Origin of the sequence: Xanthobacter pollutisoli (genome assembly GCF_040044995.1) — a bacterium.
Classification (GTDB): Bacteria; Pseudomonadota; Alphaproteobacteria; order Rhizobiales; family Xanthobacteraceae; genus Xanthobacter.
Genome location: NZ_JBDZDP010000007.1, coordinates 53267 through 108822, shown reverse-complemented (window position 1 = coordinate 108822; position 55556 = coordinate 53267). Strand labels below are relative to the sequence as shown.

The following is a 55556-nucleotide window of genomic DNA, read 5'->3' as shown; positions in this document are numbered from 1 at the left end:
CGGATCTGACGGCGGAGCTCGCCCCGCGCCTGCCCGAGCTGCGCGGTACGCTGAGCGCCAACGCTCCTCTGGCGGAGCTCACCTGGTTCCGCGTCGGCGGCCCGGCCCAGCTGCTACTGGCGCCCGCCGATGCCGACGACCTCGCTTATGTGCTTGGACGCATCCCGGCCGACCTGCCGGTGACGGTGATCGGCCTCGGCTCCAACCTCATCGTGCGCGACGGCGGGGTGCCCGGCCTCGTCGTGCGCCTCGGCCGCGGCTTCACCGATGTGAGCGTCGAGGGCAGCCGTATTACAGCCGGCGCCGGGGTCCCGGACGTGAAGGTGGCCCGCGCCGCCGCCGATGCCGGGCTTGCCGGCTTCGCCTTCCTGCGCGGCATTCCCGGCGCCGTGGGCGGCGTGCTGCGCATGAACGGCGGTGCCTACGGCGGCGAGACGAAGGACATCCTGGTGGAGGCGGAGGGCGTCACCCGCGCCGGCGCGAAGGTGCGTTACGACAATGCGCAGATGAGCTTCACCTATCGCCATTGCGCCGTGCCCGACGACGTGATCTTCACCCGCGCCACCTTCGAGGGCCGCCCCGGCGATCCGGCCGCCATCGCGGCGGAGATGGCCAAGATCACCGAGAGCCGGGAGGCAACCCAGCCCATCAAGAGCCGCACCGGCGGCTCCACCTTCAAGAACCCGCCCGGCACCAGCGCCTGGAAGCTGGTGGACGCCGCCGGCTGCCGCGGCCTCACCATCGGGCGCGCACAGGTCTCCGAGCTGCACACCAATTTCCTCATCAACCTCGGCGGCGCCACGGCGGCGGAGATCGAGGGTCTGGGCGAGGAGGTGCGCCGCCGCGTCAAGGCGCAGTCCGGCGTGGAGCTGGAGTGGGAGATCAAGCGCATCGGTCTGCCGCTCGCCGCAGGCTGAAGCGTTAGCAAAACGGAAATCGACGCGGCGCCATGGTGCTGGCGCAAAGGTGCTCTCTTGAGCGCTATCGCCGACGCGTGCCGGCGGCGCAACGAACGGGAATGGGCTGATGGCGAAACATGTGGCGGTGCTGATGGGCGGCTGGTCCTCCGAGCGCGAGGTCTCCCTGCGCTCCGGCGCCGCCTGCGCCGCCGCCCTGGAGGGTGCGGGCTATCAGGTGACGCGGGTGGACGTGGCGCGCGACGTCGCCGAGGTGCTGGCGAAGCTCAAGCCTGACGTGGTGTTCAACGTGCTCCACGGCGCCCCGGGGGAGGACGGCACCATCCAGGGCATCCTCGAAATCCTGCGCATCCCCTACAGCCACTCGGGCGTGCTGGCCTCGGCGCTGGCTATGGACAAGGCACAGGCCCGCATCACGCTCGCCGCAGCCGGAGTGCCGGTGGCGGAGGGGCGGCTCGTCGCCCGCGCCGAGGCGGCCCGCACGCACGCCATGGCGCGGCCCTACGTGCTGAAGCCCAACACCGGCGGCTCCAGCGTCGGCGTCTTCATCGTCCGCGAGGACCAGGAGTACCCGCCGCAGGAATTGACCCGCGAGGATTGGACGCTGGGCGAAAATCTTCTTGTGGAAGAATTCATCCCCGGGCTCGAGCTGACCTGCGCCGTGATGGGCGACAAGGTGCTCGATGTCATTGAAATCGAGTCCACGCAGAAGTTTTACGATTACGAAAGCAAGTATGCACCGGGTGGTTCGCGACACATCCTTCCGGCTCGGATTTTACCTGAAATTTACCAACGGGTGCAGATGTTAAGTCTCACGGCACACCGAGCTCTCGGATGCCGGGGGGTGTCGCGAAGCGACTTCCGCTTCGATCCCTCGAAGGGCGATGCCTCGGGCCTCGTCTGCCTCGAGGTCAACACCCAGCCCGGCATGACGGAAACCTCGCTGGTGCCCGAACTGGCCGCCCACGTGGGCATCTCATTCGGCGAGCTTGTGACATGGATGGTGGAGGACGCATCGCTGGAGCGCTGAAGCGCAAGGCGATCCTGTGGAGCCACCGGGTGGACCCGCATGCCCGTTGATACGCCGCCGTTCCTCACCAGCCGGCCGCGCTCCGGCCCGCCGCTGCACCCGCGGCGCCGGCCCCCGGTCAAGGGGGCGGCGCACCCGCCGCCCGGCCGGCACAAGCGCCTTGCCATCGAGCCGCGTCCGGCGAGCCGCCTCGCGCTGCTGTTGCGCCGCCTTTCGGTGCGCATGTCCACGTCCCGCCTCGGCCGGCGCAGCGCCAGCCTCCTCACCGTCGCGGTGATCGGCGGCTTTTCGGCCTATGGCGTCGCGGTGGGCGGCCATGTGGAGGAAGCCAAGGGCATCGTGCTCGATATCGCCGACGCGGCGGGCAACATCGCCGGCTTCAAGGTGAAGGAAGTCAACGTCGCCGGGCACAATCACGTCACGCCCCGCGAGATCCTGGAGACGGCCGGCATCAAGTCGTCCACCTCCATCCTCTTCCTGAACGCCGACGACATGCGCGCACGCCTCGAGGCGCTGCCCTGGATCGCCAGCGCCAGCGTGCGCAAATTCTATCCCGACCGCATCGACATCGCGGTCACCGAGCGCGAGGCCTACGCGCTGTGGCAGGTCAACGGGGAGATCAAGGTCATCGCCCGCGACGGCATCCCCATCGCCCCCTATTCCGACGACCCGCGCTACGTGCAATTGCCTATCGTGGTGGGCGAGGGGGCGCAGAAGCAGGTGGGCGCGGTGGTGGATGCGCTCGCCCGCCTGCCGGCGCTGCGCGACCAGGTGCGCGCCGCCATCCTCGTCGCCGAAAGGCGCTGGACGCTGAAGATGCGCAACGGAATCGACGTGCGCCTGCCCGAGGAGAACATGGAGGAGGCCCTCGTCGCCCTCATGGACCTCGACCGCGAGAAGAAGCTTCTCACCCGCGACATCACCATCATCGACCTGCGCCTGCCCGATCGCGTGGTGGTGCGCCAGTCGGACGCCGCCGCCGCCGCCCGGGCCGAGATGCTCAAGGCGCGCGCCAAGGCCAAGAAAGGAGGACCCGCATGAGGCAGAGGCTCGCCCAGGGGTTCGCGCCGAAGATGCGTCCGCTGCCGCCGAAGAAGAGCGGCATCGTGGGCGTGCTCGATATCGGCACCAGCAAGGTGGTGTGCGCCATCGCTCGCCTCAAGCCGCGCGGCGCGTCCGACGTGCTCACACGGCGCACCCACGCCATCGACGTGCTCGGGATAGGCCACACCCGCGCCCACGGCATCAAGGGCGGCGCGGTGGTGGACATGGCGAAGGCCGAGCTCGCCATCCGCCAGGCGGTGGACATGGCCGAGCGGGCCTCCGGCGTGCAGATCGCCTCGGTGGTGGTGGGCGTCTCCGGCGGGCGGCTCGCCTCGCAGCATTACGAGGCGGCGGTGCGCCTCTCCGCCCCGGCGGTGGAGGAGTTCGACATCCGCCGCGTGCTGGAGGCCGCCTCCACCTATGCGGTCGGCGACGGTCGCGCCGTGATGCACGCGCTGCCCGTGGGCTATTCGCTGGACGGCCGGCGCGGCATCGGCGAGCCGTGCGGCATGCTCGGGCGCGAGCTCGGCGCCGATATGCACGTCATCACCGCAGATCTCACAGCGCTGAAGAATCTCGTGCTCTGCATCGAGCGCTGCCATCTCTCCATCGAGGCCATGGTGGCGGCGCCCTATGCGGCGGCGCTGTCCTCCCTCACCGACGACGAGATGGAGCTCGGCGTCACCCTCATCGACATGGGCGCCGGCACCACCACCTTCTCCATCGTCGCCGGCGGCCACTGCCTCTATGTGGACGGCGTGGCGCTGGGCGGCCAGCACATCACCAACGACGTCGCCCGCGGCCTGCCGGCGCGCCTCTCCGATGCCGAGCGGCTGAAGGCGCTGCATGGCGCCGTGGTGGCGGTCTCCTCGGACGACCACGACATGCTCACCGTGCCGCCCTTGTCAGGTGATTCGCGCGACCAGCCGCACATGGTCCCGAAATCCCGCCTCGTGACCATCGTCCGCCCGCGGGCGGAGGAAATTGTCGAGTTGGTGCGCGACCGCCTCAAGGCCTCCGGCCATGCCGGCGATGCCGGCCGGCGCATCGTGCTCACCGGCGGCGCGGCGCAACTGCAGGGGCTCGCCGATCTCGTGGCGCGGCTCATCGGTCCACAGGTGCGAATCGGCCGGCCGCTCGGTGTCTCGCGCCTGCCGGAGGCGGCGCGCGGCGCCGCGTTCGCGGTGACGGCCGGGCTTCTGGTCTATCCGCAGGTGGCCGGGCTCGAGCATTTCGAGCCGCGCCGGCGGCAGGCAGCCGTGGGTGAGGGACCGGGATATTTCGGTCGCGTCGGCCGCTGGCTGAAGGACAGCTTTTAGACATGGTTAACGATAGCTGTCGTAACAAAGAGGTCATCAAGGATTCGCGAGCGGCGGACAGGGCCAATCGGGACGGAGCAATAGCATGACGATTAACCTTCAGATGCCCGACATTCGTGAGCTTCGTCCCCGGATCACGGTGTTCGGCGTGGGTGGCGCCGGGGGGAATGCGGTGAACAACATGATCACCGCCGGGCTCCACGGGGTGGAGTTCGTGGTGGCCAACACCGATGCCCAGGCCCTGTCGCTGACCAAGGCCGAGCGTGTGGTCCAGATGGGCGTGGCGGTGACCGAGGGCCTCGGTGCCGGCTCCCAGCCCGAGGTTGGCCGCGCCGCCGCCGAGGAAGTCATCGACGAGATCCGCGATCACCTGTCCGGCTCGCACATGGTGTTCATCACCGCCGGCATGGGCGGCGGCACCGGCACGGGCGCCGCTCCCGTGGTGGCACGCGCCGCCCGCGAACTCGGCATCCTCACGGTGGGCGTGGTCACCAAGCCCTTCCACTTCGAGGGCGCCCGGCGCATGCGCGTGGCCGAGCACGGCATCAGCGAGCTGCAGAAGAGCGTCGACACCCTCATCGTCATCCCGAACCAGAACCTGTTCCGGGTGGCCAACGAGAAGACCACCTTCGCCGACGCCTTCGCCATGGCCGACCAGGTGCTCTACTCGGGCGTCGCCTGCATCACCGACCTGATGGTGAAGGAAGGCCTCATCAACCTCGATTTCGCCGACGTGCGCGCCGTGATGCGCGACATGGGCAAGGCGATGATGGGCACGGGCGAGGCCTCCGGCGACAAGCGCGCCATCCAGGCGGCCGAGGCGGCCATCGCCAACCCGCTGCTGGACGAGACCTCCATGCGCGGCGCCGGCGGCCTGCTGATCTCCATCACCGGCGGCAAGGACATGACGCTGTTCGAGGTGGACGAGGCCGCGACCCGCATCCGCGAGGAAGTGGACCCCGACGCCAACATCATCCTCGGCGCCACCTTCGACGAGGTGCTCGACGGCATCATCCGCGTGTCGGTGGTGGCCACCGGCATCGACCCCGCCGTGATCCCCGAGCAGATCCAGCCGGCCACCGACCGCTTCCCCGAGCTCGCCGGCCGCAAGATGTCCAACGCCGGCCGCGTGGCCGTGGAACAGGCCCGCGAGGCCCAGATCCGCAGCGCGGTGGCCTCGATCCAGGCCGAGGACCTCATCGGCATGGAGGACGCCCAGCAGAGCGCCCAGGCCTATGCGCCCCAGAGCTACGCGCCGCAGGCCGCCCAGGCCTACGCCCCGCATCCCGCGCCCCAGCCGACCCCGGCCGAGCGCGCCGTCGCCATCGACGACGTGACCATCCGCTCGGCGCCGCCCAAGCCCACCTATTTCGCCGAGCCGGAGCCCGCTCCTGCCCCCGCGCCCATGGTGGAGGACGAGTTCGCGCCCTACATCCCGCCGGCCGGCCAGCGCCCGCGCTCGCCGCGCATGCCGCGGGTGGACGAACTGCCGCTGCCGGCGCAGAACCAGATCCGCGCCCAGCGCGGCGAGCCGCCGGTGGAGCAGGCCCAGCCCGACAAGAAGCGCATGACCCTGCTCCAGCGCCTCGCCCACGTGGGCCGGCGCGAGGAGCCGGAAGCCGAGCCGGCCCGCCGCGAGCAGCCGAGCATGCGGGCGCCGGAGCGCCGCCCCGCCGAGCCCCGTCCCGAGGGCCGCGGCGATGCGCGCCCGACCCTGCCGGGCCGACCCGGCGAGCCGCCGGTGTCCGAGTTCGCCAAGCGTCCGCCGGCCCGCCCGGCCGCCGAGGTGCCGTCCCGCCCGGGTCCGCACCGCGACGAGGACGACCAGCTGGAGATTCCCGCCTTTCTGCGCCGCCAGGCCAACTGACGGCACGCGCATCACACGGCCGGCGCGGGAGACCCCCCGTGCCGGCCGTTTCTTCTTCCCTCGTTTCGTCGCTTTTTCGCCCGGCCCATTAAGGCGCCGGGCGGAAGGTTCCCGGCCGGTTCGCGATTGGCGGAACCCTGTTGCCGAAACACCACAGCCCGCCCGATTCGTGCTCCGAACCCTCGCGAAAAGGCTGTAACACAGGCCCTTTCGAGCCCCGGAATGTCGGTATCAAGGCATTGATAGTTAATGAGAAATTGCGAGAAAGGGTCAGTAACATCGGGTAAGCAAGCGTGATTTGGCGCACTCCATCCCGACGACTAGGGTGCACCCATCCTGACGGGCCGACTCGCCTCCCGCGTTGACAGTTTCTTCGTACAACCGGGGCGAAAGTTGGCGCTGAAGGTGAAGGTTTGAGGGAAGGAGTGCGGCAGCCTCGGGTCAAAGGCCCGGTTGCCGGAAAGCTTCCCCAACATGGGACGCGCCGACGATGCAGACCACTCTGGCTCGCGAGATTGCACTGAAGGGTGTCGGCGTTCACGCCGGGGTCGAGGCGACCCTCACCCTCAAGCCCGCTTCCGCGAACACCGGCGTCGTCTTCATCCGCTCTTTCGCCGATCAGGCGCCCCGCAAGGCCACCGTCAACCGCCATTCCGTCCAGGCCACCGACCTCGCCACCGTTCTCGGTGACCGCTCCGGCGCGCTCGTCTCCACCGTGGAGCACATTCTCGCGGCCCTGAGCGGCGTCGGCGTGGACAACGCCGTGGTGGAGATCGACGGCCCGGAAGTTCCGATCCTCGACGGCAGCGCCACCGACTTCGTGGCTGCCATCGACGCCGCCGGCATCGCCGAGGTGCGCGGCCGCCGCAAGTATCTCAAGGTCCTGAAGCCGGTTCGTGTCGAGAACGGCGCCTCTTTCGGTGAGCTTCTGCCCTACGAAGCGGGTTTTCGCCTCGAGGTGGAGATCGAGTTCGGCCACGAGGCCATCGGCCGCCAGCGCTTCGCTGCCACCATGTCGCCGGCGGTGTTCCGCCGCGAACTGGCTTCGGCCCGCACCTTTGGCTTCCTCAAGGATGTGGAGCGCCTGCGCTCTGCCGGCTATGCCCGCGGCGCCGCGCTCGAAAACACCGTCTGCCTCGACGACGGCGGCATCCTCAACCCCGAGGGCCTGCGCTTCTCCGACGAGTTCGTGCGGCACAAGGCCCTCGACGCGGTGGGCGACCTCGCCCTTGCCGGCCTGCCGCTGCTGGCCCGCTACCGCTCCTTCCGCGGCGGTCACAAGCTGAATTTCTCGGTGGTGGACGCCCTCCTTGCGGATCGCTCGTCCTACGCCATCGTCGAGGCTCCCGCCCGGCCTGTTCGCGACACGGTCGGCGCCGAGATCGGCGTTTCCAGCCCGGTGCCGGTGTTCGCCCCGGAAATCTGATCGCGCTCTCTTCCGAAGCGGCGGCGCCCCTCGCGGGCGCCGTTGGCGTTTATAAGGCCGCCGTGCATCCCGGCGGTTGCGGTTTGTTAACCGCGCCGACATTTCATGGCCCCCAGCCGGTCCGGCGGCGTGATCGGGCGCGGGCCCTTCAATGGTGAGCCGGCGTTGCGGCGGGGCCACAGCCGTGCGCAAGAGCACGCATCCCGTCCACCGCCGCCACATTGCCGACCGAAAGGCCCGATAGCGCGGACAGTGCAGTTTTCTGGCGCGGGGGCGACCGGGCGGGGCGGCCCCCTCTGACAGCCGGACGGCCTGCTTTCCCACGCGGGGCAGCGGACCGGAGGACGGCTCGGTCGAGCCAATGCCGGCTTGCGAAGAGACGGGCCGACGACGAGCGGGAGGACGATGCGGGGGCGCCCAGGGCGGTTGATCCGGCCGGCGCGGTTTCCCTGCGCCGGATCCTCCATTACAAGCGACGCCTTGAGGCGCGGGACGGAAGCTGAACCGTGATGCGATTCTTGAACGATGTCCTGAAGGTGTCCGCGCTGCGCCGCGGTGGCGCGTTGGCGCTCGCCCTGACCCTGGGCCTCCTGCTGTCCGCCTGCGCCAGCGACAAGGACGACGTGCTGCCGCCTGACGAGCCGGCGGAGAAGATCTATAACGAGGGCCTCACCCTCCTGCGTCGGCAGGAGCCGGAGAAGGCAGCGAAGCGCTTCGAGGACGTGGACCGCACCCACCCCTATTCGGAATGGGCGCGCAAGTCCCTGCTGATGACGACCTATTCCTATTTCGAGGCGGGCAAGTACGACGAGGCCATCGGCTCGGGCCGCCGCTACGTGGCGCTCTACCCCGGATCGGCCGATGCCGCCTACGCGCAGTATCTCGTGGCGTCCGCCCTGTACGAAAACATCCCCGACATCACCCGCGACCAGCGCAAGACCCGTCAGGCCCTCGATGCCCTCGAGGACGTGGTGCGCAAGTATCCCAACACGGAATACGCCGCCACCGCGAAGAAGAAGATCGAGGTGGCCCGCGACCAGCTCGCCGGCAAGGAGATGATGATCGGGCGCTACTATCTGGAGCAGCGCAACTACACCGGCGCCATCAACCGCTTCAAGATCGTGGTGACGCAGTATCAGACCACCCGGCAGGTCGAAGAGGCGCTCTATCGCCTCACCGAGGCCTACATGGCCCTCGGCGTGGTGAGCGAGGCGCAGACCGCCGCGGCCGTGCTTGCCTATAACTTCCCCGACAGCCCGTGGTATAAGGACGCCTACAAGCTGGTTCAGGCGAGTGGCGCCGAACCGCAGGAAAACAAGGCGTCCTGGATCAGCCAGGCGTTCAAGAAGATGGGGCTCGGCTGATCATCCATGCTGGCGGCGCTCTCGATCAGGGACATCGTCCTCATCGAGAAGCTCGATCTCGCTCTCGCTGAAGGCCTCACGGTCCTCACGGGCGAGACGGGTGCTGGCAAGTCGATCCTGCTCGATGCCGTGTCCCTCGCCCTTGGCGGGCGGGGCGACGGCGCCCTGGTCCGCCACGGCCAGACTAAGGGGCAGGTGACGCTCACCTTCGACCTTCCGCTCGATCATCCCGCCCACGCGATGCTCGCCGCCGCCGAGCTGCCGGACGAGGGGCCGCTGGTGATCCGCCGCATCCAGATGGCCGACGGGCGCACCCGCGCCAGCATCAACGAGGAGGCCGTGAGCGTGCAGACGCTCCGCCTCATCGGCGCGAGCCTCGTGGAACTGCATGGCCAGCACGACGACCGCGCCATGGTGGACCCGGCGAGCCACCGCCAGCTCCTGGACGCCTTCGGCGGGCTCGGTGCCGAGGCGATCGCGGTGGGTGACCTCTGGCGGAGGTGGCGCGTGGCGCAGGAGGAGGCGCAGGCCGAGCGCGACCGGCTCGAGGCCGCCGCCCGCGACGCCGACTTCATCCGCCATGCGGTGGAGGAACTGACCGCCCTCGCGCCCGAGCCCGGCGAGGAGGCGTCGCTTTCGGAGCGGCGCACTGCCATGATGCGGTCCGAGAAGATCGCCGCCGACCTCGACGAGGCCCTCGATGCGGTCTCCGGCGGCAGCTCCCCCGTCCCCTCCCTCGCCGCCGCCGTCCGCCGGCTGGAACGCCGCGCCGGCGAGGCGCAGGATCTGGTGCGACCTGCGGTGGAAGCTATCGACCAGGCGCTCGACGCGCTGGAGACGGCGCGCCTCCATCTGGAGGCAGCGCGCGCCGATGCCGATTTCGAGCCGCGCGAGCTGGAGCGCATCGAGGAGCGCCTGTTCGGCCTGCGCGCCGCGGCGCGGAAATATCATGCCAGCGCCGACGACCTTCCCACCGTCGCGGCACGCTATATCGCCGATCTGGAGCGCCTGGATCGCAGCGCCGCCACCCTCGCCCGGCTGGAGGCCGCAGTGGCCGAGGCCGGCGCGGCCTATGGCATGGCGGCGGAGGCGCTGTCGCGCGGGCGCCATGCCGCCGCCGCCGTGCTGGATGCCGCCGTTGGTGCCGAGCTGCCGCCCCTGAAGCTGGAGCGTGCGGCCTTCATCACCCGCGTGACCAGCGATCCCTCGGCGGCCGGGCCGGGCGGGCACGACCAGGTGGAGTTCTGGGTGCGGACCAATCCCGGTACGCGACCTGGCGCCCTGATGAAGGTCGCCTCAGGCGGCGAGCTGGCGCGCTTTCTCCTGGCCCTGAAGGTGGTGCTGGCGGATCGCGGCTCGGCGCCCACTTTGATCTTCGACGAGATCGACACGGGCGTGGGCGGCGCCGTGGCGGATGCCATCGGCCAGCGGCTCGGCCGCCTTGCCGACCGCGTCCAGGTGCTGTGCGTGACCCATGCCCCGCAGGTGGCGGCGCGCGCGCGTAACCATCTTCTCATCGCCAAGGCCAGCCTCGCCGATCCTGCCGAACTCGATGCGCCGGTGACGACCCGGGTCGCCGCCCTCACCGCCGCGACCCGCCGCGAGGAGATCGCCCGCATGCTTGCCGGCGCTACCGTGACCGCCGAGGCCCGCGCCGCCGCCGATCGCCTGCTGAAGGCCGCGCGCTGACGACGGCGAGGTGATTCGGCCCCGGGCGGGATCGCTCACTCGCCCGAGGGCTTGTCCCGCCGCAGGGATTTTACCTGCCCGCGCCGGTCCTTGGCGGCAAGGCGGCGCTCCTTGGAGGCGAGGGTGGGCCGTGTCGGCCGCCGCACCGGCGCGACAATGGTGGCCGAGCGAATCAACTCCACCAGCCGGGCGAGCGCGTCCTCGCGATTGCGCTCCTGGGTGCGGAAGCGCTGGGCCTGGATGATGATGACGCCATCCTGCGTCATGCGCTTGCCGGCAAGGCGCACGAGCCGCGCCTTCACGCCTTCGGGCAGATTGGGCGAGGCAGCCGCATCGAAACGCAGCTGCACCGCGCTCGACACCTTGTTGACGTTCTGCCCGCCGGGACCCGAGGCCCGCACGAAGGCGAGCTCGATCTCGTCTTCGGCGATGGCGATGCGGGCGGTGATCTCGATCATGGCGCACCCTTTCCGGGCGCACCATAAGCGGGGCCCGCGGCGGCGGGCAAATGGCCGGCGCGCGGAGCGGTCAGTTACGGCCGCGTGCGCGCCGCAGGTCAGATCGCGTGGCGATTCGCGGTGGGGCCGAAATGCTCCACGTAGCGCGGGCTGATGACCGACACGGGCAGGATGATGAGCACGTCCGTGGTGCCGAACTGGTGGTCCACCACGGCGCCGTCGCCCACGAAGCCGCCGAGGCGCAGATAGCCCTTGATGAGCGGCGGCAGCGCCTGCAGCGCCGCCTTCGGATTGATCTCTGCCTTCGCCAGCCGGTCCATGGCGACCCGGCGGCCGTCCACCGCGCGGGCGCGCCATTCCTGCGGAGCGAGCGCATTGTGGTGCAGGAAGGACAGGGGCAGGGCGAGCTGGGAGGGATCGGTGCCCTCGAGGCTGGCGCAGCCGAACATCACGTCGATCCGGTTGCGCAGGATGTAGGTCCACACCCCGTGCCAGAGCAGTTCCACCGTCCGCTTGTTGCGATAGGGCTTGAGCACGCAGGAGCGCCCGAGCTCAAGGAATTTGAGATCGCGGTGCGCGTCGATCACGCCGCGCACGTCGAACTCGCCCTGGGTGTAGAAACCGCCGTGGCGCACCGCCACGTCCTGGCGCAGCAGCCGATACGTGCCCACCACCTTGGGCTTGCGGCGGCCGAGCACGATCTTGCCCGCATCATGGTCGAGCACCAGGATGTGCTCGCAGATGGTGTCGAAGCTGTCCATGTCCCGGCGGGCGAGGCGGGTCGTGGCGTCCGGCACCGCAGACATTTCCTCGTAGAACACCTTGTAGCGCAGGCGCTGGGCCCGGCGCACGTCGCGCGCCGTGCGGGCGAGCCGCACCTCCAGCGCGCCGAGGCGGCCAAGCACCACGCTCTCCGGCGCGCTCGGCATGGCGTCGCGGTGGCGCAGCCCGGAATAGGCGCGCAGGTCGGTGACCAGCTTCTGGGGGGCGGGCAGGGCCGCGCGGCCGCCCGGCGTTCCGAACAACGGATGGGCGGCGGGATCGGCCCCGAACAGGAATGGCGCGGCGGGCTTGGGCCGCTCGCCGGCGGCCGCACCGTTCGCGTTGGCAAAATCCTTGGCGAAGTCCTTGGCGAAATCCCGGGCCACGTCGATACCGCGCCCGAACAGCGCGGGCAGGTTGAAGCCGGGGTCCGACTGTCCCATTCGTTTCATGCAACGACCCCCTCCCCGGGCCGCCGCCGTCGGCGGGCGCGCCACCACCCAACGCTCGGCGTCGCATCTCGCCGGCTGCGCGCACCCCCCGACGGCAGGCCGGCGGAACGGAAGCGGCGCCACCCCGGCACGCTGCCGGGGACATCCGGAATGTGAACGTCAGCAACACCATAGTTTTCCAACGCCATTGTGACAATGGCGCCGCACGCTGCTCCGCCACCGGGCTATGCGGCTTGCCGCGGCTTGAGCGCGGTGCTAGCGCCGCAGCGCGGGCCGCTGGGCGCCCGCGATTCGCCGTGGGGGACATGATGATCGCGATTGGCAGGATTGAGCTCGCCGCAGCTGCCTGGATCGGCTTCGCTGCTTTTGCACCGGCGCTCGCTCAGCCGCGCCCGGTGCCGGCCGAGGTGGAGCAGGTGGTGGTGGCCGGCTTTGGCCAGATCACCATCGTCACCTACAAGGCGCAGTTCGTTTCAGCCGATCCCGCCACCCGCCGTGTGGTGCTGGAGGGGCCGCTGGGCCGCCGCTGGGCGGTCATCGCCCCGCCGCTGCTGGGCGACCTCTCCGCCTTCCGCAATGGCGAGACCCTGCTCATCCGCGTGGCGCCGGGCATCGTCACCGCGCTGGGCAAGGCGCATCAGGGCAAGCCGGGGGAGGTGATGTCCGAGGTGGCCGTGAACGACGGTCTGCCGGGCTGGCCGGAGGGCTTCGGCATCCGCGAGGTGACCCTCACCACCATCTTCGTGGGCATCGATCCGGCCGCCGGCACGGTGACCTTCGAGGGCCCGGACGGCAACGTGCGGGTGGTGCGCGCGGCCAATGCCCAGGTTCTCGCGGACCTGCAGAAGGTGAACCCGGGCGACCTCGCCCAGATCACCTATCTCGAAGGCCTCGCCATCAACGCGATCCGCTGAGGCAGGTGGCGCGCCAGGGCACTCACGTCCGGCGCGTCCATGTCCGGTGCCGTTCACGCCGCGGCGCGCGGCCGCTCTGCCGCGGCCCGGTAGGCGAGGGCCTCGGCGAGATGGCGCCGGCCGACCCCGTCGGCGCCATCAAGGTCGGCGAGGGTGCGCGCCACCTTGAGCACGCGGTGATAGCCGCGGGCACTGAGCCGCATGGCGTCGGCGGCGTCCCGCAGCAGCAGAGCGCCGCCGGGGTCCGGCGTTGCCACCGCTTCCAGCAGCGGGCCGAAAGCTTCCGCATTGGTGCGCACGTCCGGCCGGCCCAGCGCGGCATAGCGCTCGATCTGGATCTCGCGCGCCATGGCGACCCGTGCCGCAACCTCCCGCGAGCCTTCCGTCGGCGCCGGCAGGACGAGGTCGGAGGCCGACACCGACGGCACCTCCAGATGCATATCGATGCGGTCGAGGAACGGGCCGGACAGGCGCGCCTGGTACTCGTCGGCGCAGCGCGGGCCGCGCTTGCAGGTGAAGCCCGGCTCGCCGGCCCGGCCGCAGCGGCAGGGGTTCATGGCCGCCACCAGCTGGAAGCGGGCGGGATAGGTGACGCGGTGGTTGGCGCGGGCGATCAGCACCTCCCCCGTCTCCAGCGGCTGGCGCAGGGAATCGAGGACTTGAGGCGAGAATTCCGGCAGTTCGTCCAGGAACAGCACGCCATTATGGGCGAGGGAGACCTCGCCCGGCTTGGCCTTGGCACCGCCGCCCACCATGGCCGCCATGCTGGCGGAATGGTGCGGGGCGCGGAACGGGCGGCGGTCCATGAGGGCGCCGTCCTCGATGGTGCCGGACACCGACGCGATCATGGAGACGTCCAGCATCTCGGCCGGGGACAGGGGCGGCAGGATGGAGGGCAGGCGCTGCGCGAGCATGGACTTGCCGGCGCCGGGCGGGCCGACGAAAAGCAGATTGTGGCCGCCCGCCGCCGCCACCTCGAGCGCCCTCTTGGCGGTCTCCTGGCCCTTCACGTCCCTCAGGTCGAGCATGATGTCTCCGGGCGGCTTCATCCGCGGCTCGGGCCGGCCCATCACCTGGCGTCCGGTCATGTGGTTGGCGAGCTGGATCAGGGATTGCGGCGCGAGGATCTGCATGTCCGGACTGGCCCAGGCCGCCTCGGCGCCGCAGGGTGCGGGGCAGATGAGGCCGTGCCCGCGGGCATTGGCGCCGATGGCGGCGGGTAGCACGCCCGCCACCGCCGCGATGGCGCCGTCGAGCGCCAGCTCGCCGACCACGGTGAAGCTGGCGAGGGCGTCCCCCGGAATGGCGCCGATGGCGGCCATCAGCCCCAGCGCGATGGGCAGGTCGTAATGCGAGCCTTCCTTGGGCAGGTCGGCCGGCGCGAGATTGACGGTGATGCGGCGGGCCGGCAGAGCGAGACCGGAGGCGATGAGCGCTGCCCGCACCCGTTCCTTCGCCTCGGTCACCGCCTTGTCCGGCAGGCCGACGATGGTGAAGGCCGGGAGGCCTGCGGCCACGTGCACCTGCACGTCCACGGGGCGCGCCTCAACCCCTTCGAATGCGACTGTCGCCACCCGCTGGATCACTGCCCGCCCTCGCGCTCGTCTGCCACCTAAGGTAGCGGAGGCGGGCATCTCCGGCAAGAACGAAAGCGGAACAATTGCGCTTGCGGTTGGCCGCGGCCATCCTATGCTGACGCGTCAGCCGGGAGATTTACCGATGAGTGCCGCCATGCCGCGCAGCCACGAGGCGCATGTGGCCGAGATGTTCGGGCCGCAGGCCGCCGCTTATGTGGCGAGCGCCGTCCATGCCCGTGGGGCGGACCTTGAAGCCCTCGGCGCGCTGGCGCAGGAGCTGCGGCCGGCGCGGCTTCTCGATCTCGGCTGCGGCGGCGGTCATGTGAGCTTTACCGCCGCGCCCTTCTGCGGAGCGGTGGTGGCTTATGACCTGTCCCCCGACATGCTGGGTGCCGTGGCCGCCGAGGCGTCCGCCCGGGGCCTCACCAACATTTCCACGCAGGAGGGCGTCGCGGAGCGCCTGCCGTTTGCCGACGCCAGCTTCGACATGGTCGCCTCGCGCTACAGCGCGCACCATTGGCGAGATGTGCCTCGAGGTCTCGCCGAAGCGCGACGGGTTTTGAAGGCGGGCGGGGTCGCCGTGTTCATGGATGTCATCGCGCCCGATTGGCCGGTGGCCGACACCTTCCTCCAGACCGTCGAGCTGCTGCGCGATCCCTCCCACGGGCGGGACTACAGCTCGCAGGAATGGGAGCGCTTCGCCGAGGGGGCGGGATTCCGGGTGATGCGGACGGCGCAGCGCCGCATGCGGCTGGAATTCGCATCGTGGGTGGCGCGCATCCGCACGCCGGAGCTGCACGTCGCCGCGATCCGTTCGCTGTTCGCCGGCGCCAGCGCCGACGTGGCGGCGCATTTCGAGTTCGAGCCCGATGGCTCCTTCACCCTCGATACGCTGACGCTGGAGCTGGAGGCCGCCTGAAGCGGCTATTTCTTCTCCAGCAGAAGCTTGCCCTGCTTCTGAATCAGATCTTTCGCCTTGCGGGCGATGAGGTCCAGCATGAAGGGCAGTTCCACCGAAAGATGCACCGCGTCATCCGCCACCTGCAGCGTGCCCTGGGCGCTCTGGCCGAGGGCGGCGATGCGGAAGTCGAGATGCTCTCCGGTCCACACTTCCTCGGTGATGGAGATGTGGCGCGAGAAGCGCTCGCGCACGGAGGAAAGGCCCGCCTGCAGGCGCCGAGTCGCCTCCGCCTTGCCGAGGCGGTGGGGAATTGAGGCGGTGAATGGCTGTCCCATGATGTGTCCTGCGTCTGTTCGGGCCGGCGATCTCCCGTCGTGCCATAAACGCCGCGGGCGGCCCGCGGGTTCTGGCCCGACGGGCGGAAGCGTTCCGCGCAGCCGGCGCGTCAGCCGGCTCGCTTGGCCTCGATCCGATCCCAGATCTGGGCGGCGATGTCGGGGCCGCCGAGGCGCTTGATGGCGCGCAAGCCGGTGGGCGAGGTGACGTTGATCTCGGTGAGGTTGCCGTCAATCACGTCGATGCCCACGAAGATCAGCCCCATCTCTCTCAGGGATGGACCGATGCGGGCGCAGATTTCCAGCTCCCGGTCAGTGAGGTCGGTGGGCTTTGCCGCGCCGCCGCGCACCATGTTGGAGCGCAGGTCGCCCTCGCTCGGCACCCGGTTCACCGCGCCGGCGGCCTCGCCGTCCACCAGGATGATGCGCTTGTCGCCGTGCTTCACCTCCGGCAGGAAGCGCTGGATCACCCAGGGCTCGCGGAAGGTGACGGAGAACAGGTCGTAGAGCGAGCCGAAGTTGAGGTCGTCGGCGGCGAGGCGGAACACGGCGGCGCCACCGTTGCCGTAGAGCGGCTTCATCACCACGTCGCCGAACTCGGCCCGGAAGGCCTTGATCTCGTCGAGGTCGCGAGAGATCAGCGTGGGCGGCATCAGCTCGGGAAATTCGGTGACAAAGATCTTTTCCGGCGCGTTGCGCACATGGGCTGGGTCGTTCACCACCAGCGTCTTGGGATGGATGCGCTCCAGAAGGTGGGTGGCGGTCACATAGGCCATGTCGAAGGGCGGATCCTGGCGCATCAGCACCACGTCCATCTCGCCCAATGCCACCCGCTGCTTCGCGCCGAGGGCGAAGTGGGCACCGGCCTCGTCCTTCACGCTCAGGGGCTCGACAGTGGCGAAGACCACGCCGTCGCGCATGGCCATGCGGTCGGGCGTGTAGTGGAACAGCGCGTGCCCGCGCGCCTCCGCCTCCAGGAGGAGGGCGAAGGTGGAATCGCCTTGAATGTTGATGTTGGCAATGTGGTCCATCTGGACCGCGACCTTCAGGGCCATGGCAATCTCCCGGTGCCCCGGCGGGGCTTCGGCTTATCTATAGGCGGTTGGGGCGCGCCGCCACCGTGCTTCAGCTCTCGGCCTCGAAGGCGCCGGGCAGGTGCTCGGCCTCCCCGGTGCGGGCGAGCAGCACGGCGTCGAAGCGCATGTTGAGGGCGGCGAGCTCGGGATGATCCATGAGGAAGGCCGCCGCCGCCGCGGCGATCCGTCGGCGCTGGCGCGCCTGGAGCGAGAAGGCGGCGTCCTCCAGGGTGGCGCGCAGCTTCACCTCGCAGAAGACGAGAAGATCGCCCTGGCGGGCGACCAGGTCGATCTCCCCCGCCTTGGTGCGCACGCGCCGCGCGAGGATGTCGAAGCCACGCGCGCCCAGAAGGGTGCCGGCCCGTTCCTCCGCCGCGATACCGCGGGCGTGGGCGGCGCGGCGACGGGCGATGGCGGTCGTCGGCGCGTCAGTCATCGCCGGGCGGGTCGTCCCGGTGGCGCCCTTCGCTCAAGGCCAGCGCCCGGGCATAGACTTCCCTCTTGGGCCGCCCGGTCATGGCGGCGACGGCGGCGACCGCATCTTTCAGAGAGGTGTCCCGCAGCGCGCGGGCGAGGGCCGCGTCCACATCGGCATCGCCCGCGGCCTCCTCCAGCGGCGGTCCGACCACCAGCACGATCTCGCCCTTTGGCGCCTCAAGGCCGGCGTAGTGGGCCGCGAGGGCGGGAAGATCGCCGCGGCGGACCTCTTCGAACGCCTTGGTGAGTTCACGGCACACCGCGGCCTTGCGCGGGCCGAGGGTGGCGGACAAATTGGCGAGGCTCTCGGCGAGGCGCGGCCCGGTTTCGTAGAAGACGAGGGTGGCGGGCACGGTGGCCAAAGCGGCGACGCGGTTCTTCCGCTGGCCGGCCTTGGGCGGCAGGAAGCCGTCGAACAGGAAGCAGTCGGTGGGCAGGCCCGCCGCCATCAGCGCCGCCAGGAGGGCCGAGGCGCCGGGCACCGGGTGCACGGTGAGCCCCGCCTCCGCCGCCTCCACCACCAGCTTGAAGCCGGGATCGGACACCAGCGGCGTGCCGGCGTCGGAGATCAGCGCCACCCGCTCGCCGGCGGCGAGGCGGGCGAGGAGCTTCGGCCGGGCGCTGGCGCCGTTGTGGTCGTGATAGGGCACGAGGGGCGTGGCGATGGCGTAGCGGTCAAGCAGGCGGCGGGAAATGCGGGTGTCCTCGCACGCGATCACGTCGGCGGCGGCCAGGGTCTCCAGGGCGCGCACGGTCACGTCGGCAAGGTTGCCGATGGGTGTCGCCACCACGTGAAGGCCGGGCGCCAGCCGCGGCGCGGGCAAGGTGGTGCCGGCGAGGAGGAAGGTCTTCGCTGCCGAGGGGCCGCCGCGGGGCTCCGCGCGTCCCGCGGCGGGCGGCGATCGGTGGGGGTGGGTCATGGCGCAACCATAGCTCCGCCCGCGCCGGACGGAAACGGCCGCGCGTCAGCCCATGTGGCGGGCGGCGGCAACGACGGCCTGCCCCAAGGCGAGGCCGCCGTCATTGGCCGGTACGTCGGCTGGCACCAGCACGGCGAGACCGCGGTGCGCGAGGGCGGCGACGGTGGCCTCCAGCAGCAGGGCGTTCTGGAACACCCCACCCGATAGCGCGACGGCTGCAATCGCTTCGCGGACGGCGATGCTCGCGGCCGCATCCGCGAACGCCTCGGCAAGTCCGTAATGAAACGCCGCCGCCATGGCCGATAGCGCGCGCCCGGCGGTGAGGTCCGCCACCATGGCTCGCCATGCGGGAGCGGGGTCGATCTCCCAGAGGGCGCCGGATGTCTCCGGCGCGAAAGGATAAGGCGGCGGGGTCCCCTCCGCCGTGGCCTCCAGCGCCATGGCGGCCTCTCCCTCGTGGCTCAGGCGCTCGGGCGCGAGGCCGAGGAGCGCTGCTGCCGCGTCGAACAGGCGCCCGGCTGAGGAGGCGAGCGGGGCGTTGATGCCCTTGTCCATCATCGCCCGCAGCGTCGGCACCGGCCGCCCGGCGAGGCACGCGGCGATATGGGGCGACGCATCCACCGCCGCGCGGCCCAGCGCCCGGTCCAGATGGGCCAGAAGCACCCGCCAGGGCTCGCGGCTCGCCGCATCGCCGCCGGCGAGCGCAATGGGTGAGAGCCGCGCCACCCGCCGGCTGGCGCGGTAGTCGCAGACGAGGATCTCCGCGCCCCACGCGGTGCCGTCATCTCCGAGCCCGAGGCCGTCGAGGGCGATGCCCACCACCCGCCCGTCGTGCCGCCGCCAGCCGTTCTCGGCCATTGCCGCCGCGATATGGGCGTGGTGGTGTTGAACCCCTTCGAGCGGAAGGCCGCCCTGCTCCGCCAGCAGGGCGCCGAGGCGGGTGGCGCGATAGTCCGGGTGGAGGTCCACCGCGACCACGGCCGGGCGGTGGGCGAAGAGGGCGGCGTAATCTGTCAGCGCGGTCTCGAAGGCGTCGCCGGTGGCCGGCTCGTCGAGGTCGCCGAGATGATGGGAGAGCAGCGCCTGCCCGCAGTGGGTGAGGCAGAGCGCGCTCTTGAGCTCGCCCCCCAGAGCGAGCACAGGCGGCGCATCAGCGAAGTCGTCGGGCAGCCTCAGCGGCGGCGGGGCAAGACCCCGGCCGCGGCGCATCACCCGCAGGCGTCCCGCCGCCACGCGGGCGACGCTGTCGTCGAGCCGGCGGGCGATAGGCCGGTCATGCATGAGGAAGCCGTCGACGATGCCGGCGAGGCTTGAGCGGGCTGCGTCGTCTTCGAACACCTGAGGCGCGCTGGATCGGTTGCCCGATGTCATCACCAGAGGCCGGCCGGCTGCGGCGACCAGGAGGTGATGCAGCGGCGTATAGGGCAGCATGATGCCGAGATGGCGCTGGCCGGGCGCGACGCCTGGGGCGAGGCCGGTGTCGGGCTTGAGCGCGAGGAGCACGATGGGGGCGGCGGGGGAGAGGAGGGCTTGCTCCTCCTCCTGCGAGATGGCGCACAGGCGGTGCGCGGTGGCGAGATCGGCCATCACCGCGAGCGGCTTCGTCGGCCTGTGCTTGCGGGCGCGCAGCAGGGCGACGGCCTCGCAATTCGTGGCGTCGCAGGCGATGTGGAAGCCGCCGATGCCCTTCACTGCCAGGATGCGCCCCGCCCCGAGCCAGCGGGCGGCTTCCAGCAGCGGATCGGCGGCAGCGACCACCTCTCCGTTCGCCTCCAGCCACAGGCGCGGCCCGCAGACGGGGCAGGCGATGGGCTGCGCGTGGAAGCGCCGGTCGGAAGGGTCGTCATATTCGCTGCGGCAGGCGGGACACATGGAAAAGCCCGCCATGGTGGTGGCGGACCGGTCGTAGGGCAGGCCGCGGACGATGGAGAAGCGCGGCCCGCAATCCGTGCAATTGGTGAAGGCGTAGCGGTGGCGGCGGGCGCCGGGCGTGGCGATCTCGGTCCGGCAGGCCGGGCAGGTGGCCACGTCCGGCACCACTCCCACGGAGACGGTGCCGGCGCCGCTCTCGATGATGCGGAAGCCCGCCTCCGGCACGGGCGCCGCCCGGCGCTCCACCGCCTCGACCCGCGCGAGCGGCGGCACCTCGGCCCGCAGCGCCTCGGCGAGAGCGTCGAGGGCGACGCGGGGGCCGCCGGCGTGGATCACCACCCGCCCGCCGGCATTGCGCACCGTGCCGTCGAGGCCCAGCCTGAGGGCGAGGCGATAGACGAAGGGGCGAAAGCCCACCCCCTGCACGATGCCGGAGACGGTGATCTCCTCGCCGGTCCGCTCCGCCTCGTCCACCATTGTCGTCAGTGCACCGTGCAGACCATGCAGGGATCGAACGAGCGCACGATGTGCTGCACGCTCACCGGGGTTGTCTCCCCCTGGCGCACCGGCGCCCCGACGAGGGCGGCCTCCAGCGGCCCCGGCTGGCCGGCGGCGTCGCGGGGCGAGAAGTTCCAGGTGGTGGGCGCGATGATCTGGTAGCGGGCGATGCGGCCCTTCTCCACCACCATCCAGTGGCCGAGGGCGCCGCGCGCCGCTTCCGTCAAACCGAAGGCGCGGCCCGCCTGGGGGGCTGTGCCCTGGGCGCACCAGGGGGCGCCCGGCTCCAGTGCCCGCACCCAGCCTTCCATGGTCATCAGGGTGCGCGCCGTCTCTACCAGCCGGCCGATCACGCGCGAGCGCACGTTGGCGCCTTCCCGTGCGGCGAGGTCGCGGGCCAGCGCATGCCCCGCCACCACCTGCCGGGCGAAGGCGCCGGTCTCGAACGGTCGGCCAGCGAGGCGCGGCGCCTTGCACCAGGTGTATCCGGTCTCGTCTGCGGCATCGGGAAAGGTCGAGCCCTCGAAGGGGGCATGGGGCGCATCGCGCCCCTCCATCCGGGCGAAGCTGTGGTCCTCCGCGATGGCGGCGGGATCGAGGCCGCCGGCGCGCCCCGCCGCGAAGGTGCCGCCGACATAGAGCCGCCCCTCTTCCTGCGGGTAGGCGCCGTAGGAGAGGAAGCGGTCGTGGGCGCGCCCCAGGGCCGAAAGATCGAGGTCGGCGGCGATCTCCAGGAACAGGCGGAAGTCGCCGTCCGGCCCCATGCTGCGCCAGCGGTCGAGCTCATCGACGCTGGCGAGCTCCGCCACGCGCTCGAGCGGCGCGCCGTAAAGCCGTCCCTCCAGATCGGCGCGCACCGCCCCGAGGGTGGCGAGAAGGCGCATCTTGTCCCGCGCGTCGGCGCCTTTGGCGACGCCGCCGGGCTGGAGGGCGAGGGTGTGCGGCCAGCGTCCCGCCAGCAGCCCCATGACATGCAGCAGCGTCGCCCGGGTGGCGAGGGCGGCGCGCACGCTCTCTCCGTGCGCCGCCTTGAAGCGCCGGGCAGCGGTGGCGAACCACGGGCGGTCCTCGTAAACCGCGCGGGCGAAGTCGGGCATGAAGAAGACGTGGAAGTGCGTGAGGTGGTCGGCGAGATTCTCGGTGGCGAGGATCAGGTTGGTGGCGGTGCGGCCATTGTCGGTGGGGATGATGCCCTCCAGCCCCGCCAGCGCCAGCGCCGCCGCGTGGGATTGCGACACCGAGCAGATCCCGCAGATGCGCGGCGCGATCACCAGGGCGTCGCGGGGATCGCGTCCTTCCAGGATGCGCTCGAAGCCGCGGAACAAAGGCGAGGAGACGAAGGCCTGCCGCACCGCGCCCTCGGCCACGTCGAGGCGCACCTCCAGATCGCCCTCCACCCGGTTGAAGGGCCCCACGACAAGGCGGGTTTCGCCATCGCTCATCGCTTGCGGATGTCCCGGACGGCAGGGGGCGTCACCACATGGTCGGATACCGCGTTGCGCCGCAGCCGCTCGGGCGTCGCCGCCTTGGCGAGCGACGAGAGGGCGATGAACCAGGCCTTGGGCATGTCGGTGGGCAGGCCCACGGGGATGCCGCCGATCTTGGGCGTTTCGAGGAAGGCGTGGCCCGGCTCCTCGAACTCCGGCGCCGTGCAATTGATGCAGGCATGACCGCCGCGGGTGCAGGAGCCCTCGCCGTTCCATAGGCGGGTGTTGCAGTCCGCATGGGCCTGGGTGCCGAGGCAGCCGAGGTGCTCCATCATGCAGCCGAGGTCGCTCATCTTCTCGGCGCTCGCCTTGTATTCGTAGTATTCGTTGCGCGGGCAGCCATGGTGCACGAGGTGGTCGGCGTAGAAGCGCGGACGGGCGTAGCTGTCGAGGTCGCCGGGACCGATAAGGCCGGCGGCGAGCAGCATCAAGGTCTCGGTGATCCAGTTGGGATGCGTCGGGCAGCCGGCGACGTTCACCACCGGAAGGCCCGAGCGGGAGCGGAAATCCGCACCCAGTGCCCCTCCCAGCCGGCGGCCGTCGAACTGGAGGCCGCAGGCGTCGGTGGGATTGATGCCGGCCGCCGTCACCCCGCCATAGGCGGCGCAGGTGCCCACCGCCACCACATGCTCCGCCACCGCCGCGAGCCGCCGCACCCATTCGACGGTGGGAATGTCGGTGCCGGCCAGGAGATGGAAGCGGCCGGTGCCGTTGGGGCCGCGCAGCAGCGCGCCCTCGATGCACAGGGCATCGAGCCGCACGGTGCCGTCCAGCACCGCCTGGAACAGGTCGAGCGCCTCGGCGCCGGTCTCCTCCGACAGGGTCGGGTGCCACAGGAAGCTGATGCCGGCGCTGGAAAGCGTCGCCGCGAGGTCCGGCGCCTCGGCGCACAGCAGCGACATGGTGCAGCCGCCGCAGCCGCCAGATTGCAGCCAGAGCACGGTGAAGGGGGCCTGTCGCCCGGCGACGGCGGGCGGGCGTGTCGCGACGCTCATGGCACAGCGGCCGGCAGCACGAGGGAGAGGACGGCGCCGCCCTCCGGATGGTTCGTCGCCTCGAGCCGCCCCTCATGCTCCTCGGCGATACGGTAGCAGATGGAGAGGCCGAGGCCGGTCCCCTTGCCCACCGGCTTGGTGGTGAAGAACGGATCGAAGATGCGCCCGAGCAAGTCCTCGGGAATGCCTGGCCCGGTGTCGCGCACCCGCACCGCGACGCGGGGCCCCTCGGGACCTTCGAGCCGGGCGCCGGTGATCTCCAGCCGCCGGTCGGGGCGGCCTTCCAGGGCATCCACCGCGTTCTGCACCAGATTCATCATCACCTGGTGGATGTGGCCGGGATGGCCCACCGCCTCCAGCCCGTCTGGCACCTGCATGGCGATGCCGAGGTCCGGCATCTGTGATTTGGCCACCCAGTCCACCGCCGAACGCACCACGCCGGCAAGATCGAACACCTCGCGTGCCTCGCGCCGGTCGGAGGAGAAGCGGCGCAGGTCGGCGACGATGTCACGGACGCGCTCTGCGCCCTCCAGCATGCCGGAGAGGGTGGCAGGAATGTCGGAGAGCGCCCGGTCGATGCGCATTTCGCCCCGGGCGCGGGCGAGGGCGGTGGCGTCCGCCCCGCCATGGACCTGACCGAGATAGGCGATGAGGCGCTCGGCATAGCGCTTCAGCGCATGGGCATTGCCGTAGACGAAGGAGATGGGATTGTTCAGCTCGTGCGCGACGCCGGCCACGAGGCGGCCGAGCGAGGCCATCTTTTCCGCATGCACCAGCTGCTGCTGGGTGCGCTTGAGATGCTCGTGCGCCTTGGCCAGCTCGTGATAGGCGGCGCGCAGCTCGCCGATGGGCCGCCCCACCAGCACGATTCCGACCGCCCGCCCGCGGGGATCGAAGCGCAGCGCGCCGTTCACCGAGACCGCGAGCGGTCCCTCGGGAGTCGACAGAGCGAATTCGCGATCGGCGATGCGCTGGCGCCGCGCCACGGTAGCGAGCACGTCGGCGGCCGAGGTCTGCGACGAGACATCCAGCAGGGCGCCGAGGGGCCGGCCGACAAGGGCGTCGGCGTGCTGGCCGAAGGCGCGCTCGGCGGCAAGGTTCACCTGCTCGACCCGGCCGGAGAGGTCGCAGGCGACCAGCACGTCGGTCATGGAGCCGAGCAGGCCGGCGATGAAGCCCTGAGCTTCCTCCAGCGCGGCATTCTTCGCCTCCAGCTCCACCTGCTGGCGGACGAGCTCGGCATAGGTCTCGTCCATCTTGCGGATGACGGCGATCCACGCCTCCTCCGCGTCGACGCCGAATTCCGCCCCGGCGCGCGGGAGCGCCAGCGGGCCGCTGGCGAGCGGTCCGTCGGGGAGAAAGTCCTTGCCCTCGTTGAGGGGCATCGGGCGGTCCTGCGCAGCGGTCGGGAGGGTCAGGTTAGTCCCGACCGTCCCTCCGGCGCAACGCCGCGGCGCGGCTCAGCGCGCCTCCAGGCCGTCGCGCAGGGCGCGCAGGCGGTCATAGGTGTCGGGGAAGGCGTCGAGGCGGGTGACGCCCACCATGCGGATGTAGGCGTTGGGGCCGAAGCGCAGCCATTGCACCAGCTTCACCGGCGTGCCGGTCTTCACATCCACGCCGGTGGCCATCACCTCGAAGCCAGCCTGCCCGCCGATGCGCTGGGGCTCGGCGCGCTCCAGCCGCAGGTCCTTGACGCCCGGCACCGAGGCGAGCGCGCGCAGGGCGAACTGCCGGCGCTCATCGTCACGCGGGGCCCCGCCTGCGATGGAAACCACGAATACCGCCTGCTCCGGGCCTTCCACCACGTCCTTGGGGCCGTCGGTGAGCAGCAGCGTGGTTCCCCCGAGCGCCTTGATGGGACGGAAGCCGGCGAGGTTGGTGAGCACGAAGGGCAGTGCCCCCATCTGATCGGCGACGCCGCGGAACGCCACGGTCGAGAAGGCCGCACGCACCGCCGCGTCGGGATAGGCGGAGGCCTCCGCCACCGGCACCTGCAATGTGATGAGGCCGGCGCTGGCATCGTTGCCCACGAGCAGCACCCATTTGCGCACGGTGACCGGTCCGGCGTTCTGGTTGCCGACGAAGAGCATGGCGCGCGCGCCCTTCAGCGGGAAGGACTCGCGCTTTTCGAGGGTAATGCCCTTGGCGCCGAGCGCCGCATCCGAAAAGCCGGCGGCGATCTGGTCGTAGGCCTCGGCGGGCATGTCCACGACGAGGATGGAGGCCTTGTGGGCGGGGTCCTCGAAGCCGGAAAATTGCGTGCTTTCCACCATGCCGGGGGGCGGGACGAGGCCGATGGCGGCGCCGCGCGGGAACTGCACCTCCACGGCATGTGCCGGCGCGAGGGCGGCGCTGCCGATGACGGTGGAGCAAAGCGACAGGGCAAGGAGGATGGCGGCGAAGAATAGGCGCATGGAGGACTCCGGCGGGCTGGCCCGGCGGCGGGGCCTCCGCACCCCGAAGCGGGCCGAACCTTCTGTGTCGGGCGACATTCCGGCTTTTGTGTGGGGCCGGTGGCGAGAGCGTGGCGCGTCAGGCGGTCACGCGCCGCAGGGTGAGATTGAAGCGGCCGCCCTCGGCAAGAAGCGTCGAGGTGCCGGGCAGGATGCGGTCGATGCCATGGAAGGCCAGCCGGCTCTCCCCACCGAGGACGACCACGTCTCCCGAGCCGAGCCGCACCGAGCGCGTCGCGCCCCGCCGGCTGTCGCTGCCGATGCGGAACAGGGCGGTATCCCCCAGCGACACGGAGAGGACCGGAGCGGTGAAATCCGCCTCGTCGCGATCCTGATGCAAGCTCATGCGGGCGTCGGGCGCGTAATAATTGATGAGGCAAGCTTCGGGCGGGGGCGCGCCGGGGGCGAAGCGGGTCCAGAGCGCCTCGAGTGCACGGGGCAGCGGAGGCCAGGGACGGCGAGTTTCGGGGTGGAATGGCTGATAACGGTATCCTGATGCATCAGAGACCCAGCCGAGCGGCCCGCAATTGCTCATGCGTACCGAAAAGGGCTTGGCCGTGCGGGGCATGGTGGGTGTGAAGAGCGGCGCCTCGGCGAGGATGGCGCGGATGTCGGCGACAAGCGCCTCCTGGGCCGCCCGGTCCAGCGCCTCGCGCTGCCACAGGGCGCCGGGGGCGATCTCCAGCGCCGCGGGGCCGGGCCGCGCAGCCCCCATCGCTGGGGTCGGGGGCGTGACGATCGGGGAAGTCCCGGTCACCAGCCGGCCGCCGGGATTTTGGCCTTTTGAAGAAGAGGCTCGATCGGCACGGTGGCTTTCCCTTGTCGCGACATCGGCTTTAATACGATAGTAACTATATATTACAGCACAGGTTTCGGCCACATCGGAACAAATTCGGAAGGAACCATGTCGTCCTGCTGGGGACCGGGGAAGAGGAGTTGCTACCATGCAGGATCGTCTTGGTAAGGATCGTTTCCGCGGGGATCGTCTCTCGTCGCGCATCTCCCGGCCGTCGGGCGGCGACCGGCTCCTTCGGCGGGCGGCGCTGGTACTGGGTGTTCTGGCGGGCGGCGCTTCCGCCGCTGCGGCGCAGACCACAGTGGCGGTGCCCGGCGGCTATGTCACCTTCACGCCCGCCCAGCGGCAGTACATCGAGACCTATGTGGTGCGCCATCCCGTCCCGCCGGCGCTAGTCCCCGGCGGCTTCGTGGCGGCGGTAGGCGAGGTCGTCCCGCCCGGTGTCGCCCTGCGCCGCTTCGGCCCGCCGCAGCCGGTCTACGGCGCCGCGCCGTATGATCCCGCCTACGGCCCCGGCTATGGCCGTCCGGCCTACGGTCCCGGCTACGCCACCGCCGGCTATGACCCGGACGACCGCGTGCCGGCCGACGAGTCGGAAGCGGAGGCCTATGGTGGCGATTATGGCGTGGGCGGATACCGCTACGTCGTTTTGCCCAGCCAGGAGACGGCGGTGGTAGAGCCGCGCAGCCGGCGGATCATCCTGATCGTCGAGTGAGCCAATCGGGCGTGGCGGGGCGGCGGGGCTTTGGGCATAGTGCCGCGCCGCCGACCCCGCCACCGGGACTGGCGGCGATGGGAGGACGGCATGGCACCCCACGGGAAGTTCTACTGGAATGAACTGCTCACCGACGATTTGGAGAAAGCCAAGGCCTTTTACGGCGCAACGCTCGGCTGGACCTTCTCGCCCATGCCCATGGACGGCGGCGCAACCTACTACATCGCCATGCTGGGCGATGAACCGGTGGCGGGCATGATGGACAAGACGGACGTCCTGCCGCCCGAGGTGCCGCCCCACTGGTTCAGCTACATCAATGTGGACGACGTGCAGGCGCGGCTGAAGGCGCTCACCGCGGCGGGCGGCCGTGTCATGAAGGAGCCGTTCGAGATCCCGGGCGTCGGTTGCATCGCCATCGTCGCCGACGCCACCGGCGCTCCCTTCGGCATCATGACCGCCACCGACGCCTGACCTATGCCTCCTGTCAGCCGAGAAGCTCCGACGCGGTGGTGCGGGTGACGCCCGCCGCCTCCATGTCGGCAAGGGCGGCGGTGAGCGACCCGTCCACATTGATGGCGCGGCACGCGTCTTCCACCACAAGGGTGGTAAATCCGTGCCGTGCGGCATCCACCGCCGACCATGAGACGCAGAAGTCGAGCGCCAGGCCCGCAAGGTAGACGGTATCTATCCCCCGCTCGCGCAGATAGCCGGCGAGGCCGGTGGGCGTCGCACGATCGGCCTCAAAGAAGGTGGAATAACTGTCGATGCCGGCATGGTGGCCCTTGCGCACCACCAGCTGGGCATGGGGGACGCGCACCTGCGGCGCGATGGCGGCGCCGGGGCTGTCCTGGATGCAGTGGTCCGGCCACAGGATCTGCGGCCCATAGTCCAGTTCGATCCGCTCGAAGGGCGCCCGGCCGGCATGGGTCAAGGCGAAGGAGACGTGGCCCGCCGGATGCCAGTCCTGGCTCAGCACCACGTTGCGGAAGCGGGTTGCCAGAGCGTTGGCGAGGTCGAGCACCTCGTCTCCGCCGGGCACCGCCAGAGCCCCGCCGGGCAGGAAGTCCAGCTGGAGGTCCACGAGCACCAGCACGGCGCTGGCGGCGCTGCCGCCCGGCCCTCGGCCACCCGGGGTCTGCGGACGCAATGTCAAGGGGTTCACGGGATTTCCTCGCGCGGGCGTGAAAAAGCTCCCGCGGCCTGCTAGCACGCCTTGCGGGGCCAAATCACCCCCCCTATATGCGCCACGATCGCCGTTTTCGCGGCGAACCCCAATTCGAAAGTTCAGGGGGCCGGCGGATCGGCCGCGGGAGGGGCTCGCGGTTCATCCTCCGCGGGTGCCGAAAGGGCCCGGTCGGCCTGCCGGCAAGGAGAAAACCATATGGCCAAGATCATCGGTATCGACCTCGGCACCACCAATTCCTGCGTTGCGGTGATGGAGGGGTCCACCCCGAAAGTCATCGAGAACGCCGAGGGCGCGCGCACCACGCCTTCCATCGTCGCCTTCACGGAGGACGGCGAGCGTCTCGTGGGCCAGCCTGCCAAGCGGCAGAGCGTCACCAATCCCGAGCGCACCTTCTTCGCGGTGAAGCGCCTCATCGGCCGCCGCTACGACGATCCCACCGTCGAGAAGGACAAGAAGCTCGTCCCCTATTCCATCGTGCGCGCCGACAACGGCGATGCCTGGGTCGAGGCGGACGGCAAGAAGTATTCTCCCTCGCAAATCTCCGCCTTCATCCTGCAGAAGATGAAGGAGACGGCCGAGTCGTTCCTGGGCGAGAAGGTGGAGAAGGCGGTCATCACCGTCCCCGCCTACTTCAACGACGCCCAGCGCCAGGCCACCAAGGATGCCGGCAAGATCGCCGGCCTCGAGGTGCTGCGCATCATCAACGAGCCCACCGCGGCGGCGCTCGCCTACGGTCTCGACAAGAAGTCGGCCGGTACCATCGCGGTCTATGACCTCGGCGGCGGCACCTTCGACGTGTCGGTGCTGGAGATCGGCGACGGCGTGTTCGAGGTGAAGTCCACCAACGGCGACACCTTCCTCGGCGGCGAAGACTTCGACATGCGGCTCGTGGGCTATCTGGCCGACGAGTTCAAGAAGGAGCAGGGCATCGACCTGCGCAACGATAAGCTCGCCCTCCAGCGGCTGAAGGAAGCCGCCGAGAAGGCCAAGATCGAGCTGTCGTCCGCCACCCAGACCGAAATCAACCTGCCCTTCATCACGGCGGATGCCTCCGGCCCGAAGCATCTCACCATGAAGCTCACCCGCGCCAAGTTCGAGGCGCTGGTGGACGACCTCATCCAGCGCACCGTTGAGCCCTGCAAGCTCGCGCTGAAGGATGCCGGCCTCACCGCCGGGCAGATCGACGAGGTTGTCCTCGTCGGCGGCATGACCCGCATGCCCAAGGTGCAGGAAGTGGTGAAGCAGTTCTTCGGCAAGGAGCCCCACAAGGGCGTCAACCCGGACGAGGTGGTCGCCATCGGTGCCGCCATCCAGGCGGGCGTGCTCCAGGGCGACGTGAAGGACGTGCTGCTCCTCGACGTGACCCCGCTGTCTCTGGGCATCGAGACGCTGGGCGGCGTGTTCACCCGCCTCATCGACCGCAACACCACCATCCCCACCAAGAAGAGTCAGGTGTTCTCCACGGCGGAAGATGGCCAGACCGCGGTGACCATCCGCGTGTTCCAGGGCGAGCGCGAGATGGCGGCGGACAACAAGATGCTCGGCCAGTTCGACCTCATGGGCATCCCGCCCGCGCCCCGCGGCGTGCCGCAGGTGGAGGTGACCTTCGACATCGACGCCAACGGCATCGTGCAGGTCTCCGCCAAGGACAAGGGCACCGGCAAGGAGCAGCAGATCCGCATCCAGGCCTCGGGCGGCCTGAATGACGCCGACATCGAGAAGATGGTGAAGGACGCCGAGGCCCACGCGGCCGAGGACAAGAAGCGCCGCGCTCTGGTGGAAGCCAAGAACCACGCGGAAGCCCTCATCCACTCCACCGAGAAGGCCGTCGCCGAGCATGGCGACAAGGTCGGCGCGGCGGAGAAGGGCGCCATCGAGGCGGCTCTGGCGGAGCTGAAGTCCGCCCTCGAGGGCGAGGACGCCGAGGCTATCACCGCCAAGACCAACGCGGTGGCCCAGGCCTCCCTCAAGCTCGGCGAGGCCATGTATGCGGCCCAGCAGGGCGGCGAGGCGGGCGCTTCGGCTCCGAAGGACGACGTGGTGGACGCGGAGTTCACCGAGGTCGACGACGACAAGAAGAAGTCGGCCTGAGTTTGATCCGGCGGGCGCCTAGCGCCCGCCGGTCCTCCTCCGGGAGGAGCGAATATTCTGCGAGCGCCCTCGGGCTCGGCCCAATGCGAGGGGCCACACGCCGGGCAGGCCGGGGGAGTTGCTGCCGCCTGCGTTCCCGGACATAACGCTTTGATAGCCGGCTGAGGCACGGCCCGGCGGAAGATCGGCGTCAAGGCGAAGGCCCCGCCGTCCGGCCGCGCGGGAGCGGCCCAGTTGGCAGGTGAAGATAGACGATGGCCAAGCGCGATTATTACGAAACCCTCGGCTGCGACCGCGGCGCCGATGAGACGGTGCTGAAGGCCTCCTATCGCAAGCTCGCCATGAAGTGGCACCCGGACCGCAACCAGGGCGATGCGGAAGCCGAGGTGATGTTCAAGGAGGTCAACGAGGCCTACGAGGTCTTGAAGGACCCCCAGAAGCGCGCGGCCTACGACCGTTTCGGCCATGCCGCCTTCGAGAATGGCGGCGGTGGTCCCGGCTTCGGCAACGACTTCGCCTCCTCCTTCGCCGACATCTTCGACGATCTCTTCGGCGGCTCCATGGGCCGCGGGCGCGGCGGCGGGCAGGCGCGCGGGCGCGGCTCCGATTTGCGCTACAACATGGAGATCACGCTGGAGGAAGCGTTCGTCGGCAAGACGGCGCAGATCAAGATCCCCACGTCCGTCGCCTGCGAGGCCTGCTCGGGCTCCGGCGCCAAGCCCGGCACCCAGCCCAAGGCCTGCCGCACCTGCGGCGGCGCGGGCAAGATCCGGCATGCCCAGGGCTTCTTCACGCTGGAACGCACCTGCCCCACCTGCCAGGGCCGCGGCAGCGTCATCGAGGATCCTTGCAGCGCCTGCGGCGGCGCGGGCCGGGTGACCCGCGAGCGCGCCCTTTCGGTGCAGATTCCCCCCGGCGTCGAGGATGGCACCCGCATCCGTCTCGGCGGCGAGGGCGAGGCCGGCGTGCGCGGCGGGCCGGCGGGCGACCTCTACATCTTCCTCTCCATCGAGCCCCACCCCTTCTTCCAGCGGGAGGGCGCGGACCTCTATTGCCGCGTGCCCATCTCCATGGTCACGGCCGCGCTGGGCGGCGCGGTGGAGGTGCCGACCATCGACGGCGACAAGACCAAGGTGAAGATCCCCGAGGGCACCCAGTCGCAGAAGCGCTTCCGCCTCTCCGGCAAGGGCATGCCCATCCTGCGCTCGCGCTCCGCCGGCGACATGTATGTCCAGGTGGTGGTGGAAACGCCGCAGAAGCTGACCAAGCGTCAGAAGGAGCTGCTCGCCGAGTTCGACAAGGACAGCTCGGGCGAGACTCATCCGGAATCCACCGGCTTTTTCGCCAAGGTGAAGGAATTCTTCCAGGGCGCCGCGGGTGAAGGGGCGTGAGCTCTGCCACAGCACCAGCGGTAATCCTGTCATGAGCCCGTCCGCGACGAAGTCGGAGCCTGCCGCCTTTGCGGAATGTCGGCCGGCTGCCCGCCACCCGGTCCAGCCGTACCCCTCGCCGCCGCGTGTCACCCTTGCGCGAATCTTGACCCGCTTCCCTTTCCCGTCTAAGCGCCTGATATCCGATCCTGTCGGGCGTCCGAGGTGCCGTTGATGCTTCAGTCCCACGACCACCGCAGGCCGCTTCAGAAGCCCCTGCTCCAGAAGCCCCACCTCAAGGACGAGGTGCGTTTCCTGCAGTCGTGGTTCCAGAATCCGCTCAAGACCGGCGCGGTCGCGCCGTCCAGCCCGGCCCTCGCCAAGATGATGGCGAGCTACCTCGATCCGAAGATGGACGGCCCGGTGATCGAGCTCGGGCCGGGCACCGGCCCCGTCACCAAGGCGCTGATCCAGCGGGGCTTCTCGCAGGATCGCCTGTTCCTGATCGAGTACAATCCCGAATTCTGCGCTTTGCTGCGCCTGCGCTATCCCGGCGCCACCATCATCAACGGTGACGCCTACGCCCTCGGCAAGACCCTCAAGGATCGCCTGCCGGGCAAGGCCGTGGGCACCATCTCGTCCCTACCGCTGTTCACCATGCCGGAAGCCGAGCGCCACCGCATGGTCAACGAGGCCTTTGACCTCTCCCATCCGGGCGGGCCGTTCGTTCAGTTCACCTATGCGGTGGTCTCCCCGGTGCCGCTGGTGCCCGGCGCCATCGATGGCGAGCGCTCGCCGCGCGTGTGGCGCAACATTCCGCCCGCCCGCGTCTGGGCCTATCGCCGCCCCTGAGTCCGCAACGGCCGGCACGCTGCCGGCCGCGCCTCCCGCCGGGGCCGCCCGTGACGGATCTCCTCTATCTCACCCATCCCCAGGTCCAGGTCGACCCGGCCGTCCCGGTTCCCCTCTGGGGCCTATCGCAGGTCGGCCGCGATCGCACGCGCGCCTTTGCCGCACGGCTCGACCGCTTGCGCGTGGGCCGCGTCGTGGCGTCCGCCGAGACCAAGGCGCAGGAGACGGCGGCGCTGCTGGCAGCAGTCCTGAGCCTTCCCATCGAAGTGCGCGAGGAGATGGGCGAAAACGACAGGTCGGCAACAGGTTACCTGCCGGAAGCCGAATTCCAGCAGATGGCCGATGCGTTCTTCGCCTGTCCATCGGAAAGCGTGCGTGGCTGGGAGCGGGCGGTGGACGCCCAGGCCCGCATCGTCCGCGCGGTTGAGAGCGTCCTCGCCGAGGCGGATGGGAAGCAGCGGGGCACCGTGCTCTTCGTTGGGCATGGCGGGGTGGGCACCTTGCTTCTGTGCCATCTCGCGGGCTACGCCATCTCCCGTGCGTATGACCAGCCGCCGGTGGGGGGCGGATGCTGGTTCGCGAGCGCGCCCGGACGCCGCCCGGACCGGTGGCGGCCAATGGAGGAAGCCCCATGACGCGCCCGGATGACATCGCCGCCGAAGCCGACCGGCGCGCCCGCGAGCGGCTCATCGTGGCGCTGGACTTTCCCTGCGTGGCCGCGGCCGAGGCGATGGTCTGGCAACTGGGCGACGTGGTGAATTTCTACAAGATCGGCCTCGAGCTGTCGGTGGCCGGGGGGCTCGATCTCGCCGCCGATCTCGTGGGGGCTGGCAAGAAGGTGTTTCTTGACCTGAAGCTCCACGACATCGGCAATACGGTGGAGCGGGCCACCGCCGCCGCCGCGGAGCGGGGGGTGCATATCCTCACCGTCCATGCCTATCCCCAAACCATGGCCGCCGCGGCCCGCGGCGCCGCGGGCACGCCGCTGGAGGTGCTGGGCGTGACGGTGCTGACCTCCTATGACGATGCCGACCTCGCCGCTGCCGGCTATCGCGACAGCGTGACCGAGACGGTGCGGCTGCGCGCCGGGCAGGCGCGGGAGGCGGGCATCGCCGGCGTCATCTGCGCCCCCACCGACGCTGCCATGGTGCGCGCCATCCTCGGACCGGACGGGCGGGTGGTGACGCCGGGGGTGCGGCCGCGGGGCGCGGCGATCGGCGACCAGAAGCGTGTCGCCACCCCGGCCGAGGCCATCGCGGCCGGTGCGGACCGCATCGTTGTCGGCCGCCCGATCACCGCGGCGGAAGATCCGGTGGCGGCGGCGAAGGCGATCATCGAAGAATTGCACGGCTGAGGGGGGCGGGCGATGGCCAAGGGCTACTGGTTCCTCAATCTCGACGTGGTGAACCCGGTGGACTATCTCACCTACCGGGCCGCCAACCTCGCCTATGCGACGGCCCATGGCATGGGCTTCGTCGTCCGGGGCGGCGACTTCGAGCAGCTCGAAGGCATCAAGCGTCACCGCAACGTGCTGGTGGAGATGCCCTCCTACGATGCGGCGCTCGCGCTGTACAATACGCCGGACTACGCGCCCGTCCGCGAGCTGCGCCGCGCCACCGCCATTTCCGATCTCGCCGTGGTGGAAGGCTACGACGGCCCCCAGCCCGCCGCCGCCCCGCCACCCGAAGGCACGCCAGAACATCCCCGCGGCTACTGGATGGCCAAGGTGGATGTGAGCGATCCCGAGCGGTACAAGGACTATGTGGCGGCCAATGCCGAGCCGCTGGCCGAATACGGCGGCTGGTTCGTGGTGCGCGGCGGCCGGCATCAGGTGCTGGAAGGGCACGGCCGGGCGCGCTATGTGGTGATCGCATTCCGCGACGTGGCCACCGCGCGCGCCTGCTATTTCTCGCCGGGCTACCAGAAAGCCATCGCCATCCGCCGCGACGTCTCGCAGGCGGATCTCGTCCTCATCTCCGGCTACACCGGGCAGGAGGCGCCGCCCGCCTGAGGGCGCTCCCGCCGTGCGAAGGATTGTTCATCTTGGCTGATCTGCGCATCGTCATCGCCGGGGCCGGCGGCCGCATGGGCCGCACCCTCATCAAGGCCGTCGCCGAGGCCGAAGGCCTCGTGCTGGTGGGCGCGCTGGAGCATTCGGCCTCCACCCATCTCGGCGAGGACGCGGGCCTCATGGCCGGCATCGGCGCCAACGGCGTGACGGTGGAGAGCGACGTCGCCCCCACCCTCAACGGGGCCGACGTGGTGGTGGACTTCTCCAGTCCCGGCGCCTCGGTGCGCCTCGCCGAGCGCCTCGCCGAGGCGGGCATCGCCCACGTCATCGGCACCACGGGCTTCTCCAACGAGGACAATTCGGCCATCGCCGCCGCCGCGCGCCGCACGCCGGTGGTCAAGTCCGGCAACATGAGCCTCGGGGTGAACCTGCTGGCGGCGCTGACCCGCCGCGTGGCGGCGACGCTGGATGAGGGCTTCGACATCGAAATCGTCGAGATGCACCACAACCGCAAGGTGGATGCGCCCTCGGGCACCGCGCTCCTTCTGGGCGAGGCGGCGGCGGAGGGTCGGGGCCGGCATCTCGACGACTGCGCCGAGCGCGGCCGCGACGGCGTCACCGGTCCCCGCAAGGCCGGCGCCATCGGCTTTGCGAGCCTGCGGGGCGGCTCGGTGGTGGGCGAGCACATGGTGATCTTCGCCGGCACCGCGGAGCGCATCGAGCTGGTGCACAAGGCCGAGGACCGCATGATCTTCGCCAACGGCGCGCTCGCGGCCGCACGCTGGGCCAAGGGCCGCGAGCCCGGTCTCTATTCCATGGCCGACGTGCTCGGCCTCGCCGATTTCTGATCCCCCGGAGCTGCTTCCATGTCCGACCGCATCCTCGTCCTCGTCCGTCACGGGCAGAGCGAGTGGAATTTGAAGAACCTGTTCACCGGCTGGCGCGATCCCGACCTCACCGAGCAGGGCGTCACCGAGGCCAAGCGCGCCGGCGCGCTGCTCAAAGCCGAGGGACTGGCCTTCGACGTGGCTTTCACCTCGGCCCTCACCCGCGCCCAGCGCACCCTCGCTTTGGTGCTCGGCGAGATGGAGCAGGACGACGTGAAGACCTTCGGCAGCCAGGCGCTGAACGAGCGCGACTACGGCGACCTCTCCGGCCTCAACAAGGACGATGCCCGCGCCAAATGGGGCGAGGAGCAGGTCCATGTCTGGCGCCGCTCCTACGACGTTCCGCCTCCCGGCGGCGAAAGCCTGCGCGACACGGTGGCCCGCACGCTGCCCTATTACGTGCAGGAGATCCTGCCCGGCGTGCTGCGCGGAGAGGCGACGCTGGTGGCGGCCCACGGCAATTCGCTGCGGGCCCTCATCATGGTGCTGGAGCGCCTCTCGCCCGAAGGCATCATGAAGCGCGAACTCGCCACCGGCGTGCCCATCATCTACCGCCTCAAGGCTGATTCGACGGTGGAGGACCGGCGCGATCTGGCCGCCTGAGCGGCGGATCCGGCTTGCAGGGCTGCCAGCTCAATGCGCCGTGGCGCCCTCAGGGGCGGTGCGGGGATGGGCGGCGCGGGGAATGATCGCGCCGCGGTGCATGATGACTTCCGCCGCGAGGCGGTGTCCGGCCTGCGCCGCCGCCTCGGGGCTTGCGCCCTCGATCCGCGCGGCGAGATAGCCGGCGTTGAAGCTGTCGCCCGCCCCGGTCGTGTCCACCGGCGAGACGGCGCGCTCCACGGGCACCTCCACGGTGCGGCCCTCCGCATGCACCAGTGCGCCGCCGGCGCCATTCTTCACCACCACCTCGCTCAACCCAAAGGTGGTGATGCGCTCGATGGTGGCGGCGGGTGAGGCGTCGCCCCACAGGGCGGCCTCGTCCTCGAAGGTGGGCAGGGCGAGGGTCGAGCGCTTCATCGCCTCGGCGAAAACGGTGCGCGCGCGGCTCACGTCGCCGCCCCAGCCGCGGGGCCTGAAATTGCCGTCGAACACCCGCCAGGCAGGCGCCCCGGACCGGCTGCCGCCCGCGCCCCCTGCCATTTCCAGCGCGGCGAGGAAGCGGCCGAGGCCCTGGTTGGAATAGAGCGACAAGGTGATGCCGGAGAAATAGACCGCACCCGCGCCCACCAGCGCCGCGGCCACGTCCTGCCAGCCGTCCGCCTCGAACAGGGCGCGGGCGGGTGAGGTGTCGCGCCAGTAATGGAAGCTGCGCTCGCCCTTGTCGTCGGTGGTGATGAGATAGAGTCCCGGCACCTTGCCCGCGGCGCGCTGGATGAGGCCCATGTCGACGCCCTCGGCGGCGCCCAGGGCGAGGATGTCGTCGGAGAAGGCGTCGTCGCCCAGCGCCGTGGCATAGGCCACGTCCACGCCGGCACGGGCGAGATAGACGGCGGTGTTGAACGTGTCGCCACCGAAGGCGAGGCCGAAGCGTCCGTCGGAGCCGCGGGCGAGCTCCACCATCACCTCGCCCACGCAAACCACCTTCGACACCGGCGCCTCCGTTCCTCTCCCCGCCCGCACTACCGGCGCTGCGGAAAACCTACCATACCAGCCTGGGGCCGGACTGCGATCGCATTGAACCGCCGCTTCGATCCGATGCAAGCGGTGAATGCCCGAGGGCCTTCAATCGAGCAGAGGGGGCACCGGGTAGATCCAGGTGCCGGGACGGTCCTGGGGACCGGAGAAGGTCTTGCCACCTGCAGCTTCCGCAGCCGCCTGCAGCGTCCCGTAGCGAGCCCGCAGGTCGGCCGAGCGGGAGCGGTTGGCCTCGATGAGGCACAGGGCCCGCTGCTCGAAATTGCCGATGCCGCGCGGCCCTTCGAACGGCGCGACGCCTTGGCAGTCCAGATTGCGGAACAGAAGGAAGCGCGATTGCGCCTCGTCCAGCAGCGCTTTCCAGCGGGCGCGTTGGACCCCCGGCAGGTCGGTGCGGGCCTCGATGACGGCGATGGCGTTGTTGACCTCGGCCTCGAGCGCCTGCTCGGAGGTGCGGGTGACGTCATAGAGGCAGCGGTTGTACTGGCCGCCCGACACCTTCTCGCGCGGACAGGCGGGCGTGCCCTTCCAGCGCTCCGGGCCGGGGGCAGCCTGGACCGCGGGGCTGGCCGGCACGGCAGGCGGCGGGGCCTCCTCGGGCTGGGGCGCGCGGTTGCTCTCCGGAGTCTCGGGCGCCGGCGGGGCGGGGGACTCGTGGAAACGTTCGAGAGCGAGGGCGGGCCCGTGCGGTCCCGTGTCCGCGCCCGAATCGTTTGGCGCGCGGGAGGAGAGGAGTACCAGTGCCGGGCTGAGTGCCAAGGCGATCAGGGCGAGGCCGATGAGCGCCCGCCTGTGGGACCGCCGGGGCGCAGCAGCCACGCCTCACGCCACCTTGCGATGGGCGGCGAGGAAGTCCCCCATGCGGCCGAGGGCTGCCGTGATGTTCTCCCGCGAAGTGGCGTAGGACAGGCGCAGGTAGCCCTCGCCATGGATGCCGAAGTCCGGCCCGCCGATCACCGCAACGCCCGCCTCCTCGAGCAGCGCCGACGCCAGGCGCTTGGCCGAGGTCCATCCGGTGCCGGAGATGTTGGGGAAAGCGTAGAAGGCGCCCTTGGGCGTGGCGCAGGAGACGCCCGGCAGAGCGTTCAGGCCCTCGACCACCATGCGGCGGCGCGCGTCGAATTCTTCCGTCATGGCAAAGACGGCGTCCTGCGGCCCCTCCAGCGCGGCGATGCCGGCATATTGGGTGGCGGCGTTAACGCAGGACCAGCAGTTCACCGCGAGCTTGCGCACCTGGTCATAGAGCGCCTGCGGCCACACCGAATAGCCGAGCCGCCAGCCGGTCATGGCATAGGTCTTGGACCAGCCGTTGAGCAGGATCAGCCGGTCGCGGATCTCGGGATAGGCGAGCAGCGTGCGGTGCTCCTCCCCGTCGAACACGAAGCGGTCGTAGATCTCGTCCGACATGATGGCGACGTGCGGGAAGGCCGCGAGGCCCGTCACCAGCTTGTCGATCTCCGACGCGGGCGTGACGCCGCCGGTGGGGTTGGCCGGCGAGTTGATGATCAGGAGCCGCGTCGCCGGGGTGATGAGGGACAGGGTTTCCTCGGCGGAAAAGGCGAAGCCGTTCTCCTCGCGGATCGGCACCGCGACGGGCGTCGCGCCGGTATGCTCGATCATGGAGCGGTAGATGGGAAAGCCGGGATCGGGATAGAGGATCTCCGCCCCCGGCTCGCCGAACAGGCGGATGGCGGCATACATGGTCACCTTGCCGCCGGGGACGATCATCACGAGGTTCGGGTCCACATCCACGCCGTAGCGGCGGTGAAGGTCTCCCGCCACCGCCTCGCGCAGGGGCAGGATGCCGACGGAGGGGGTGTAGCCGTGCTGCCCGTCGCGCAGCGCCTTGATGGCGGCCTCGACGATGTGGGGCGGGGTGGAAAAATCCGGCTGGCCGATGCCGAGGTTGAGGATCGAGCGCCCCTCGCTCGCAAGTGCGGTGGCGCGGGCGAGCACGGCGAACGCATTCTCCTCGCCGATGCGGTCGAAGGCGGGATTGGTGACGAGCATGCGGCAATTCCTCCAGACGCCCGCCGAAGGGGCGCGTGCATGACCGCGGCATCTGGCGCGCCGCGTTTCAGGGAGGCTCTGGATAGCACCGAAGGGCGGGTGTGGGGAGTGGGAGATAAAGGGGCAACGCCCGTAGCTTGGCCTTGGACACGCCGCCGATCCCATCCGGCTTGCGCACCCATCTCCCACGCGCTTCGGGTCTCCAGGGCGTGGGATCGGCACCCGGCGGCATTCCGGTCGCGCTCCGCCCCGCGCACGAAACGGTGGATGCCGCGGACGCGCCCGCGGCATGACGCTCTCCTTGAAATATATATTCGCACCAGACACCTGCCCGACCAAGAAGGAGCCTCCATGGCCCCCGCCGCCGTTTCTGCCGCCGCGTCCCATTTCGAGGAGATCGAGATCGCCATCGTCGGCGCAGGCATCGTGGGCCTGTCGGTGGCCCATGTGCTCAGGGACCTCGGCATCCGCGTGCGCTGCTTCGATGCGGGAGCTGCGGGGGGCGCTCAGTCGGCCGGCGGTTCGCGCATCATGCGCGCGGCCTATGCCGACCCGCGCATGCTTTGGCTCGCCCGCAAGGCGCGGGCGGGCTGGGACAGCTGGGAGAAGGCCGCCGGCCGCCCGCTGATCGACCGCACCGGCTCCTTCCTCATCGTCGAGGATGCGGCGGCCGAGCTCGCCCGGCTGGCGGCGCTCGACCTCAAGGTGCGCTTCGTCTCGCCCGCCGAGCAGGAGGCCCTGCTGCCGGTGCGCCGGCCTTGGGACAAGCCAGTGATCCTGGAGGAGGAGGCCGGTACCATCCGCGCCCGGGACGCCATCGTCTGGCTGAAATCCACCCTCGGCGATGCCCTTGCCGAGCACACGTCCGTGCTCGGCCTCACCCCGCGGCCGGGACATGTGCTGCTCTCCACCCGTGGCGCCATCTTCAAGGCGCGGCGCGTGCTCGTGGCCGCGGGCATGCAGACACCCGTGCTCGCTGGCGCGGTGGGGGTGCGCGTGCCCCAGGTCTACAGCGTCCATCAGCGCCTGCTGTTTCCCATGGCCCCTGCGCTGGTGGATCGCCCCATGGTGTCGTTCCGCGACAAGAGCGACCACCGCCACGGCGTGCTCTACACCTATGGCTTGCCGGCGCTGCATGACGGCCTGTTCGCCGTGGGGCTGGAGCCCAGCGACACCGACCGCACCGGCGGTGGCCATCCCGACCAGGTGGTGGAGCACACGCTGGCGCTGGCGGCCGAGACATTGCCGGGGCTCGACACCGCCAGCTTCGCCATCGAATCCTGTGTCTCCACCTCACTGGAGCATCCGGACGACGGCGCGCCGTGGGAATCGGAGCGGCTGGAAGTGGTGCGCCGTGGCGCGGTGGATTTCTTCGCCGGCGGCCACCTCTTCAAGTTCGCGCCCGCTTTGGGCGAGATGCTCGCCGGCATGGTGCTGGGCGAGGACGTGCCGGATATGCTGCGGCCGGAGTGACGGGACGGCGAAGGACCATTCAATTCGGCGCGGCGGCGGTCTAGGCTTCCTGCGACACCCGCCGCGAGCCCGCCTCCCATGCCCGAGAAGACCCCGCCCCTCGCGATCTCCGCGCGCGATGTGCCGCCGCGCACCAAGCCGTCCAACTATCCCGAGCCGTTCTTCAGCCGCATGGCGCTGCGGGAGAAGCGGCAAATCGGGGACGTGTTCGGCCTCGCGAATTTCGGCGTCAACCTCACACGCCTGCTGCCCGGCGGGGAATCCGCTCTGCTGCACCGGCATTCGAGGCAGGACGAGTTCGTCTACATTCTGGAAGGGACGCCGACGCTGGTGACCGACCAGGGCGAGGTGCACCTCGAACCCGGCATGTGCGCGGGCTTTCCGGCCAACGGCGTTGCCCACCAGCTCGTCAACCGCACGCAGGCCGATGTGGTCTATCTGGAGATCGGCGACCGCACACCGGGGGACGAAGGCAGCTATCCGCAGGATGACCTCTGCGCTGTCCTCGGCGCCGACGGCACGTGGATCTTCACCCACAAGGACGGCACCGCTTACCCGCCGCGCTGAGGCACGGCCAGCTCGTCCCCTTCCAAACAAGGCCGCGCGAAACGGCCTGAAACCCGAGGAAACCCCATGCAGCTGTCCGAGAACCCGTTCAAGCGCGCGCTCCATTCCGGCCGGCAGCAGATCGGCCTGTGGTGCGCCATCCCCTCCAATTACGTTTCGGAAATCCTCGCCGGCGCCGGCTTCGACTGGCTGGTGCTGGACACGGAGCATTCGCCCAACGAACTGCCCAACGTATTCAACCAGCTCCAATCCATGGTGGGCTATGCCACCCAGCCGGTGGTGCGGGTGCCGTGGAACGATGCGACGACGCTGAAGCGCTTCCTCGACATCGGCACCCAGAGCTTCCTCATTCCCATGGTGCAGGATGCGGAGGAAGCGCGGGCGGCGGTGGCGGCGACGCGCTACCCGCCCGACGGCATCCGCGGCTATGCGGTGGCGTCCCGCGCCACCCGCTTCGGGCGGATCGGCGACTACTTCAGCCGCTACCAGGACGAGATGTGCGTGCTGGTGCAGGTGGAGACCGTCGAGGCGCTGGAGAAGGTGGAGGAGATCTGCGCCGTGCCCGGCGTCGACGGCGTCTTCATCGGCCCCGGCGATCTCTCCGCCTCCATGGGGCTTCTGCACCAGCCGACGCATCCCAAGGTGGTGGAGGCCATCGAAGGCGGGCTGAAGCGCATCGCCGCGGCTGGCAACCGCGGCGGCGTGCTGGTGGTGGGCGACGAGGCTCTGGCACGCCGCTACATGGCCGCCGGCTCGCTCTTCACCGCCGTCGGGGTGGACGCCGGCCTGTTCGCCCGCACGGTCGACGCGCTGGCGAAGCAGTACAAGGGGTGAGCCGCCTCAGTCCCGCAGCAGCCGGCGGATGACCTTGCCTGTGGTGGTGAGTGGCAGCTCGTCCACGAACGCGATCTCGCGGGGATATTCATAGGCCGCGAGGCGGGTGCGCACGAAATCGCGGATATCCGCTTCCAGCTCCGGCGTTGGCTCGACACCGGGCATGGGAACGATGACGGCCTTGACGATCTCCGTGCGCAGCGGGTCCTTCTTGCCCACCGCCGCCACCATGGCGACCGCAGGATGGCGCAGCAGCACGTCCTCGATCTCGGCCGGGCCGATGCGATAGCCCGCCGAGGTGATGACGTCGTCGTCGCGGCCGAGGAAGTGGAAGTAGCCCTCCTCGTCCTTGGTGGCGAGGTCGCCGGTGAGAAGCCAGCCGTCCTTCACCTTCTGCTCGGTCGCCTCGGGGCGGTTCCAGTAGCGCAGGAACATCACGGGATCGGGGGTGCGCACTGCAATCTGGCCCATCACGCCGGGCGGCGCTTCCGTGCCGTCGGGGCCAAGCACCGCGACCTCGTGGCCGGGCACCGCCTTGCCGGTGGCACCAGCCTTCGCCACGCCAAGAGCGGCGGCGGAGCCGATGACGTAATTGCATTCCGTCTGGCCGTAGAATTCGTTGACTGGCACGCCGAGGGCGGCGCGGCCCCATTCGAAGGTCTCGGCCCCCAGCGCCTCGCCGGCCGATCCGACGGTGCGCAAGGCGAAGCCGAAGCGCGCCCGCGGCTCCGGCACCGACCGCATCATCCGAAGGGCCGTGGGCGGAATGAACACGTTGCGCACCTGTGCCCTCTTCAGCAGCGCGAACGCGGCTTCGGGATCGAACTTGCCGCGCGGCTGCGCCACCACCGGCACGCCGAGGGCCAGTGCCGGCAGAACGGTGTTGAGCAATCCGCCGGCCCAGGCCCAGTCGGAGGGGGTCCACATGCGGTCGCCGGGCAGGCCGATGCCCGAATGGGTGAAGGTGACGCCGCTCACGTGCGGCAACAGCACCCGGTGGCCGTGGAGCGCGCCCTTGGGTTGGCCGGTGGTGCCCGAGGTGTAGATCATCAGTGCCGGGTCGTCCGGGCCAGAGGTGATCTCCAGCGCTCGGTCGCTCGCGGCGTCCACCAGATCGGTAAAGCCGAGGGCGCTGTCCCGTGCGCCCCCCACATTCACCAACAGCTCAAGATCGGGCGGGGGCTCTGCCAACTTCGCGAGGCCGGCATCGTCGGTGACAAGGGCCTTGGCGCCGGAATCGGCGAGGCGATAGGCGATGGCCTCCACCCCGAATGCGCCGGCCAAAGGCACGGCGATGGCGCCCATCTTGTAGACGGCGAGATGAGTGGCCAGCACCTCGAGCGACTGGGGCAACAGAATGCCGACCCGGTCCCCGGCACGGATGCCATGGGCGAGCAGCGCATGGGCGAAGCGGTTGGAGAGCGCGCTCAGCGCGCCATAAGAAACCGGGGCAAAGCCGTCGCCGGCGGGCAGGAAAAGCGCGGGGCTGTCGGGCGTGCGGGCCGCGACGGCGTCGCAGGCATGGACCGCCATATTGTAGCGGTCTGGAACGGTCCAGCGGAAGGCACGGCGCTGGCGCTCATACTCGGTGTCGTGCGCCCGCATACCCGTTCCGCGTCCTGTTGCCCCGCTATGTTGCGGCGCACGCTACAGGGTCGGGGGTGGGAGGTCCACCGCATCCTTTGCCGGATGATCGGTGGCATGCGGGTAGGGGGAGGGCCGTCTCGGTGCCACGCGGCGCGGAGCGCCGGTCTTGGGCGGAAGGGGCGATCCGGCTCAGCGCCGGACGCCTTCCTCCTGCATCAAAGCCTCGGTGGCGGCGATGGCGCCTTCGAGTTCGGAAATCTTGCGCAGCATGCCGTCCGAGGGGAGGGTGGTGCCCTTGGCGGCGGTGAGGACGAGCTCACGCTGGGCGGCCTTGAGACGTTCGAGGAGGCTCGAAAGGTCGGCCTCTGCCTGTTGCGCCATTTTAATCTTCGACTCCACACCAACGGAAAGAACAGAAAAACGGGAACGGCGCCGAGCTCGCGCCCGGCACCGCCCGTAGGGTTGGACCAGCCCGCCGCCTCGGATGTCCGAGGCAGCGGACCGGAGCTGGATCAGCCCTGGATCAGTCGGCGAGCTCGATGCCGCGGGCCTCAGGACCCTTCGGGCCCTGGCCGACCTGCACCACCACGCGCTGGCCCTCGGCGAGGTCGCTGAGGCCGGACCGGGAAATGACGGTGACGTGCACGAACACGTCCTTGCCGCCGCCTTCCACCGCGATGAAGCCGAAACCCTTGTCGGGGTTGTACCACTTCACGGTGCCGACGCGCTCCTCGGTGGGGCCGGTGGCCGCACGGGGTCCGCCGCCGCCTGCGCGCGGGGCGCCAAAGCCGCCGCCGCCACCGGGACGATCACCGAAGCTGCTGCGCCGGGGGGGCGCGGCCTCGGCGGTGGAGGTGTCGACCTCCAGCACTTCGGTCACCTGGCGGCCCTTCTGGCCTTGTCCGACGCGGACAGACAGCTTGGAGCCGGGAGGCACGCTTTCCTGGCCGGCGGCCTCAAGGGCCCGCGCGTGCAGGAACACGTCGCCCGAGCCGTCGGACAGCTCGACGAAGCCGAAGCCCTTCTCGGGGTTGAACCACTTGACGGTGGCGTCGATGGGAGGACCCGACGGTGCGGGGGCGCTGAAGCTGCTGCTCGGCGAAGAAAACGGACGGTCCCCTCCGAAGCCGCGATCACGCGGCGGCGCAAAGTCGTCGTCAAAGCCACGGCGGCGCGGCTCTCGGAAGTCTCGGTTACGGCTCATGTGTATTTCCGTTGAGGTCAGTCGCCAAATTTGGCTTAGGGCCATCCACCACTGCCGGATAATATGCGTCTCGTCGTGCCACTGTTTAACTTGCACGCCCCGGGCGTCTTAAATTCCGCCTTCGCATAACGCTTGATCCAGCCACCCGCGTCTCGCCTCGCAGCCTATATGACAAGGTCGGTGTTCGTGCCCACACACTCGGGCGCACGCCTCCGACCAACGAACAGACTAACACATCTCCTCCGCTTTGGTACATGAATGTTGGGCGACAGTGCGGTTGTCGTGCGGCGCAGCACGGCGTGACCGCGCGGAGCAGCAAAAGCTGCGGCCGGCGCTGCATCCGCGGACCTTTGGATGCAGAATCCCGCGCGCGAGCCACGTGGCAAAATGCAAGAATTCCAGTTCAATTCTACCTCATTCTATTTTATCGCGGCGCATCTATTCATGCGCGGCGCACAATTGGGAGACCAGCGGTCATGACGGAGCCTGCTCACAGCCACTCCGGCGCGGCGCTCGCCTTCGCGGCGCCTCTCGCCGATGTGCCGGTGTCGCCGCAGACTCTGGAGCTTCTGGAGGCTCGCCGCTCGCTCCCGCTGCGGGCGCTGCTGGAGCCGGGGCCATCTCCGGACGAGCTCGACCGCATGCTCGCCATCGCCGCCCGCGTGCCCGATCATGGCCGCTTGGTGCCTTGGCGCTTCATCGTGCTCGAAGGCGACGCGCGGGCAGCGGCAGGGGCGCAGCTCGATGAGCTTTATGCCGTGCGCAATCCCGGCCTCACCCCGGACAAGTCCCGCATGTGGCAGGACTATCTCACCCGCGCGCCGCTCACGGTGGTGGTGGTGAGCCGGGCCGATCCGGCGGCCAAGATTCCGGAGCTGAACCAGGTGCTCTCCGCCGGGGCCGCCTGCATGAACCTCGTGGTGGCGGCCACCGCGCTCGGCTATTCGGCGCTGTGGCTGCTGAAATGGCCCGGCCGCGATCGGGAGGCGGCGGCGCTGCTCGGCGTGACGGAGACGGAGAAGGTGGCGGGCTTCATCCACATCGGGCGGCCCGCCGTGCGGCCCGAGGACCGCCCGCGACCGAGCCTAGCACAGGTGGTGACGCGCTGGACGCCCTGAGGCTCCCTCAACCGACGGCGGTCATCTCCACCCGATAGGCGCGGCGGGCATAGACGACAGTGATGTAGAGCGCCAGCAGGCTGAACAGGCCGATGAGGCCCCACTCGCCGATGTCGCCCAGGTGGAACAGGCCGGCGAGGGCCCAGCCGGCGGCCGCGGCCGTGGCGAAGGCTTCGGTGGCGATCAGTGCCGTGGCGCTCGCCACCGTCAGCAGATTGCCGCGCCCGTTGCCCGTCTTCGCCTGAACCGAACCCGCCATTACCGTCTCCCGAACCATCCGACCCGGCCGAGCGGGGCCTTGCCTCCGCTTTGGAATTTCCCGCGCCGCGCTCTATAGCGGGGGCGAAACTGCGACGGGCGCGCCGCCGGGTCAAGTCCGGGGCGAGGCGCGCCGCCGAGGAGGAGCGTATGCTGCCAGCCGAAGCCTACGAGAGCACCCATGCCGGCCGCGGCGTCATCGCCGCGCCGCACCATCTGGCGGTGGAGGCGGGGCGGGAGGTTCTCGCCGAGGGTGGCAACGCGCTGGAGGCCATGGTGGCCGCCGCCGCCGCCATCGCCGTGGTCTATCCCCACATGAATCACGTGGGCGGCGACGGGTTCTGGCTGATCCGCGAGCCCTCTGGACGGGTGCGCTATCTGGAGGCCTGCGGCTTCGCCGGCGCCCGCGCCACCATCTCCGCCTATCACGAACTCGGCTTCGATGCGGTGCCGTTTCGCGGTCCCCATGCCGCCGTCACAGTTCCCGGAGCGCTCGCCGGCTGGGCGCTGGCGCTGGAGGCCGCCCGCGCCCATGGCGGACGCATGACCGTGCGGCGGCTGCTGGAGCCGGCCATCCGCTTCGCCCGCGAGGGCGTGCCGGTGTCGCGCTCGCAGGCCCAGCTCACTGCCGCCAAGAAGGCCGAGCTGGAAAATGCGCCGGGCTTTGCCGCCACCTTCCTGCGGGATGGGGCGGTGCCCGGGATCGGCAGCCTGCAGCGCCAGCCGCGCCTTGCCGATACGCTGGATCACCTGTCGGCAGCGGGCCTCGCCGATTTCTACCGCGGCGACGTGGGGCGCGAGATCGCGGCGGACCTGGAGCGCATCGGCAGCCCGGTCACGCGGCAGGATCTCACGAGCTTCGCCGCCCGGGAGCGCGCGCCCCTTGAGGTGAAGCTCGGTCGGGCGCGGGTGTTCAACGCGCCGCCGCCCACCCAGGGGCTCGCCTCGCTCCTCATCCTCGGCCTTTTCGACCGTCTGAACGTGGCGCGGGCGGAGAGCTTCGAGCATGTTCATGGGCTCATCGAGGCCACCAAGCGGGCCTTCCTGGTCCGCGACCGGGTGGTCAGCGATCCCGACGCCATGACCCTCGACCCCGCCAGCTTCCTCACCCCTGACGCCCTGGCGAAGCGCGCCGCCGGCATCGACATGCGCCGCGCGCTGGAATGGCCGCACTCGGGGCACGCCGGCGATACCGTCTGGCTCGGCGCCGCCGACATCTCGGGGCTGGCGGTGTCCTACATCCAGTCCATCTATTTCGAGTTCGGATCCGGCTGCGTCCTGCCGGCCACCGGTGTGCTGATGCAGAATCGGGGCGCGAGTTTCTCCCTCGATCCCAAGGCGCTGAACCCTCTGAAGCCCGGCCGCAGGCCGTTTCACACCCTCAATCCCGCCCTCGCCGAGCTGGCCGACGGGCGCATCCTCGCTTACGGCACCATGGGCGGGGAGGGGCAGCCGCAGACGCAGGCGGCCGTATTCACACGCCATGCCCTGTTCGGCGTGCCGCTGGCGGAGGCCATCGCCAGGCCGCGCTGGCTGCTGGGGCGCACCTGGGGCGACAATGCCACCAATCTCAAGCTGGAAGCCCGTTTCGAGGGTGAGCTGGCAGACCGCCTCGCCTCCGCCGGCCATGACCTCGTGGTGCTTGCGGAGGACTACACCGACCTCATGGGACACGCCGGCGGGGTGGTTCTGCATCCCGACGGGCGGCTGGAGGGTGCCCACGATCCGCGGGCCGATGGGGGCGCCGCCGGCGTGTGAGCCGGGGCACCGGCGCCTGGCCGAAATGAAACCGGCCGCCGTCCGGGGAAGACGGCAGCCGGAGCTTCGGCATTCAGGTTCGGTCAGGGACGCTCAGCGCGGGTCGCGCCGCTGGTCCTTCGGGTTGGAATTCTGCTGTCCTCCCTGTTGATGGCCGCTCTTCTGGCCCGGCATCTGCGCCGCCTGCTGCTGCTGGTGGCGGCCCGGACCTTCGCTGGCCTTCTCCTTGTCGGTCTTCTTGTCGTTCTGGGGATTACGCTGATCCTGGTCACGACTGGACATGATCGCTTCTCCAACTCCCGCCCCAACGCGAAAAACGCCCAAGCCCCCGCTCGGTTCCGGGCCCACCCGCGGGACTGCGCGAAATATCTGCGGCCGACAGCGCAAAAAAGAACCCGGCCGAAGCCGGGTTCCTGTCGCTCGCCGTGTAAAAAAGGTGGCCGCAGGGCCGACGGGCTCAGGCGGCCTCGTCCGTCTCCATCTCGGCGTCGAGATCGGCTTCTTCCGCTGCCTTGGCGGTGCCGCGGCGCGGGCCCTTGAGCAGGTTCTGCTCGATAAGCTTCACCGCCTCGGTCTCGGTGATGTTTTGCACCGCCGAGAGCTCGCGGGCCATGCGGTCGAGGGCCGCCTCGTAGAGCTGACGCTCGGAATAGGACTGCTCGGGCTGAGCATCCGACCGGTAGAGATCGCGAACAACCTCGGAAATGGCGACGAGGTCGCCGGAATTGATCTTGGCTTCGTACTCCTGCGCGCGGCGGCTCCACATGGTGCGCTTGATGCGAGCGCGGCCCTGGAGGGTTTCGAGCGACTTGTCGACGATATTGGTCTCGGAGAGCTTGCGCATGCCGACGCTGGCGATCTTGGGAACGGGGACCCGCAGCGTCATCTTGTCTTTTTCAAACGAGATCACGAAGAGTTCGAGCTTGAAACCGGCGACTTCCTGTTCCTCGATGGCCATGATGCGGCCGACCCCGTGGGACGGGTAAACAATGTGCTCACCCGTCTTGAAACCGAGACGGGTCTGCGCGTTCTTCTTTGCCGACATGCTCTTGTCACTCCTGGCGCGGCCCAGGGACTGCAACCCGGGCCGAACCTGTTGGTGCGCCGGTCGCCGGTCCGGTCACCGGAACGACGCGCACCTTGCGCTGCGGACTCGGGTCGCGGCCGGAACGCCCGCAACCCCGCTCTGCCAGACGATGCGTAGACAGCCACCGCGCCAAGCCGTAAGTGTCGGCTGGCACGCGATTCTCGCCCCTCTGTTCCCGAGAATGCGCCCTGAAAGATGCGTGGACACTTTGCAGGCGCGATGCGGCTGGTGGTGAAAGCAATCGACTGTAAAGTCACGTATATCACAATTTTTGTCGGAATCAAAGCGCGCGTGTCGCCAATCCTACTTTGGACGACGTCCAGCGACGCTCCGTAACGTCATTGCGGCGGACATTTCCGGCCGATTCTGCCGGGCGATATAAACACTTCTTTATATCCTTATTGCCCCATCGGCCGTCTTCGTGCTAAACGGCGCCGGACCCTTGGTGGGGACCTTTGGCGCCGGCCCTCGCGGGCCTTTCCGGCGCTGACCTCAAGCGGAGCGATCCATGAGCAACGATTACGTGGTCAAGGACATCAACCTCGCGGACTGGGGCCGCAAGGAACTGGACATCGCCGAGATCGAGATGCCCGGCCTGATGGCCACCCGCGCCGAATACGGCCCGTCGCAGCCGCTCAAGGGCGCGCGCATCGCCGGCTCGCTGCACATGACGATCCAGACCGGCGTGCTCATCGAGACGCTGAAGGCGCTGGGCGCCGACGTGCGCTGGGCCTCGTGCAACATCTACTCCACGCAGGACCACGCCGCGTCCGCCATCGCTGCGGCCGGCACGCCGGTGTTCGCCGTGAAGGGCGAGACGCTGGAGGAATACTGGGAATATACCCACCGCATCTTCGAGTGGGCCGACGGCGGCACCCCGAACATGATCCTGGACGACGGCGGCGACGCCACCCTGCTCGTCCACCTCGGCAAGCGCGCGGAAGAGGGCGACACCGCCTTCCTCGACGGTGCCACCAACGAGGAAGAGGAAGTCCTCTTCGCCGCCATCAAGCGCCGCCTCAAGCACAAGCCCGGCTGGTACTCGCTCCTCGCCAAGAACATCCAGGGCGTCACCGAGGAAACCACCACGGGCGTGCATCGTCTTTACGAGATGCAGAAGAAGGGCACGCTGCTGTGGCCGGCCATCAACGTCAACGACAGCGTGACCAAGTCGAAGTTCGACAATCTCTACGGTTGCCGTGAATCGCTGGTGGACGGCATCCGCCGCGGCACCGACGTGATGATGGCCGGCAAGGTCGCCATGGTCGCCGGCTTCGGTGACGTGGGCAAGGGCTCCGCCGCCTCGCTGCGCAATGCCGGCTGCCGGGTGATGGTGTCCGAGATCGATCCCATCTGCGCCCTGCAGGCGGCCATGGAAGGCTATGAAGTGACGACCATGGACGATGCGGCGCCCCGCGCCGACATCTTCGTGACCGCCACCGGCAATCTCGACGTCATCACCGTGGACCACATGCGGGCCATGAAGGACCGCGCCATCGTCTGCAACATCGGCCACTTCGACAGCGAGATCCAGGTCGCCGGCCTGAAGAACTTCAAGTGGCACAATGTGAAGCCGCAGGTGGACGAGGTCGAGTTCACCGATGGCAAGCGCATCATCCTGCTCTCGGAAGGCCGCCTCGTGAACCTCGGCAACGCCACCGGCCACCCGAGCTTCGTGATGAGCGCCTCCTTCACCAACCAGACGCTGGCGCAGATCGAGCTGTTCACCAAGCCCGGCCAGTACGACAAGAAGGTCTACACCCTGCCCAAGACCCTCGACGAGAAGGTCGCGGCGCTGCACCTCGACAAGATCGGCGTGAAGCTCACCAAGCTCTCGGACGTGCAGTCGGCCTATATCGGCGTGGCCCAGGAAGGCCCCTTCAAGCCCGAGCACTATCGCTACTGAGATTGCGCGCCTCACAGCGTGCCCTCGCGAACGCCGGCCCTCGGGCCGGCGTTCTGCGTTTTGCGCCCGCGTTCACCCTTTTGCGCAGTGCATTGTCTTCCCCCGCGAACGGAGCTAGGTGTTGGGGCAGGCCCGCGTCATGCGGGTACGGCCGAGCCCGCGTCCGGGGTCCCGCGCCGCGGCAGGTCTGCCCGCTCCGGCGGGGCAGTCCTCTCCGGGCGGCCTTCCGGTTCGTCGCGGGGCGGCGGACGCGGGGTACGGGTTCGGGCGAGAGTGCAGGTTCAGGTGCAGGTGCGCGTTGCGGTGGCTTGTTGCGGGGGCTTGGCCTTGAACGGTTTCGTGCGACGCTTGCAAGGCGAGACATTGCGCTGCGCATTCCCATGCGCCTGCGGCGGAACAGCCAAGATGACCGACCTCAGCCGGAGCGGCCCTCGCCGCTTCCCCTGCGCGCCCGATCCGCTGGCCTGAGAGGCGGCCGCCCTTCATGTCCATGAGCTTTTCCCGCGACCGCACGCGCACCCTGCCGTTCGCAGCCGAGATCGGCGCGCTCGGCGTCGTCTTCGGCGACATCGGCACCAGCCCGCTCTACGCCCTCAAGCAGGGCGTGCTGGCGGTGGGCGGCACCAATTTCATCGGCGCCGACGTGCTCGGCCTGCTGTCCCTGATCACCTGGAGCATCATCCTCTCGGTCACGGTCAAATACGTGATGCTGGTGCTGCGCGCCGACAACGACGGGGAAGGCGGCATTCTCGCTCTCGTCACCCTGCTGGACCTGCACCGCAGCGCCCTTGGCTTCAGGTGGTATCTTCTGGCGGCCGGCCTTCTCGGCGCCGCCATGCTCATCGGCGACGGCGTGCTCACGCCCGCCATTTCCGTGCTCTCCGCCATCGAGGGCCTTCAGGTCATCTCGCCAGAGCTGGAGCATTGGGTGGTAACGCTCACCTGCCTCGTGCTGCTGGCCATCTTCCTGTCCCAACGGCTCGGCACGGAGCGCATCGCCGCCTTCTTCGGCCCGATCATGCTGCTGTGGTTCGGCTGCCTCGCCGGCCTCGGCATCTACGGCATCCTGCAGGCGCCGCAAGTGCTCGCGGGGCTCGATCCGCGGCACGGCGTCCTCCTGATGGTGGAGCATCCCGGCCTTGCCGGGGTGATCCTCGGCGCCTGCTTCCTGGCCGTCACCGGCGGCGAGGCGCTGTACGCCGACCTCGGGCATTTCGGCCGGCCGGTCATCGCGCGGGCCTGGCTGATGGTGGCCATGCCGGCGCTGCTGCTCAATTATTTCGGGCAGGGTGGGATCCTGCTGGTGGATCCGAGCGCGGTGCGCAATCCGTTCTACGACCTCAGCCCCGACCTGTTCGACGTGCCGCTGCTGTTCCTCGCCACGGCGGCCACCGTGATCGCCTCGCAATCCATCATCACCGGCGTGTTCTCGCTGGCCAAGCAGGCCATCGAGCTTGGCTACCTGCCGCCCATGCGCATCCGCTACACCTCGGAGCACAACGAGCAGCACATCTATGTGGGCCGGCTGAACTGGCTTCTGATGATCGCCTGCATCGCCGTGGTGCTCGGCTTCGAGGCGTCCGAGCGCCTCGCCTCGGCCTATGGCATCGCCGTGGCCTTCGCCATGGTGACCACCTCCATCCTGTTCATCGCCCAGGTTCGGCGGGCGTGGGGATGGCCGCCGGTGGCGGTCTGGACCATGGCGACGGGCCTGCTGGCTGTCGACCTCGCCTTCGCCTTCGCCAACATGACCAAGATCCATGACGGCGGCTGGCTGCCCCTGACCATCGCCGGCGTCATCATCTTCGTCATGGTCAGCTGGCGGCGGGGCCTGGAGGGGGTGGTGGCCCAACAGGTGCGCTTCACCGAGCCGCTGGACAATTTCGTCGCCCGCAAGGACCGGGTGAACGACGTCGAGAGCCCGCGCACCGCCATCTTTCTGTCCCGCGCGGGTGCGATGACGCCCGTCGCCCTCTCGCGCATGGCGGACCTTCTGAAGGTCCGTTTCGAGATGGCGGTCATCGTCTCGGTGTGGATCGCCGCGCGCCCGCGCGTGTCGGTGGAGGACCGGGTGAAGGTGACGACGCTCAACGACGGGTTCGTGCGGGTGGATCTGCGCTTCGGCTACATGCAGCAGATCGACGTGCCCTCGGTCCTCGGGCCGGCCCTCAGCGGACGCGGCATCGATCCCGACGCGGCCATCTATGTGATCGGCCACGAGCGGATCATCCCGCCCGACGAGGTCACGCGGGTGAGGGACGTGGTGGCCCACGTCTTCGCGTTTCTCGCGCGCAACGCCGAGCGCTCGGTCGACCGGTTCGGCCTGCCGCGCGCCCGGACGGTGGAGATCGGCTATCCGGTCAAGCTTTGAGCCGGCGGCCGCCTTAGGCACAGTCATCGGCCGTCGGTCACCGTGTTGAAGCAGGATGGTCATGGAGCCGGCGTATTGGTGCCATGGGCCCGGCCTAACCATGTTTGGCGCACGGCGCCGTTTCGACGCCGGCCTCAGGCAGGGTGACAGGTGCAGAAGAAGCCCGAAGACGACACGCGCCGCCTAAAAAACGCTCTTTATGCGCAGGCGGACCAAACTAGAACTGGCGTAGCCGGCGTCGTCGCGGGCGGGGGGAACGGTGACGCTATGGGTGTGCGTTCATTGGCTTCGAAAGTCGCGACCTTCCTGAAGGAACGGGTGGGGCTGCACGGCCTCGGCTTCATCCTCAGCCTGATCGTCATCGCCTTCGCCGCGGTCGTTCTGTACCGCATGCTGCACAATCTCAGGTGGGGAGATGTGCTGGATGCGCTGACGGAGAAGAACCCGCGCCACATCGCCATAGCATTCGTGCTCGTGGCCGCTGCCTACCTTACGCTCACGTTCTACGATTGGTTCGCCCTGCGCACCATCGGCAAGGGTCACGTGCCCTATCGCGTCGCCGCATTGTCCGGCTTCTGCTCCTATTCCATCGGCCATAACGTGGGCTTCACCGTATTCACCGGCGGCTCGGTGCGCTACCGCATCTATTCGGCCTGGGGCCTCGGCGCCATCGACGTGGCGAAGATCTGTTTCGTCGCCGGCCTCACCTTCTGGCTCGGCAATATCGCGGTGCTGGGCCTCGGCATAACGCTGCACCCCGAGGCGGCGACGGCGGTGGACCAGCTGCCACCGTTCATCAACCGCATCATCGGCGTTGCCGCCCTATCGGCGCTGGTCGCCTACATCACCTGGGTGTCGCTGGCGCCGCGCACCATCGGGCGCTCCTCCTGGTTCGTGCAGCTGCCGCGCGGGCGTTCCACGCTGGTGCAGGTGGGCATCGGCATTCTCGATCTCACCCTGTGCGCCGCCGCCATGTACATGCTGATGCCGGCGACGCCCTACATCGACCCGATCTCCCTGTCTGTCATCTTCGTGACCGCGACCCTGCTGGGCTTCGCCAGCCATGCTCCGGGCGGCCTCGGCGTGTTCGACGCGGCGCTTCTGGTGGCGTTGCCGCAGTTCGACAAGGCCGAGCTTCTCGGCGCGCTGCTGCTGTTCCGACTGTTCTATTACATCGTGCCGTTCGCCCTGGCGCTCAGCCTGCTCGGCGCCCGCGAACTCAGCCTGCGCTTGGCCGGCAAGGCCTCCGCCGACCGCCTCGCCAAGGCGGCCGCCGCGGTGGATGCGGCGAAGGCCGAGGCTTCCAAGACCGCCGCCGAATAGCCGTCGGCCTCCGTCCGCCTTGCGTCTGGCGGCGGCGCCATATAAAAAGCGAGCGCTCGCTCGATTTTCTAACCGCCGGGGCCGCTATGGACTTCACCATCTCTCCAGCCCTCGAGGATCTGAGGCGACGCATCGCCGCCTTCGTCGCCACCGAGATCATCCCGCTGGAGCAGAACCCGGCGGCCTATGACGCCCATGAGAACATCGCCGCTGAGCCGCTGGAGCGCCTGCGCCGCAAGGCGCGGGAGGCCGGGCTCTGGAACCTTCAGCTCAAGCCGGAGAATGGCGGCCTCGGGGTGGGCCGCATGGGCATGGCGGTCTGCTACAGCGAGATGAACCGGTCCATCTTCGGGCCGGTGGTGTTCAATTCTGCCGCGCCCGACGACGGCAACATGATGGTGCTTGAGCAGGTCGGCACGCCGGAGCAGAAGGCGAAGTGGCTCGCCCCGGTGGCCCAGGGTGCGGTGCGCTCCGCCTTTGTCATGACCGAGCCCCATCCGGGCGGCGGCTCCGACCCGTCCATGATCCAGACCCGTGCGGAGAAGCAGCCGGATGGCTCCTATCGCATCTACGGCCGCAAGTGGTTCATCACCGGCGCGGAGGATGCGGCGCATTTCATCCTTATCGCCCGCACCTCGGACGACGCCCGCCGCGGCCTCACCGCTTTCGCCTTTCACCGCG

52 protein-coding genes (2 of these 52 running past the window's edge) are annotated in these 55556 nt (G+C 69.7%); 29 read left to right on the top strand and 23 right to left on the bottom strand.

Annotated elements, in window-relative coordinates:
- From murB to recN, 8 genes are all read left to right on the top strand, one after another.
- Window positions 1-917: the 3' portion of a UDP-N-acetylmuramate dehydrogenase gene (gene murB, locus ABLE93_RS15410; RefSeq protein WP_348840725.1), read on the top strand. It extends 25 nt beyond the left edge of the window; only the last 917 of its 942 coding nucleotides appear in the window; its start codon lies off the left edge, out of view; the stop codon is at window positions 915-917.
- A gap of 109 nt (window positions 918-1026) precedes the next feature.
- Window positions 1027-1947, top strand: coding sequence for a D-alanine--D-alanine ligase (locus tag ABLE93_RS15405; RefSeq protein ID WP_348840724.1), 921 nt, complete (start codon window positions 1027-1029; stop codon window positions 1945-1947).
- A 39-nt stretch (window positions 1948-1986) separates the two neighbouring features.
- Window positions 1987-2988 carry a cell division protein FtsQ/DivIB gene (locus ABLE93_RS15400; RefSeq protein ID WP_348840723.1) on the top strand — a complete coding sequence of 334 codons (1002 nt, stop codon included), beginning with the start codon at window positions 1987-1989 and terminating at the stop codon, window positions 2986-2988.
- The gene (ftsA, locus tag ABLE93_RS15395; protein WP_348840722.1) at window positions 2985-4310 is read left to right on the top strand and encodes a cell division protein FtsA; all 1326 of its coding nucleotides are present in this window, start codon (window positions 2985-2987) and stop codon (window positions 4308-4310) included. The genes ABLE93_RS15400 and ftsA overlap by 4 nt, the downstream gene beginning before the upstream one ends.
- 85 nt (window positions 4311-4395) lie before the next feature.
- On the top strand, window positions 4396-6177 hold the full coding sequence (gene ftsZ, locus ABLE93_RS15390) for a cell division protein FtsZ (protein WP_348840721.1): 1782 nt from the start codon (window positions 4396-4398) through the stop codon (window positions 6175-6177).
- Between the two features lie 490 nt (window positions 6178-6667).
- Complete coding sequence (gene lpxC / locus ABLE93_RS15385) at window positions 6668-7603, top strand: UDP-3-O-acyl-N-acetylglucosamine deacetylase (protein WP_348840720.1); 936 nt, start codon at window positions 6668-6670, stop codon at window positions 7601-7603.
- A gap of 509 nt (window positions 7604-8112) precedes the next feature.
- Window positions 8113-8967, top strand: a complete 855-nt coding sequence (locus tag ABLE93_RS15380) for an outer membrane protein assembly factor BamD (protein ID WP_348840719.1) — start codon at window positions 8113-8115, stop codon at window positions 8965-8967.
- Window positions 8968-8973: 6 nt separating this feature from the next.
- Entirely contained in the window at window positions 8974-10656 is a 1683-nt protein-coding gene (gene recN / locus ABLE93_RS15375) for a DNA repair protein RecN (protein WP_348840718.1), read from the top strand.
- Window positions 10657-10691: 35 nt separating this feature from the next.
- Here the strand turns inward: recN and arfB are convergent, their stop codons facing one another.
- Window positions 10692-11114, bottom strand: coding sequence for an alternative ribosome rescue aminoacyl-tRNA hydrolase ArfB (gene arfB / locus ABLE93_RS15370; RefSeq protein ID WP_348840717.1), 423 nt, complete (start codon window positions 11112-11114; stop codon window positions 10692-10694).
- 98 nt (window positions 11115-11212) lie between these two features.
- Window positions 11213-12328, bottom strand: a complete 1116-nt coding sequence (olsB, locus tag ABLE93_RS15365) for a l-ornithine N(alpha)-acyltransferase (RefSeq protein ID WP_348840716.1) — start codon at window positions 12326-12328, stop codon at window positions 11213-11215.
- Between the two features lie 305 nt (window positions 12329-12633).
- Here olsB and ABLE93_RS15360 point away from each other — a divergent pair, with 305 nt between their 5' ends.
- Entirely contained in the window at window positions 12634-13242 is a 609-nt protein-coding gene (locus ABLE93_RS15360; RefSeq protein ID WP_348840714.1) for a hypothetical protein, read from the top strand.
- 53 nt (window positions 13243-13295) lie between these two features.
- On the opposite strand, the gene ABLE93_RS15355 is transcribed toward ABLE93_RS15360, so the two are convergent.
- Window positions 13296-14828 carry a YifB family Mg chelatase-like AAA ATPase gene (locus ABLE93_RS15355; protein ID WP_348840713.1) on the bottom strand — a complete coding sequence of 511 codons (1533 nt, stop codon included), beginning with the start codon at window positions 14826-14828 and terminating at the stop codon, window positions 13296-13298.
- Window positions 14829-14961: 133 nt separating this feature from the next.
- Between ABLE93_RS15355 and ABLE93_RS15350 the strand changes: the two genes are divergently transcribed.
- Window positions 14962-15738 carry a class I SAM-dependent methyltransferase gene (locus tag ABLE93_RS15350; RefSeq protein ID WP_348840712.1) on the top strand — a complete coding sequence of 259 codons (777 nt, stop codon included), beginning with the start codon at window positions 14962-14964 and terminating at the stop codon, window positions 15736-15738.
- Between the two features lie 5 nt (window positions 15739-15743).
- Here the strand turns inward: ABLE93_RS15350 and ABLE93_RS15345 are convergent, their stop codons facing one another.
- From ABLE93_RS15345 to ABLE93_RS15300, 10 genes are all read right to left on the bottom strand, one after another.
- Window positions 15744-16055: a polyhydroxyalkanoic acid system family protein gene (locus ABLE93_RS15345; RefSeq protein WP_348840711.1), complete on the bottom strand. Its 312-nt coding sequence runs from the start codon at window positions 16053-16055 to the stop codon at window positions 15744-15746.
- Window positions 16056-16165: 110 nt separating this feature from the next.
- Window positions 16166-17110, bottom strand: a complete 945-nt coding sequence (gene gshB / locus ABLE93_RS15340; RefSeq protein ID WP_348840710.1) for a glutathione synthase — start codon at window positions 17108-17110, stop codon at window positions 16166-16168.
- A gap of 70 nt (window positions 17111-17180) precedes the next feature.
- On the bottom strand, window positions 17181-17567 hold the full coding sequence (locus tag ABLE93_RS15335) for a YraN family protein (protein ID WP_348840709.1): 387 nt from the start codon (window positions 17565-17567) through the stop codon (window positions 17181-17183).
- Window positions 17560-18528 (bottom strand): 16S rRNA (cytidine(1402)-2'-O)-methyltransferase, encoded by a 969-nt coding sequence (rsmI, locus tag ABLE93_RS15330; RefSeq protein ID WP_348840708.1) that lies wholly within the window; start codon window positions 18526-18528, stop codon window positions 17560-17562. The genes ABLE93_RS15335 and rsmI overlap by 8 nt, the downstream gene beginning before the upstream one ends.
- A gap of 45 nt (window positions 18529-18573) precedes the next feature.
- Complete coding sequence (gene hypF, locus ABLE93_RS15325; protein ID WP_348840707.1) at window positions 18574-20877, bottom strand: carbamoyltransferase HypF; 2304 nt, start codon at window positions 20875-20877, stop codon at window positions 18574-18576.
- A 5-nt stretch (window positions 20878-20882) separates the two neighbouring features.
- Window positions 20883-22340 (bottom strand): nickel-dependent hydrogenase large subunit, encoded by a 1458-nt coding sequence (locus ABLE93_RS15320; protein ID WP_348840706.1) that lies wholly within the window; start codon window positions 22338-22340, stop codon window positions 20883-20885.
- The gene (locus ABLE93_RS15315) at window positions 22337-23380 is read right to left on the bottom strand and encodes an NADH-quinone oxidoreductase subunit B family protein (RefSeq protein WP_348840705.1); all 1044 of its coding nucleotides are present in this window, start codon (window positions 23378-23380) and stop codon (window positions 22337-22339) included. Before ABLE93_RS15315 ends, ABLE93_RS15320 begins: the two co-directional genes overlap by 4 nt.
- Window positions 23377-24765 (bottom strand): sensor histidine kinase, encoded by a 1389-nt coding sequence (locus ABLE93_RS15310; protein ID WP_348840704.1) that lies wholly within the window; start codon window positions 24763-24765, stop codon window positions 23377-23379. Before ABLE93_RS15310 ends, ABLE93_RS15315 begins: the two co-directional genes overlap by 4 nt.
- Window positions 24766-24840: 75 nt before the next feature.
- On the bottom strand, window positions 24841-25794 hold the full coding sequence (locus tag ABLE93_RS15305) for a hypothetical protein (RefSeq protein ID WP_348840703.1): 954 nt from the start codon (window positions 25792-25794) through the stop codon (window positions 24841-24843).
- Window positions 25795-25912: 118 nt separating this feature from the next.
- Entirely contained in the window at window positions 25913-26548 is a 636-nt protein-coding gene (locus ABLE93_RS15300; RefSeq protein ID WP_348840835.1) for an alpha-ketoglutarate-dependent dioxygenase AlkB, read from the bottom strand.
- A gap of 229 nt (window positions 26549-26777) precedes the next feature.
- On the opposite strand from ABLE93_RS15300, the gene ABLE93_RS15295 reads away from it, so the two are divergent.
- Together ABLE93_RS15295 and ABLE93_RS15290 are read left to right on the top strand one after the other, a co-directional pair.
- Window positions 26778-27344 carry a hypothetical protein gene (locus ABLE93_RS15295; protein ID WP_348840702.1) on the top strand — a complete coding sequence of 189 codons (567 nt, stop codon included), beginning with the start codon at window positions 26778-26780 and terminating at the stop codon, window positions 27342-27344.
- Window positions 27345-27434: 90 nt separating this feature from the next.
- Window positions 27435-27815, top strand: a complete 381-nt coding sequence (locus ABLE93_RS15290) for a VOC family protein (RefSeq protein WP_348840701.1) — start codon at window positions 27435-27437, stop codon at window positions 27813-27815.
- A 13-nt stretch (window positions 27816-27828) separates the two neighbouring features.
- Here ABLE93_RS15290 and pncA read toward each other — a convergent pair whose 3' ends face one another.
- Entirely contained in the window at window positions 27829-28497 is a 669-nt protein-coding gene (pncA, locus tag ABLE93_RS15285; RefSeq protein WP_348840834.1) for a bifunctional nicotinamidase/pyrazinamidase, read from the bottom strand.
- Window positions 28498-28725: 228 nt separating this feature from the next.
- Between pncA and dnaK the strand changes: the two genes are divergently transcribed.
- From dnaK to ABLE93_RS15245, 8 genes are all read left to right on the top strand, one after another.
- Window positions 28726-30621, top strand: coding sequence for a molecular chaperone DnaK (gene dnaK, locus ABLE93_RS15280; protein WP_348840700.1), 1896 nt, complete (start codon window positions 28726-28728; stop codon window positions 30619-30621).
- Window positions 30622-30875: 254 nt separating this feature from the next.
- Window positions 30876-32012: a molecular chaperone DnaJ gene (gene dnaJ, locus ABLE93_RS15275; RefSeq protein ID WP_348840699.1), complete on the top strand. Its 1137-nt coding sequence runs from the start codon at window positions 30876-30878 to the stop codon at window positions 32010-32012.
- A 213-nt stretch (window positions 32013-32225) separates the two neighbouring features.
- Window positions 32226-32843 (top strand): class I SAM-dependent methyltransferase, encoded by a 618-nt coding sequence (locus tag ABLE93_RS15270; RefSeq protein ID WP_348840698.1) that lies wholly within the window; start codon window positions 32226-32228, stop codon window positions 32841-32843.
- A 50-nt stretch (window positions 32844-32893) separates the two neighbouring features.
- On the top strand, window positions 32894-33478 hold the full coding sequence (locus ABLE93_RS15265) for a histidine phosphatase family protein (protein WP_348840697.1): 585 nt from the start codon (window positions 32894-32896) through the stop codon (window positions 33476-33478).
- On the top strand, window positions 33475-34197 hold the full coding sequence (pyrF, locus tag ABLE93_RS15260) for an orotidine-5'-phosphate decarboxylase (protein ID WP_348840696.1): 723 nt from the start codon (window positions 33475-33477) through the stop codon (window positions 34195-34197). The genes ABLE93_RS15265 and pyrF overlap by 4 nt, the downstream gene beginning before the upstream one ends.
- 12 nt (window positions 34198-34209) lie before the next feature.
- Window positions 34210-34854, top strand: a complete 645-nt coding sequence (locus tag ABLE93_RS15255) for a DUF1330 domain-containing protein (RefSeq protein WP_348840695.1) — start codon at window positions 34210-34212, stop codon at window positions 34852-34854.
- A 32-nt stretch (window positions 34855-34886) separates the two neighbouring features.
- Complete coding sequence (dapB, locus tag ABLE93_RS15250) at window positions 34887-35702, top strand: 4-hydroxy-tetrahydrodipicolinate reductase (protein WP_348840694.1); 816 nt, start codon at window positions 34887-34889, stop codon at window positions 35700-35702.
- A gap of 18 nt (window positions 35703-35720) precedes the next feature.
- On the top strand, window positions 35721-36344 hold the full coding sequence (locus tag ABLE93_RS15245; RefSeq protein WP_348840693.1) for a 2,3-bisphosphoglycerate-dependent phosphoglycerate mutase: 624 nt from the start codon (window positions 35721-35723) through the stop codon (window positions 36342-36344).
- 30 nt (window positions 36345-36374) lie between these two features.
- Here the strand turns inward: ABLE93_RS15245 and ABLE93_RS15240 are convergent, their stop codons facing one another.
- From ABLE93_RS15240 to ABLE93_RS15230, 3 genes are all read right to left on the bottom strand, one after another.
- Entirely contained in the window at window positions 36375-37334 is a 960-nt protein-coding gene (locus ABLE93_RS15240; protein ID WP_348840692.1) for a sugar kinase, read from the bottom strand.
- A 132-nt stretch (window positions 37335-37466) separates the two neighbouring features.
- Window positions 37467-38198: a lysozyme inhibitor LprI family protein gene (locus tag ABLE93_RS15235; RefSeq protein WP_348840691.1), complete on the bottom strand. Its 732-nt coding sequence runs from the start codon at window positions 38196-38198 to the stop codon at window positions 37467-37469.
- Window positions 38199-38201: 3 nt separating this feature from the next.
- Entirely contained in the window at window positions 38202-39389 is a 1188-nt protein-coding gene (locus ABLE93_RS15230; RefSeq protein ID WP_348840690.1) for a pyridoxal phosphate-dependent aminotransferase, read from the bottom strand.
- Window positions 39390-39740: 351 nt separating this feature from the next.
- On the opposite strand from ABLE93_RS15230, the gene ABLE93_RS15225 reads away from it, so the two are divergent.
- From ABLE93_RS15225 to ABLE93_RS15215, 3 genes are all read left to right on the top strand, one after another.
- Window positions 39741-40862 (top strand): NAD(P)/FAD-dependent oxidoreductase, encoded by a 1122-nt coding sequence (locus ABLE93_RS15225; RefSeq protein WP_348840689.1) that lies wholly within the window; start codon window positions 39741-39743, stop codon window positions 40860-40862.
- A 78-nt stretch (window positions 40863-40940) separates the two neighbouring features.
- Window positions 40941-41429, top strand: coding sequence for a cupin domain-containing protein (locus ABLE93_RS15220; protein WP_348840688.1), 489 nt, complete (start codon window positions 40941-40943; stop codon window positions 41427-41429).
- A gap of 66 nt (window positions 41430-41495) precedes the next feature.
- Window positions 41496-42263 carry an aldolase/citrate lyase family protein gene (locus ABLE93_RS15215; RefSeq protein WP_348840687.1) on the top strand — a complete coding sequence of 256 codons (768 nt, stop codon included), beginning with the start codon at window positions 41496-41498 and terminating at the stop codon, window positions 42261-42263.
- Window positions 42264-42269: 6 nt separating this feature from the next.
- Here ABLE93_RS15215 and ABLE93_RS15210 read toward each other — a convergent pair whose 3' ends face one another.
- From ABLE93_RS15210 to ABLE93_RS15200, 3 genes are all read right to left on the bottom strand, one after another.
- On the bottom strand, window positions 42270-43868 hold the full coding sequence (locus tag ABLE93_RS15210; RefSeq protein WP_348840686.1) for an AMP-binding protein: 1599 nt from the start codon (window positions 43866-43868) through the stop codon (window positions 42270-42272).
- Between the two features lie 171 nt (window positions 43869-44039).
- Entirely contained in the window at window positions 44040-44231 is a 192-nt protein-coding gene (locus tag ABLE93_RS15205; protein ID WP_348840685.1) for a hypothetical protein, read from the bottom strand.
- 142 nt (window positions 44232-44373) lie between these two features.
- Window positions 44374-45054 (bottom strand): cold-shock protein, encoded by a 681-nt coding sequence (locus ABLE93_RS15200; RefSeq protein WP_348840684.1) that lies wholly within the window; start codon window positions 45052-45054, stop codon window positions 44374-44376.
- Window positions 45055-45530: 476 nt separating this feature from the next.
- Here ABLE93_RS15200 and ABLE93_RS15195 point away from each other — a divergent pair, with 476 nt between their 5' ends.
- Window positions 45531-46172, top strand: coding sequence for a nitroreductase family protein (locus tag ABLE93_RS15195; RefSeq protein ID WP_348840683.1), 642 nt, complete (start codon window positions 45531-45533; stop codon window positions 46170-46172).
- 7 nt (window positions 46173-46179) lie between these two features.
- Here ABLE93_RS15195 and ABLE93_RS15190 read toward each other — a convergent pair whose 3' ends face one another.
- A complete protein-coding gene (locus ABLE93_RS15190) occupies window positions 46180-46431 on the bottom strand; it encodes a hypothetical protein (RefSeq protein ID WP_348840682.1) in 252 nt (83 codons plus the stop codon).
- Window positions 46432-46580: 149 nt separating this feature from the next.
- Here ABLE93_RS15190 and ABLE93_RS15185 point away from each other — a divergent pair, with 149 nt between their 5' ends.
- A complete protein-coding gene (locus ABLE93_RS15185) occupies window positions 46581-48188 on the top strand; it encodes a gamma-glutamyltransferase family protein (RefSeq protein ID WP_348840681.1) in 1608 nt (535 codons plus the stop codon).
- A 93-nt stretch (window positions 48189-48281) separates the two neighbouring features.
- Here ABLE93_RS15185 and ABLE93_RS15180 read toward each other — a convergent pair whose 3' ends face one another.
- A complete protein-coding gene (locus ABLE93_RS15180) occupies window positions 48282-48470 on the bottom strand; it encodes a hypothetical protein (protein ID WP_348840680.1) in 189 nt (62 codons plus the stop codon).
- A gap of 175 nt (window positions 48471-48645) precedes the next feature.
- Window positions 48646-49233 carry a CarD family transcriptional regulator gene (locus ABLE93_RS15175; protein WP_348840679.1) on the bottom strand — a complete coding sequence of 196 codons (588 nt, stop codon included), beginning with the start codon at window positions 49231-49233 and terminating at the stop codon, window positions 48646-48648.
- A 550-nt stretch (window positions 49234-49783) separates the two neighbouring features.
- Between ABLE93_RS15175 and ahcY the strand changes: the two genes are divergently transcribed.
- The 4 genes from ahcY to ABLE93_RS15155 form a co-directional block, all read left to right on the top strand.
- Window positions 49784-51181, top strand: coding sequence for an adenosylhomocysteinase (gene ahcY / locus ABLE93_RS15170; protein WP_348840678.1), 1398 nt, complete (start codon window positions 49784-49786; stop codon window positions 51179-51181).
- Between the two features lie 484 nt (window positions 51182-51665).
- Window positions 51666-53552: a potassium transporter Kup gene (locus tag ABLE93_RS15165; RefSeq protein WP_348840677.1), complete on the top strand. Its 1887-nt coding sequence runs from the start codon at window positions 51666-51668 to the stop codon at window positions 53550-53552.
- A 267-nt stretch (window positions 53553-53819) separates the two neighbouring features.
- Complete coding sequence (locus ABLE93_RS15160) at window positions 53820-54875, top strand: putative bifunctional lysylphosphatidylglycerol flippase/synthetase (RefSeq protein WP_348840676.1); 1056 nt, start codon at window positions 53820-53822, stop codon at window positions 54873-54875.
- 86 nt (window positions 54876-54961) lie between these two features.
- Window positions 54962-55556: the beginning of an acyl-CoA dehydrogenase family protein gene (locus tag ABLE93_RS15155; RefSeq protein WP_348840675.1), read on the top strand. Its footprint extends 623 nt past the window's final position; only the first 595 of its 1218 coding nucleotides appear in the window; it begins with the start codon at window positions 54962-54964; its stop codon lies off the right edge, out of view.

What these genes read in the sequence shown, in the direction of transcription:
- ABLE93_RS15405 (WP_348840724.1), top strand. Translation starts at nt 1,027, where the DNA reads ATGGCGAAACATGTGGCGGTGCTGATGGGCGGCTGGTCCTCCGAGCGC.
- ABLE93_RS15400 (WP_348840723.1), top strand. Translation starts at nt 1,987, where the DNA reads ATGCCCGTTGATACGCCGCCGTTCCTCACCAGCCGGCCGCGCTCCGGC.
- ftsA (WP_348840722.1), top strand. Translation starts at nt 2,985, where the DNA reads ATGAGGCAGAGGCTCGCCCAGGGGTTCGCGCCGAAGATGCGTCCGCTG.
- ftsZ (WP_348840721.1), top strand. Translation starts at nt 4,396, where the DNA reads ATGACGATTAACCTTCAGATGCCCGACATTCGTGAGCTTCGTCCCCGG.
- lpxC (WP_348840720.1), top strand. Translation starts at nt 6,668, where the DNA reads ATGCAGACCACTCTGGCTCGCGAGATTGCACTGAAGGGTGTCGGCGTT.
- ABLE93_RS15380 (WP_348840719.1), top strand. Translation starts at nt 8,113, where the DNA reads ATGCGATTCTTGAACGATGTCCTGAAGGTGTCCGCGCTGCGCCGCGGT.
- recN (WP_348840718.1), top strand. Translation starts at nt 8,974, where the DNA reads ATGCTGGCGGCGCTCTCGATCAGGGACATCGTCCTCATCGAGAAGCTC.
- arfB (WP_348840717.1), bottom strand. Translation starts at nt 11,114, where the DNA reads ATGATCGAGATCACCGCCCGCATCGCCATCGCCGAAGACGAGATCGAG.
- olsB (WP_348840716.1), bottom strand. Translation starts at nt 12,328, where the DNA reads ATGAAACGAATGGGACAGTCGGACCCCGGCTTCAACCTGCCCGCGCTG.
- ABLE93_RS15360 (WP_348840714.1), top strand. Translation starts at nt 12,634, where the DNA reads ATGATGATCGCGATTGGCAGGATTGAGCTCGCCGCAGCTGCCTGGATC.
- ABLE93_RS15350 (WP_348840712.1), top strand. Translation starts at nt 14,962, where the DNA reads ATGAGTGCCGCCATGCCGCGCAGCCACGAGGCGCATGTGGCCGAGATG.
- ABLE93_RS15345 (WP_348840711.1), bottom strand. Translation starts at nt 16,055, where the DNA reads ATGGGACAGCCATTCACCGCCTCAATTCCCCACCGCCTCGGCAAGGCG.
- gshB (WP_348840710.1), bottom strand. Translation starts at nt 17,110, where the DNA reads ATGGCCCTGAAGGTCGCGGTCCAGATGGACCACATTGCCAACATCAAC.
- ABLE93_RS15335 (WP_348840709.1), bottom strand. Translation starts at nt 17,567, where the DNA reads ATGACTGACGCGCCGACGACCGCCATCGCCCGTCGCCGCGCCGCCCAC.
- rsmI (WP_348840708.1), bottom strand. Translation starts at nt 18,528, where the DNA reads ATGACCCACCCCCACCGATCGCCGCCCGCCGCGGGACGCGCGGAGCCC.
- hypF (WP_348840707.1), bottom strand. Translation starts at nt 20,877, where the DNA reads ATGGTGGACGAGGCGGAGCGGACCGGCGAGGAGATCACCGTCTCCGGC.
- ABLE93_RS15320 (WP_348840706.1), bottom strand. Translation starts at nt 22,340, where the DNA reads ATGAGCGATGGCGAAACCCGCCTTGTCGTGGGGCCCTTCAACCGGGTG.
- ABLE93_RS15315 (WP_348840705.1), bottom strand. Translation starts at nt 23,380, where the DNA reads ATGAGCGTCGCGACACGCCCGCCCGCCGTCGCCGGGCGACAGGCCCCC.
- ABLE93_RS15310 (WP_348840704.1), bottom strand. Translation starts at nt 24,765, where the DNA reads ATGCCCCTCAACGAGGGCAAGGACTTTCTCCCCGACGGACCGCTCGCC.
- ABLE93_RS15305 (WP_348840703.1), bottom strand. Translation starts at nt 25,794, where the DNA reads ATGCGCCTATTCTTCGCCGCCATCCTCCTTGCCCTGTCGCTTTGCTCC.
- ABLE93_RS15300 (WP_348840835.1), bottom strand. Translation starts at nt 26,548, where the DNA reads ATGGGGGCTGCGCGGCCCGGCCCCGCGGCGCTGGAGATCGCCCCCGGC.
- ABLE93_RS15295 (WP_348840702.1), top strand. Translation starts at nt 26,778, where the DNA reads ATGCAGGATCGTCTTGGTAAGGATCGTTTCCGCGGGGATCGTCTCTCG.
- ABLE93_RS15290 (WP_348840701.1), top strand. Translation starts at nt 27,435, where the DNA reads ATGGCACCCCACGGGAAGTTCTACTGGAATGAACTGCTCACCGACGAT.
- dnaK (WP_348840700.1), top strand. Translation starts at nt 28,726, where the DNA reads ATGGCCAAGATCATCGGTATCGACCTCGGCACCACCAATTCCTGCGTT.
- dnaJ (WP_348840699.1), top strand. Translation starts at nt 30,876, where the DNA reads ATGGCCAAGCGCGATTATTACGAAACCCTCGGCTGCGACCGCGGCGCC.
- ABLE93_RS15270 (WP_348840698.1), top strand. Translation starts at nt 32,226, where the DNA reads ATGCTTCAGTCCCACGACCACCGCAGGCCGCTTCAGAAGCCCCTGCTC.
- pyrF (WP_348840696.1), top strand. Translation starts at nt 33,475, where the DNA reads ATGACGCGCCCGGATGACATCGCCGCCGAAGCCGACCGGCGCGCCCGC.
- ABLE93_RS15255 (WP_348840695.1), top strand. Translation starts at nt 34,210, where the DNA reads ATGGCCAAGGGCTACTGGTTCCTCAATCTCGACGTGGTGAACCCGGTG.
- ABLE93_RS15245 (WP_348840693.1), top strand. Translation starts at nt 35,721, where the DNA reads ATGTCCGACCGCATCCTCGTCCTCGTCCGTCACGGGCAGAGCGAGTGG.
- ABLE93_RS15230 (WP_348840690.1), bottom strand. Translation starts at nt 39,389, where the DNA reads ATGCTCGTCACCAATCCCGCCTTCGACCGCATCGGCGAGGAGAATGCG.
- ABLE93_RS15225 (WP_348840689.1), top strand. Translation starts at nt 39,741, where the DNA reads ATGGCCCCCGCCGCCGTTTCTGCCGCCGCGTCCCATTTCGAGGAGATC.
- ABLE93_RS15220 (WP_348840688.1), top strand. Translation starts at nt 40,941, where the DNA reads ATGCCCGAGAAGACCCCGCCCCTCGCGATCTCCGCGCGCGATGTGCCG.
- ABLE93_RS15215 (WP_348840687.1), top strand. Translation starts at nt 41,496, where the DNA reads ATGCAGCTGTCCGAGAACCCGTTCAAGCGCGCGCTCCATTCCGGCCGG.
- ABLE93_RS15210 (WP_348840686.1), bottom strand. Translation starts at nt 43,868, where the DNA reads ATGCGGGCGCACGACACCGAGTATGAGCGCCAGCGCCGTGCCTTCCGC.
- ABLE93_RS15205 (WP_348840685.1), bottom strand. Translation starts at nt 44,231, where the DNA reads ATGGCGCAACAGGCAGAGGCCGACCTTTCGAGCCTCCTCGAACGTCTC.
- ABLE93_RS15200 (WP_348840684.1), bottom strand. Translation starts at nt 45,054, where the DNA reads ATGAGCCGTAACCGAGACTTCCGAGAGCCGCGCCGCCGTGGCTTTGAC.
- ABLE93_RS15195 (WP_348840683.1), top strand. Translation starts at nt 45,531, where the DNA reads ATGACGGAGCCTGCTCACAGCCACTCCGGCGCGGCGCTCGCCTTCGCG.
- ABLE93_RS15190 (WP_348840682.1), bottom strand. Translation starts at nt 46,431, where the DNA reads ATGGCGGGTTCGGTTCAGGCGAAGACGGGCAACGGGCGCGGCAATCTG.
- ABLE93_RS15185 (WP_348840681.1), top strand. Translation starts at nt 46,581, where the DNA reads ATGCTGCCAGCCGAAGCCTACGAGAGCACCCATGCCGGCCGCGGCGTC.
- ABLE93_RS15180 (WP_348840680.1), bottom strand. Translation starts at nt 48,470, where the DNA reads ATGTCCAGTCGTGACCAGGATCAGCGTAATCCCCAGAACGACAAGAAG.
- ABLE93_RS15175 (WP_348840679.1), bottom strand. Translation starts at nt 49,233, where the DNA reads ATGTCGGCAAAGAAGAACGCGCAGACCCGTCTCGGTTTCAAGACGGGT.
- ahcY (WP_348840678.1), top strand. Translation starts at nt 49,784, where the DNA reads ATGAGCAACGATTACGTGGTCAAGGACATCAACCTCGCGGACTGGGGC.
- ABLE93_RS15165 (WP_348840677.1), top strand. Translation starts at nt 51,666, where the DNA reads ATGTCCATGAGCTTTTCCCGCGACCGCACGCGCACCCTGCCGTTCGCA.
- ABLE93_RS15160 (WP_348840676.1), top strand. Translation starts at nt 53,820, where the DNA reads ATGGGTGTGCGTTCATTGGCTTCGAAAGTCGCGACCTTCCTGAAGGAA.